Origin of the sequence: Thalassospira sp. (assembly GCF_040218635.1) — a bacterium.
In the GTDB taxonomy this organism is placed as follows: Bacteria; Pseudomonadota; Alphaproteobacteria; order Rhodospirillales; family Thalassospiraceae; genus Thalassospira.
Genome location: NZ_JAVJRB010000012.1, coordinates 980,417 through 1,038,087 on the forward strand (window position 1 = coordinate 980,417; position 57,671 = coordinate 1,038,087).

The 57,671-nt window shown below is 53.1% G+C and carries 51 protein-coding genes (2 of these 51 running past the window's edge); 28 read left to right on the forward strand and 23 right to left on the reverse strand.

The genetic code is table 11. The features are described 5' to 3' along the window. The 3 genes from RIC05_RS18515 to RIC05_RS18525 all read right to left on the reverse strand — a co-directional run. Positions 1-280: the beginning of an aldehyde dehydrogenase gene (locus RIC05_RS18515; protein WP_350046010.1), read on the reverse strand. It extends 1,226 nt beyond the left edge of the window; the window shows 280 of its 1,506 coding nt (coding positions 1-280); the start codon lies at positions 278-280; the stop codon falls past the left edge of the window. Positions 281-375: 95 nt separating this feature from the next. Further along, positions 376-924: a cupin domain-containing protein gene (locus tag RIC05_RS18520; RefSeq protein WP_350043202.1), complete on the reverse strand. Its 549-nt coding sequence runs from the start codon at positions 922-924 to the stop codon at positions 376-378. Between the two features lie 41 nt (positions 925-965). Next, positions 966-2,348 carry a glutamine synthetase family protein gene (locus tag RIC05_RS18525; RefSeq protein WP_350046011.1) on the reverse strand — a complete coding sequence of 461 codons (1,383 nt, stop codon included), beginning with the start codon at positions 2,346-2,348 and terminating at the stop codon, positions 966-968. 316 nt (positions 2,349-2,664) lie between these two features. Between RIC05_RS18525 and RIC05_RS18530 the strand changes: the two genes are divergently transcribed. The 5 genes from RIC05_RS18530 to RIC05_RS18550 all read left to right on the forward strand — a co-directional run bounded on the left by RIC05_RS18530 (position 2,665) and on the right by RIC05_RS18550 (position 7,441). Next, the gene (locus tag RIC05_RS18530; protein ID WP_350046012.1) at positions 2,665-4,035 is read left to right on the forward strand and encodes an aspartate aminotransferase family protein; all 1,371 of its coding nucleotides are present in this window, start codon (positions 2,665-2,667) and stop codon (positions 4,033-4,035) included. A gap of 117 nt (positions 4,036-4,152) precedes the next feature. After that, positions 4,153-5,502 carry an NAD(P)/FAD-dependent oxidoreductase gene (locus RIC05_RS18535; protein ID WP_350046013.1) on the forward strand — a complete coding sequence of 450 codons (1,350 nt, stop codon included), beginning with the start codon at positions 4,153-4,155 and terminating at the stop codon, positions 5,500-5,502. An 85-nt stretch (positions 5,503-5,587) separates the two neighbouring features. Beyond that, the gene (locus RIC05_RS18540; protein WP_350046014.1) at positions 5,588-6,073 is read left to right on the forward strand and encodes a group III truncated hemoglobin; all 486 of its coding nucleotides are present in this window, start codon (positions 5,588-5,590) and stop codon (positions 6,071-6,073) included. An 86-nt stretch (positions 6,074-6,159) separates the two neighbouring features. Further along, positions 6,160-6,528 (forward strand): nuclear transport factor 2 family protein, encoded by a 369-nt coding sequence (locus RIC05_RS18545; RefSeq protein ID WP_350046015.1) that lies wholly within the window; start codon positions 6,160-6,162, stop codon positions 6,526-6,528. A gap of 208 nt (positions 6,529-6,736) precedes the next feature. Then, the gene (locus RIC05_RS18550; RefSeq protein ID WP_350046016.1) at positions 6,737-7,441 is read left to right on the forward strand and encodes a cysteine hydrolase family protein; all 705 of its coding nucleotides are present in this window, start codon (positions 6,737-6,739) and stop codon (positions 7,439-7,441) included. Between the two features lie 10 nt (positions 7,442-7,451). Here the strand turns inward: RIC05_RS18550 and RIC05_RS18555 are convergent, their stop codons facing one another. The 5 genes from RIC05_RS18555 to betI all read right to left on the reverse strand — a co-directional run bounded on the left by RIC05_RS18555 (position 7,452) and on the right by betI (position 14,610). Next, the gene (locus RIC05_RS18555) at positions 7,452-8,768 is read right to left on the reverse strand and encodes an NAD(P)/FAD-dependent oxidoreductase (protein WP_350046017.1); all 1,317 of its coding nucleotides are present in this window, start codon (positions 8,766-8,768) and stop codon (positions 7,452-7,454) included. A gap of 227 nt (positions 8,769-8,995) precedes the next feature. Next, positions 8,996-10,588: an L-serine ammonia-lyase, iron-sulfur-dependent, subunit alpha gene (locus tag RIC05_RS18560; RefSeq protein WP_350046018.1), complete on the reverse strand. Its 1,593-nt coding sequence runs from the start codon at positions 10,586-10,588 to the stop codon at positions 8,996-8,998. A 161-nt stretch (positions 10,589-10,749) separates the two neighbouring features. Further along, positions 10,750-12,435 carry a choline dehydrogenase gene (betA, locus tag RIC05_RS18565; protein ID WP_350046019.1) on the reverse strand — a complete coding sequence of 562 codons (1,686 nt, stop codon included), beginning with the start codon at positions 12,433-12,435 and terminating at the stop codon, positions 10,750-10,752. A 62-nt stretch (positions 12,436-12,497) separates the two neighbouring features. After that, positions 12,498-13,955, reverse strand: a complete 1,458-nt coding sequence (gene betB, locus RIC05_RS18570) for a betaine-aldehyde dehydrogenase (RefSeq protein ID WP_350046020.1) — start codon at positions 13,953-13,955, stop codon at positions 12,498-12,500. 64 nt (positions 13,956-14,019) lie between these two features. Next, positions 14,020-14,610 (reverse strand): choline-binding transcriptional repressor BetI, encoded by a 591-nt coding sequence (betI, locus tag RIC05_RS18575; protein WP_350044410.1) that lies wholly within the window; start codon positions 14,608-14,610, stop codon positions 14,020-14,022. A 376-nt stretch (positions 14,611-14,986) separates the two neighbouring features. Between betI and RIC05_RS18580 the strand changes: the two genes are divergently transcribed. The 3 genes from RIC05_RS18580 (at position 14,987) to choV (ending at position 18,118) form a co-directional block, all read left to right on the forward strand. After that, positions 14,987-15,946 (forward strand): choline ABC transporter substrate-binding protein, encoded by a 960-nt coding sequence (locus RIC05_RS18580; protein WP_350046021.1) that lies wholly within the window; start codon positions 14,987-14,989, stop codon positions 15,944-15,946. A gap of 124 nt (positions 15,947-16,070) precedes the next feature. Then, positions 16,071-16,919, forward strand: coding sequence for a choline ABC transporter permease subunit (choW, locus tag RIC05_RS18585; protein WP_350044414.1), 849 nt, complete (start codon positions 16,071-16,073; stop codon positions 16,917-16,919). A gap of 2 nt (positions 16,920-16,921) precedes the next feature. Further along, the gene (gene choV / locus RIC05_RS18590) at positions 16,922-18,118 is read left to right on the forward strand and encodes a choline ABC transporter ATP-binding protein (RefSeq protein WP_350046022.1); all 1,197 of its coding nucleotides are present in this window, start codon (positions 16,922-16,924) and stop codon (positions 18,116-18,118) included. A 78-nt stretch (positions 18,119-18,196) separates the two neighbouring features. Here the strand turns inward: choV and moaD are convergent, their stop codons facing one another. Next, complete coding sequence (moaD, locus tag RIC05_RS18595) at positions 18,197-18,448, reverse strand: molybdopterin converting factor subunit 1 (RefSeq protein ID WP_350046023.1); 252 nt, start codon at positions 18,446-18,448, stop codon at positions 18,197-18,199. 214 nt (positions 18,449-18,662) lie between these two features. Here moaD and RIC05_RS18600 point away from each other — a divergent pair, with 214 nt between their 5' ends. The 4 genes from RIC05_RS18600 to RIC05_RS18615 all read left to right on the forward strand — a co-directional run bounded on the left by RIC05_RS18600 (position 18,663) and on the right by RIC05_RS18615 (position 22,040). Next, on the forward strand, positions 18,663-19,664 hold the full coding sequence (locus RIC05_RS18600; RefSeq protein ID WP_350046024.1) for a sialic acid TRAP transporter substrate-binding protein SiaP: 1,002 nt from the start codon (positions 18,663-18,665) through the stop codon (positions 19,662-19,664). A gap of 76 nt (positions 19,665-19,740) precedes the next feature. After that, positions 19,741-20,280 (forward strand): TRAP transporter small permease, encoded by a 540-nt coding sequence (locus RIC05_RS18605; protein WP_350046025.1) that lies wholly within the window; start codon positions 19,741-19,743, stop codon positions 20,278-20,280. Next, positions 20,277-21,578: a TRAP transporter large permease gene (locus RIC05_RS18610; protein WP_350046026.1), complete on the forward strand. Its 1,302-nt coding sequence runs from the start codon at positions 20,277-20,279 to the stop codon at positions 21,576-21,578. The genes RIC05_RS18605 and RIC05_RS18610 overlap by 4 nt, the downstream gene beginning before the upstream one ends. A gap of 9 nt (positions 21,579-21,587) precedes the next feature. Continuing rightward, on the forward strand, positions 21,588-22,040 hold the full coding sequence (locus RIC05_RS18615) for a type II 3-dehydroquinate dehydratase (RefSeq protein ID WP_350044420.1): 453 nt from the start codon (positions 21,588-21,590) through the stop codon (positions 22,038-22,040). Here the strand turns inward: RIC05_RS18615 and RIC05_RS18620 are convergent. Further along, a complete protein-coding gene (locus RIC05_RS18620; RefSeq protein ID WP_350046027.1) occupies positions 22,037-22,723 on the reverse strand; it encodes a GntR family transcriptional regulator in 687 nt (228 codons plus the stop codon). The two genes, RIC05_RS18615 and RIC05_RS18620, sit on opposite strands and share 4 nt — an antisense overlap. Before the next feature lie 110 nt (positions 22,724-22,833). Next, the gene (locus tag RIC05_RS18625; protein ID WP_350046028.1) at positions 22,834-23,778 is read right to left on the reverse strand and encodes a LysR family transcriptional regulator; all 945 of its coding nucleotides are present in this window, start codon (positions 23,776-23,778) and stop codon (positions 22,834-22,836) included. A gap of 174 nt (positions 23,779-23,952) precedes the next feature. On the opposite strand from RIC05_RS18625, the gene RIC05_RS18630 reads away from it, so the two are divergent. The 10 genes from RIC05_RS18630 to RIC05_RS18675 all read left to right on the forward strand — a co-directional run bounded on the left by RIC05_RS18630 (position 23,953) and on the right by RIC05_RS18675 (position 34,474). Further along, a complete protein-coding gene (locus RIC05_RS18630; protein ID WP_350046029.1) occupies positions 23,953-24,825 on the forward strand; it encodes an ABC transporter permease in 873 nt (290 codons plus the stop codon). A gap of 11 nt (positions 24,826-24,836) precedes the next feature. Further along, a complete protein-coding gene (locus RIC05_RS18635; protein ID WP_350046030.1) occupies positions 24,837-25,658 on the forward strand; it encodes an ABC transporter permease in 822 nt (273 codons plus the stop codon). 131 nt (positions 25,659-25,789) lie between these two features. Next, positions 25,790-26,944: an extracellular solute-binding protein gene (locus RIC05_RS18640; protein WP_350046031.1), complete on the forward strand. Its 1,155-nt coding sequence runs from the start codon at positions 25,790-25,792 to the stop codon at positions 26,942-26,944. A 107-nt stretch (positions 26,945-27,051) separates the two neighbouring features. Next, positions 27,052-28,149 (forward strand): ABC transporter ATP-binding protein, encoded by a 1,098-nt coding sequence (locus RIC05_RS18645; protein ID WP_350046032.1) that lies wholly within the window; start codon positions 27,052-27,054, stop codon positions 28,147-28,149. 31 nt (positions 28,150-28,180) lie between these two features. Beyond that, positions 28,181-29,557 carry an aminotransferase family protein gene (locus RIC05_RS18650; RefSeq protein ID WP_350046033.1) on the forward strand — a complete coding sequence of 459 codons (1,377 nt, stop codon included), beginning with the start codon at positions 28,181-28,183 and terminating at the stop codon, positions 29,555-29,557. Beyond that, positions 29,554-30,483 carry a 3,5-dioxohexanoate:acetyl-CoA acetone transferase gene (gene kce, locus RIC05_RS18655; protein ID WP_350046034.1) on the forward strand — a complete coding sequence of 310 codons (930 nt, stop codon included), beginning with the start codon at positions 29,554-29,556 and terminating at the stop codon, positions 30,481-30,483. Before RIC05_RS18650 ends, kce begins: the two co-directional genes overlap by 4 nt. A gap of 67 nt (positions 30,484-30,550) precedes the next feature. Continuing rightward, a complete protein-coding gene (locus RIC05_RS18660; protein ID WP_350046035.1) occupies positions 30,551-31,615 on the forward strand; it encodes a histone deacetylase family protein in 1,065 nt (354 codons plus the stop codon). Next, a complete protein-coding gene (locus RIC05_RS18665) occupies positions 31,612-32,757 on the forward strand; it encodes an NAD(P)/FAD-dependent oxidoreductase (RefSeq protein WP_350046036.1) in 1,146 nt (381 codons plus the stop codon). The genes RIC05_RS18660 and RIC05_RS18665 overlap by 4 nt, the downstream gene beginning before the upstream one ends. A gap of 38 nt (positions 32,758-32,795) precedes the next feature. Beyond that, a complete protein-coding gene (locus RIC05_RS18670; RefSeq protein ID WP_350046037.1) occupies positions 32,796-34,082 on the forward strand; it encodes a M20 family metallopeptidase in 1,287 nt (428 codons plus the stop codon). A gap of 44 nt (positions 34,083-34,126) precedes the next feature. Beyond that, on the forward strand, positions 34,127-34,474 hold the full coding sequence (locus tag RIC05_RS18675) for a RidA family protein (RefSeq protein WP_350043498.1): 348 nt from the start codon (positions 34,127-34,129) through the stop codon (positions 34,472-34,474). A gap of 79 nt (positions 34,475-34,553) precedes the next feature. Here RIC05_RS18675 and RIC05_RS18680 read toward each other — a convergent pair whose 3' ends face one another. After that, positions 34,554-35,771: a bifunctional alpha/beta hydrolase/OsmC family protein gene (locus tag RIC05_RS18680; protein ID WP_350046038.1), complete on the reverse strand. Its 1,218-nt coding sequence runs from the start codon at positions 35,769-35,771 to the stop codon at positions 34,554-34,556. 113 nt (positions 35,772-35,884) lie between these two features. On the opposite strand from RIC05_RS18680, the gene RIC05_RS18685 reads away from it, so the two are divergent. Further along, positions 35,885-36,400: a GNAT family N-acetyltransferase gene (locus RIC05_RS18685; protein WP_350046039.1), complete on the forward strand. Its 516-nt coding sequence runs from the start codon at positions 35,885-35,887 to the stop codon at positions 36,398-36,400. Between the two features lie 63 nt (positions 36,401-36,463). On the opposite strand, the gene RIC05_RS18690 is transcribed toward RIC05_RS18685, so the two are convergent. The 3 genes from RIC05_RS18690 to RIC05_RS18700 form a co-directional block, all read right to left on the reverse strand. Continuing rightward, a complete protein-coding gene (locus tag RIC05_RS18690; protein ID WP_350046040.1) occupies positions 36,464-36,961 on the reverse strand; it encodes a thioesterase family protein in 498 nt (165 codons plus the stop codon). Next, entirely contained in the window at positions 36,958-37,899 is a 942-nt protein-coding gene (lhpI, locus tag RIC05_RS18695; protein WP_350046041.1) for a bifunctional Delta(1)-pyrroline-2-carboxylate/Delta(1)-piperideine-2-carboxylate reductase, read from the reverse strand. The genes RIC05_RS18690 and lhpI overlap by 4 nt, the downstream gene beginning before the upstream one ends. Positions 37,900-38,042: 143 nt before the next feature. Next, positions 38,043-38,894, reverse strand: a complete 852-nt coding sequence (locus RIC05_RS18700; RefSeq protein ID WP_350046042.1) for an alpha/beta hydrolase — start codon at positions 38,892-38,894, stop codon at positions 38,043-38,045. Positions 38,895-39,091: 197 nt separating this feature from the next. Here RIC05_RS18700 and RIC05_RS18705 point away from each other — a divergent pair, with 197 nt between their 5' ends. Continuing rightward, the gene (locus tag RIC05_RS18705) at positions 39,092-39,583 is read left to right on the forward strand and encodes a hypothetical protein (RefSeq protein WP_350046043.1); all 492 of its coding nucleotides are present in this window, start codon (positions 39,092-39,094) and stop codon (positions 39,581-39,583) included. A gap of 31 nt (positions 39,584-39,614) precedes the next feature. Here the strand turns inward: RIC05_RS18705 and RIC05_RS18710 are convergent, their stop codons facing one another. From RIC05_RS18710 to RIC05_RS18730, 5 genes are all read right to left on the reverse strand, one after another. Then, a complete protein-coding gene (locus tag RIC05_RS18710) occupies positions 39,615-40,685 on the reverse strand; it encodes a D-TA family PLP-dependent enzyme (protein WP_350046044.1) in 1,071 nt (356 codons plus the stop codon). A 51-nt stretch (positions 40,686-40,736) separates the two neighbouring features. Beyond that, positions 40,737-42,206 (reverse strand): M81 family metallopeptidase, encoded by a 1,470-nt coding sequence (locus tag RIC05_RS18715; protein WP_350046045.1) that lies wholly within the window; start codon positions 42,204-42,206, stop codon positions 40,737-40,739. Between the two features lie 94 nt (positions 42,207-42,300). After that, positions 42,301-43,356: a TRAP transporter substrate-binding protein gene (locus RIC05_RS18720; RefSeq protein WP_350046046.1), complete on the reverse strand. Its 1,056-nt coding sequence runs from the start codon at positions 43,354-43,356 to the stop codon at positions 42,301-42,303. A gap of 97 nt (positions 43,357-43,453) precedes the next feature. Further along, on the reverse strand, positions 43,454-44,734 hold the full coding sequence (locus RIC05_RS18725; protein WP_350046047.1) for a TRAP transporter large permease: 1,281 nt from the start codon (positions 44,732-44,734) through the stop codon (positions 43,454-43,456). Then, positions 44,731-45,252 (reverse strand): TRAP transporter small permease, encoded by a 522-nt coding sequence (locus RIC05_RS18730; RefSeq protein WP_350046048.1) that lies wholly within the window; start codon positions 45,250-45,252, stop codon positions 44,731-44,733. The genes RIC05_RS18725 and RIC05_RS18730 overlap by 4 nt, the downstream gene beginning before the upstream one ends. Positions 45,253-45,460: 208 nt before the next feature. Here RIC05_RS18730 and RIC05_RS18735 point away from each other — a divergent pair, with 208 nt between their 5' ends. From RIC05_RS18735 to RIC05_RS18745, 3 genes are all read left to right on the forward strand, one after another. After that, positions 45,461-45,847, forward strand: a complete 387-nt coding sequence (locus tag RIC05_RS18735; RefSeq protein ID WP_350043486.1) for a RidA family protein — start codon at positions 45,461-45,463, stop codon at positions 45,845-45,847. 81 nt (positions 45,848-45,928) lie between these two features. Continuing rightward, positions 45,929-46,813 (forward strand): MurR/RpiR family transcriptional regulator, encoded by an 885-nt coding sequence (locus tag RIC05_RS18740; protein WP_350043485.1) that lies wholly within the window; start codon positions 45,929-45,931, stop codon positions 46,811-46,813. Positions 46,814-46,870: 57 nt separating this feature from the next. Then, positions 46,871-47,821: a sugar kinase gene (locus RIC05_RS18745; RefSeq protein WP_350046049.1), complete on the forward strand. Its 951-nt coding sequence runs from the start codon at positions 46,871-46,873 to the stop codon at positions 47,819-47,821. On the opposite strand, the gene RIC05_RS18750 is transcribed toward RIC05_RS18745, so the two are convergent. Together RIC05_RS18750 and RIC05_RS18755 are read right to left on the reverse strand one after the other, a co-directional pair. After that, positions 47,818-52,257 carry a translocation/assembly module TamB domain-containing protein gene (locus RIC05_RS18750; RefSeq protein WP_350046050.1) on the reverse strand — a complete coding sequence of 1,480 codons (4,440 nt, stop codon included), beginning with the start codon at positions 52,255-52,257 and terminating at the stop codon, positions 47,818-47,820. The genes RIC05_RS18745 and RIC05_RS18750 overlap by 4 nt on opposite strands. Next, complete coding sequence (locus RIC05_RS18755) at positions 52,254-54,287, reverse strand: autotransporter assembly complex protein TamA (RefSeq protein ID WP_350046051.1); 2,034 nt, start codon at positions 54,285-54,287, stop codon at positions 52,254-52,256. Before RIC05_RS18755 ends, RIC05_RS18750 begins: the two co-directional genes overlap by 4 nt. 305 nt (positions 54,288-54,592) lie before the next feature. On the opposite strand from RIC05_RS18755, the gene RIC05_RS18760 reads away from it, so the two are divergent. Next, positions 54,593-56,563: a GNAT family N-acetyltransferase gene (locus tag RIC05_RS18760; protein ID WP_350046052.1), complete on the forward strand. Its 1,971-nt coding sequence runs from the start codon at positions 54,593-54,595 to the stop codon at positions 56,561-56,563. 42 nt (positions 56,564-56,605) lie between these two features. Here RIC05_RS18760 and RIC05_RS18765 read toward each other — a convergent pair whose 3' ends face one another. After that, positions 56,606-57,671, reverse strand: the 3' portion of a protein-coding gene (locus tag RIC05_RS18765; RefSeq protein ID WP_350041326.1) for a peptidase C39 family protein. It continues 62 nt past the right edge of the window; 1,066 of the gene's 1,128 nt are visible here — the last part of the coding sequence; its start codon lies beyond the right edge, outside the window; its stop codon occupies positions 56,606-56,608.

Below are 57,671 nucleotides of genomic sequence, written 5' to 3' on the forward strand. Positions count from 1 at the left end.
GATCGGCAAAATGAAGCAAGACCGCCTTGCGCTTTGCCGGGGAAGCTTCCGACCAGCTGCCTTTCTCAAACACCGCACGTGCCGATGCCACTGCGCGATTGACGTCTTCAACGTCACATTCGGCAACCTTGGTCAAAACAGAACCGTCGCGCGGGCTGATGCAATCAAATGTCTTGCCCGATGCGGCATCAACATAGGCACCGTTGATGAACGCTTTGTTGCGAATATCAAGTGCTTTTGCCTGTGCGGTCAGCTGTTCAAAATTCAACGGATTGGTCATCGGAAATCTCCTGACGGATGGCGCTTTGGGTCTTTTGTTCGATTTTGATATTTGCTCGGGTGTGATGCCCGGTTGATCACGTGATCAATTAGATATCAGTAAGATGGCGGTGTTGCGGCACTGACGGTTTCACATTCACCATCCCCGACATTGCGGAAACGGTGCGGAATTTCCGCATTGAAATAGTATGCATCACCGGGGCCAAGAACCTTGACCCGCTCACCCACCGTTACTTCAAGTTTACCGCGAATGACAACACCAGCTTCTTCGCCCTTCTGGACAATAAGATTATCGCCGGTATCGCCACCCGCTGGATAGGTTTCATGCAGCACGCGCAAATTACGATTCTTGCGCGATGCCCCGACAAGACGCATTGACATCGTCCCGTCAGAAAGTTCGACAAGGTCTTCTTTTTTAAAGAAGATTTCTTCACCGTTATCAAGATCAATGGTGAAGAAATTAATCATGGTCATAGGGATGCCTGCCAACACTTTGGCAAGGCTATCAATAGACGGGCTGACCCGGTTTTGTTCGATCGTTGAAATGGTGCTGTTGGTGACGCCAGCACGACGTGCCAACTCACGTTGCGACAGCCCATACATGCTGCGCACAGCCTTCAGACGATCCCCTACCTTTTGAGACATTCCCGTCTTTTCCCTATTGGTCGTTTTTTATCTGGGTGCGGTTATACCGCATCGAGGTACCAACGATATTCAAGCTGTGTGACCTCGGAGAAGAATTCGTCATATTCCGCACGTCGGCAGATATCGAAAACTTCAACAAACTGTTCACCAAGATATTCCTTGACGATATCGCCTTCGACAAACCGGTCGAGGGCCGAAATCATGCTGCGCGGGACAATCTTGCCACCATGCTGCTCATAACCGTTGCCAACCGTGGGCTCGCCCGGATCAAGTTTGTTTTTCATGCCATAATGCACGCCAGCCAAAACGCAGGCCAACACCAGATACGGGTTTGCATCGGCACCAGACACACGATGCTCAACCCTTGCAGCCTTCGGGCTGCCAGCCGGGATACGCAGTGCGACAGTACGGTTATTCAAACCCCAGTTTGGCGACATCGGCGCATAGGCCTTGTTCTGGAACCGGCGGAATGAATTCGGATTCGGTGCAAAAATCGCCATGCTTTCAAACATCGCTTCCTGCAGGCCACCGATGGCAAAGCGCAGATTATCAGAAACTTCTTCATCGCCTTTGGGCGACATGACGTTGTTGCCGTCTTCATCGCTCAAACTGACATGGACGTGCAAACCATTGCCCGCCTGATCAGAATATGGCTTTGCCATAAACGTCGCGGTAACACCATGATCCCATGAAATGCCCTTGACGACGCGCTTAAGCTGCATGGCATGGTCTGCGGCCATCATCGGGTCGCCGACATGGCCCAGATTGATCTCGAACTGCCCGGGACCGGCTTCGGCAACGATGGTATCGGCCGGGATGCCCTGACGGTTCAGTTCTGCAACTGCGTCATGAAGAACCCGTTCGAAATCTTCGATCTGCTGAAGTCCGTAAACCTGCACACCATCCGATGCGATCCCGCCGCCAAGCGGCTGCGGAGGCAGTGGCACGGCCGTTTCCCGGTCCTGATCGGCAAGATAGAATTCAAGTTCCAGCGCAACAGTCGGATAAAGACCATCCGCATTCATGCGATCAACAACCGACTGCAAAACATTGCGCGGATCGGCAAAAAAGCGTGACCCGTCAAGGTTATACAGGCTCATCATTACCTGTGCTAATGGCAGCTCGCCATATGGAACACGGCACAAGGTACCGGGGATCGGTTTTGCGATATTGTCCTGGTCACCACTGGACCACAGAAGACCTGTGCCTTCCGGGTTATCGCCGGTGATGTCTACAAGACATACGGACCCCGGAAGATTGACGCCCTCATGAAAGCTTTTAATGAATTTCTGTTTGCTGATTCGTTTACCACGAAACACGCCATTGACGTCTGGGATCAACAGCTCGACAAGTTCGATATCAGGATTTTCTTCAAAGAATCGTTGGGCAACCGCCCTACCGTCTTCGACGAACGACTTGTTCATCGTCTTATACTCCCAGAAAAGGCCTTGTATTTTAGGATTTATCCCTGAACCCAACAGTGCCGTGCCGGAATGCCCCGGTCAAGCCCTATCGTGCGATATATCGTGCAAATCATGCACCGCAATAAAATCACCCCCGCAAAACAACCATCCGGGGAAACCAACCCTGCATGAACCACTGGACAACAAAAAATAAGAAATAACTGCCAAAAAATTTGGCTAAAAATCCTCTTGCAAAGGTGTTCAAAAAAACGAACACTAAAAACAGATGTTCAACATATCGCACAAAAGCAGACCAGCACCGCTGTCAGGAGACGTTATGAATAATTTCGACAAAACCGCCTATTGGCAGGATATTGATCAGGCACACCATATTCACCCGTTCACAGATACAGCGGATTTGAATAACCGCGGCACGCGGGTTATCACCCGTGCACAGGGCGTGTTTATCGAAGATTCCACTGGCAAGCGCTATCTTGATGGCATGGCAGGCCTGTGGTGCGTCAATATCGGCTATGGCCGCAAGGAACTTGCCGATGTGGCCTATGCCCAGATGCAAGAACTGCCCTATTACAACAACTTCTTCCAGTGCGCGAACACCCCGGCGATCGAGCTTTCGAAAGTTCTTGCCGAAATCACGCCAGAAGGCCTGAACCACGTCTTTTACGCCAATTCCGGGTCCGAGGCGAATGACACCGTTGTCCGTATGGTCCGCCAGTACTGGAAACTTAAAGGCACACCGGAACGTTCCGTCATCATCAGCCGTAAAAACGCCTATCATGGATCCACCGTTGCCGGATCATCCCTTGGCGGTATGGCCGGAATGCACGCACAGGGCGGGCCACTTCTGCCAGACGTCGTCCATATTGATCAGCCTTACTGGTACGGCGAAGGTGGCGACAACTCCCCCGAAGAATTCGGCCTGATTGCGGCGCGCAAGCTTGAAGAAAAGATCGAAGAACTGGGTGCAGACCGCGTTGGTGCCTTTATCGGTGAACCGATCCAGGGGGCTGGTGGCGTAATCATTCCGCCATCGACCTACTGGCCTGAAATTCAGCGTATCTGCAAAAAATACGACATTCTTCTGATTGCCGATGAAGTCATCTGTGGCTTTGGCCGTACCGGTGAATGGTTCGGTTGTGACACCTTTGACATCAAGCCGGACCTGATGCCGATGGCAAAGGGCATGTCGTCCGGGTATCTTCCGATCTCTGCTGTCATGGTTGGTGATCGCGTTGCAGACGTTCTGATCAATCAGTGCGGTGAATTCACCCACGGCTTCACCTATTCCGGTCACCCGGCATGTGCGGCAGTGGCACTGGAAAATATCCGCATCCTGCGCGAAGAAAAAATGGTCGAACGTGTGCATGACGATATCGGCCCTTATTTCGGCAAGGCGCTTAAAACCCTTGAAGACCATCCGCTGGTCGGCGCTGTTGAAACCGTCGGCTTGATTGCCGGACTTCCGCTGACCGATGACAAGAAAACCCGCAAACCGTTTGAAAAACCGGGAACCGTCGGCACCATCTGCCGCGATGCCTGTGTGGCAAATGGCGTAATCTCGCGGGCTTGTGGGGACCGTATGGTTCTCTCGCCACCGCTTTGCATCAGCAAAGATGAAGTCGACGAGTTGGTTAAACGGCTCCGTGCGGCACTTGATGATACCGCCAAGAAAATCGGAAAAATGTAATCACCATCTGATTACAATGACTTACCGAAATACCCGGCATGAGCTATCATTGCCGGGTATTTTTATCTAACCCCGACTGAACCCTGCGCCCCCACCTTCTCGCCCAAAGAGATCTTCATGCTCAAACGCATCTATCAACCCCTGGCCTATCAAACCGAAACCCTGCCCAACAGTTACTGGGCCGATAGTGTCCCCACCCTGCCCGATTGCGAAAAACTACCAATGGAAGGCACCCTTAAGGCCGATATCGCGATCATTGGTGGCGGATATTCCGGGCTGTCTGCAGCACTGGAATTGGCGCAAAACGGGGCCGATGTTGCGGTCTTTGATGCCGGGCGCAGCGGTTGGGGTGCATCGGGGCGCAATGGTGGTTTTTGCTGCATGGGCGGCAGCGGCAAAGATTACGGGTATCTGGCGAAAAAGTTTGGCGATGATGCGGTCAAACAATTCGCACGCATTCAACATGACGCGATTGATCTTGTTGAAAACCGCCTGGCGGATTGGAACATTGATGCCGACCGCCATTCAGACGGCGAAGTGATACTGGCACACAAACCCAACCGCATTCGTGAATTGCACCACGAAGCAGATGAGCTTGCCCATTACACCAACATCAAAAGCACGTTTTTAGACCGCGACGCCCTGATCGAGCGCGGATTACATGCCAACGAGACCTATGGCGGATTGCATGTAAAGGCGGGCTTTGGCTTAAACCCGATGAAATACCTTGTCGGGCTTCATGCCCAATGTACTGCAGCAGGTGTTCGAATATTCGAACAGGCAAAAATCGACCGCTTTTCCGAAAACGGCGATCACTATCTACTCCATGCCGGGGATACCCGGATATCAGCAGGTAAGATCGTGATTGCCACCAATGGGTATAGTTCGGAAAACTTGCCCGACTGGATTGGCGGGCGTTTGATGCCGGTGTTTTCCGGCATCCTTGTTACCCGCCCGATGCGCGATGATGAACTGTCCGCACAGGGCTGGACCAGTGACCTGATGGCTTTTGACAGCCGCATTTTACTGCATTATTTCCGCAAACTTCCGGATAACCGGTTCCTGTTTGGCGGACGCGGCGGCATAACCGCGACCCCTGCTGCCTTTGAGGCCGGGAAACGCGATCTTCTGGATAATTTCAACCGCATGTTCCCGGCATGGCGCGATATCGATTTCACCCATCACTGGAATGGCCTTGCCTGCCTGTCGCAAAGTTGGCGTCCCTATATCGGTCGTGTTCCGGGGCACCGCGACGTGTGGACGGCCCTTGCATGGCATGGCAACGGGGTTGCCTTGGCAAGCATGGGTGGGAAACTTTTGGCCCAACGCATGTTGGGCACGGTTGGCGAGGACGATCTTGGATCGGTTTTAACCACACCGATGGACAAATTCCCCATGCCCGCGCTTCGCCGTGTGGCACGGTCAGTTGCCTATCGCTATTACGGATTGCGTGATCGGTTTGCGTAACGGGCAAAAGTGACATATGTCATGTCCAACCACAGCATCATGCATTAATGCTGTGACACCCTGAGCGCATTACAGGTTTACCATCATGTCCGACAAACAGCCGACCCTTGCCGAAATCAAGGAACGCCGCGAAATTGCAACCCGTCGTATCAAGGACGATACCGGGATTGATCAGGACATGATCAAAAACATCGTCCATGGCTTTTATGCCAAGGTCCGTGATGATGATTTGCTTGGCCCGGTATTTGATGAAAAAGTCGAAAACTGGGACACCCATCTGGATCGCATGGTGATGTTCTGGTCATCGGTTGCGCTGGCAACCGGCAATTATGACGGCCGCCCGATGCAAAAGCACATGCCGCTTAAAATCACCCGTCACCATTTTGACCGCTGGTTGCAGCTTTTTGCGCAAACACTGTCGGAATATTGCGAAGAACCCGCCGCCAGACATTTCATGGAACGCGCCCTTCGCATTGCTTCAAGCTTTGAAATCGGCATTGCCGCCCATAACGGCGTGATCCTGTCAAAGGGCGAACGCTATGACCCGGTTGCCAACTGGACACCTGAATAACAGGCAAAATCACACCGGTTGCATTTTGCAATCAGTTTTGATACCGTGCCCTTGATTGCACGATGTATCAAACGGAAGGTGTTCCAATGTCTGACACACTTGCCATTGCCCAGCGCTATTTTCAGGCTTATGAAAATTCGGACCGTGATGCGATTGAACATCTGGTTTCCGATGATTTCCGCTTTAGCAGCCCGCTCGACAACCAACTGGATCGAAACGCCTATTTCGAATGCTGCTGGCCAAATCATCAACAGATTGACCGGTTCGACCTTGTCCATCTCGTTGCGAACGGGGATGACGTTTTTGTCACCTATGAAGGGGGCGCCAATACGGGCCGTCGTTTCAGAAATACCGAAATTCTGACCATCCGCGATGGCCGTGTTACTTCGGTCGAAGTCTATTTCGGCTGGAACCTGCCTCATTACGTGCCAGAAGGCCGTTCAGCCCCTTCGTGATGCCTTCTTTAAGTCCTGGAACGTAAAGAGTTGATGCAACTTGGCGACGCATGACAACAATGGTCTTATAATGTTTTCAGCCCAAGACATCCTTTTTGGGGGTATTACGGCATTGAAACCCATAAGAAAATCCATCAATCTGTGCATTATCGGTTTTGCTTAGGGTCTGTACCCATTTCGGATTAAGACACAAACGGAGAAAGTAACGATGTGGTCTGCGATCCTTGTCGCCGCCATTTTGCTGGCTGCACTGATTGCCTATACTCTGTACGGACATCGCCACCACCTGGCCATCAGCTCCGGCCCGAAAATTGATCCAGCATCGCGTCCAAACACCGCCCTTCTGCTGATTGACCTGCAAGACGATTTCACATCGGACAGTGCAAAGCATACCTATCCCGCCGATGCGATGACAAATGGCATTTTGGCCATCAACAAACTTGTTGAAACCGCCAATACCAATGGCTATCCGGTCATTTCGATCCGACAGACATTTGCGGGCTGGTACATCAACTTTCTTGTGAAATTGCTGAATGAAGGACGCGGCTGCCCGAAATCAAAGGGGCTCGACATTGATGCCCGGATTGATGGCGATATTGACCACGACATCGTTAAATCGCGTGCAGACGCCTTTCATGAACCCGAATTACCCCGGGTTCTCGACCGGCATCATGTTGGCAAATTGATCATTGTCGGACTGGACGGTGATTTTTGTGTCAACGCCACCATAAAGGCCGCCCTTGATCGCGGTTATGATGTATCGTTCAGTGACGCAACCACCCTGGCCCACAATCCGCATAGCTGGCGCAAAACAAAATCCCGCCTGATCGCCCTTGGGGCAAAAGACGGAATTGAAGAAAAACCCGGCGATGCGGTTTCAGACAGGACCGCCAAACAAACCGAACCGGCATAGGATTAAGGCCCTAAAGCCGGTCGCGGATCGAATACCAAACCATTGCTGCGACCAAAAGCGGGAAGCGCAATGCTTTACCGCCCGGGAAGACCGGGATTTTCAGGTTCGACATCACATCAAACCGTTCCATCGTTCCGGCAACCGCATCGGCCATGATTTGCCCGGCCAAGGTTGCCATGGCAACGCCGTGCCCGGAATAGCCGGTTGCGGTAAAGATATTATCTTCGATCTTACGGAAGAACGGCATACGGTTCATCGTAATCGCAAGTGTCCCGCCCCAACCATAATCAATCTTGACGTCTTTCAGCTGCGGATAGACTTCAATCATGTGTGGTGACACAAACGATTTGATGTCTTTGGGGAAATTATATCCATAGGTCTCCCCGCCACCAAACAGCATGCGTTTATCGGCACTTAACCGGTAATAGTTGATCACGAACTTTGAATCCGCGACCGCCACATCATCGCGGATCAGGTCACGCGCCAGATCATCGCCAAGCGGTTCGGTCGCAACGATGAAATTATTGATCGGCATGACCCGTTTGGCCACCCGATCTTCCAACCCGTCAAGATACCCGTTGCAGCCAAGGATCAATTTGTTAGCGCTAACAACCGCGCCATCCTTGGTCTTGACCGTAACCTTGCCCGTCTGATTTTCATAAGAGCTAACAACAGCATCTTCAAAAATCCGGGCCCCGGCGGCGCGTGCGGCGTTTGCAATTCCAAGGGCGAAATTAAGCGGATGAATATGCCCCGCCCCCATATCAAGCGACCCGCCGTGATAGAACGTCGTGCCCAGCATTTCGTGCATTTCGTCGCGATCAACATTGCGGATATCCTGATATCCGTATTCGTCGCGCAACTTTTCGCTATAGGCATGGGTATCAGGCACAAACCGCGCGCGATGATCCGCATGTAAAATGCCCGGTTTCCAATCGCAATCAATGTCATGCTTGGCGATCAGGGATTTGACGATGTCTTTGGATTGCTCGGCAATGTCCCAAAGTTTTTTGGCATCATCGCACCCAACCATCTTTTCCAGATCATCCTGTTCACGGCGCTGACCTGATCCGACCTGCCCGCCATTACGGCCAGACGCCCCCCAACCAACCCGATGGGCTTCAAGCAAAATGACGTTAAATCCGCGTTCCGCCAGATGCAAAGCAGATGACAACCCGGTAAAGCCGCCCCCGATGACAACAATGTCGCAGGTTTGGTCCCCTTGAAGCTTGGCAAACGGTTCGGTCGCATTGGCAGTTGCTGCGTAATAGGACGCAGGATATGCCCCGGCCGTGTCATTGGCAGTCAGCAAATTCGGGGTAAACACAAGGAGGCCTCATTTTTGGTTGGTGGTTATGGCCCATCCTGCCCAAACAGGACCATCTATCAAGGTAAAACTGCGCTTTTCAGGCAACTTCACGCGCATTTCACCGATTATGCCAAAACAGATCGGATCAAGGAAAAAGGATTGCGCAAAGCCATGCCTAAACCACGATACGTGCAAGCCTGACCTACCCCCCGATTTACCCTAATCGGCGAATAAAAATCAGAATCTTACGCAGATTTGGTCACAGCCTCGACCATGCGAAGGGCGGTTTTGGTCGCAGCACACCCCCCACGGGCCGTACAGCGCAAATCGGGATGCATCAATGCACCGATTTTCACTGTCTGATCGACCAGTTCGTCATAGCCCAGAACCGCATCAAACCCGGCCAAAATTGCCATTGCCGATGAAAAGGCATGTGACACCCCCGCAACATTGCGCGCATGACACGGGATTTCAACATCCCCGCCCACCGGATCACAAACCAGACCAAGGGTGTTCATCAAACACATGCTGGCCGCATCAAAGCATTGCTTGGCATCCCCGCCATATGCCTGCGCAACCCCTGCCGCCGCCATCGCCGCCGATGCCCCGGTTTCAACCGAACAGCCACCACATTCCGCCGCAAAAGTCCCACGGGCCGCAAAAACTGCCCCGATCAACGCCATGACCTGCAACGCATCTGTCGCCCCTTCGATATCAATGCCATGCCGGATCAGGCCATAAAGCGTTCCGGGAACGACCCCTGCACTGCCTGCCGTCGGGGCGGCACACACCAAGCCGCGATTTGAATCGCGCTCCATCGCCGATAAGGCACCTGCCATGGCATCCTGCAATACCGGACCACCCAGCCCGCTTGGCAAATTCGCATCGCGGACTTTGCGCGCCCGCAAGGTCAAAAACCGCATCACATTGTCTTCGGGTTTGGCATCGAACCCTTCGGCGACCACGCGCAACATCAATTCACACCGTTCGCGGAACAATACACGGGTGGCTTCGCGTGACAGGCCAAGGCGTTTGGCTTCCAACACCAGTGCCGCATCGGCAATTGATCCGCCTTCTTGTCCATCGGCAACCGCAATCACGGCTTCACTGGTAGAAAACAAATCATCTGTCGCACAGACCGGATATTGCGATGCACCGCCGTAGCGCAGATTGGCAATGCCATAGCGGGTCCGAAGTTCGCTAAATGCCTTCACATCGGGCAAGGATTGCAGGGATATCTCGATCCTGTCGTGATCAGGATCATGCGACACATCCAGAACGCTGTTTTCACCCGTTGCCAGGTCCGCTGCGATCTGATCGGCATTGGCAATTGCATCTGTTCCCCAGACAAACACTGTTGCCGTTTTCCCGGTGAGAAACAGCGCCTCGCCATTCATGCTGTCGATGTAATACATCCCGCCACCAACCGAGGCACCGGTATAAAGGTCGGTTCGTGTTTCGCCATCCAAAGTCAAAACGCTGAGTTCAATATCAACCCGGTTGGGGTGATTATTGTTATCAAGTTCGGTGACTTCGATTGCGAAACGAAATCCCTCGCCGCGTTCAACTCGACCAAGAATTTCACGGTAATCCGCATCGGTCAGCTTTGCACCGGCAAGCCCGGCAGCAAAATTTTCGTCCGAACTTTGCGCCTTGTAGCACGGCGCAAAAGACCCGCGCGGATCAAACCGCACCACCGCGTTTTGCAAGGTTTCCCCGTTTGAACAGGAAAGTTCACGCACAAGCTTTGCCATCATATAGGGTGCTGCACAGTGCGAACTTGATGGTCCGCGCATGACGGGACCAATCACGGAATTAAGCAGGCTGATTTCTTGCATGGCGGCACTTCACAGGTTGCGATGTATGTTGCGGGAATTGCATACAATATGCCGTGATCATCACCTGCCTTCTGGATGATTGCAATCATCCAAAAGAAAAACCCCCGATCAGCTTGATGGCCAATCGGGGTTTTCAGTCTCAGTTTTGGTGATGCGATCGCTTAACGCTGCTTGGTTTCCCATTCAGGATGCACAAAGAACGGTGCATTTGACGGCGCCAACGGCTGCCGCCCGCGAATGATGTCCGCAGCCTTTTCACCAATCATGATCGTTGGCGCATTCAGGTTGCCGGTCGCAATCGTTGGCATGATCGAACTGTCCACAACGCGCAGGCCTTCGATGCCATGCACCCGGGTTTGTGCATCGACCACGGACATCTCGTCACTACCCATCTTGCACGAGCATGACGGGTGATAAGCACTTTCGGCGTGATCTGCGACCCATGCGTCAATCTGCGCGTCGGTCTGGATATCTTTACCCGGTGCGATTTCACTGCCGCGCAGATCAGCAAATGCTTCCTGACCAAATATTTCGCGGGTCAGGCGCACCGATGCGCGCATTTCTTCCCAGTCTTCCGGGTGGCTCATATAGTTCGGATCAATGATCGGACGATCCTTGGGATCGGCGGATGCCAAACGCACTGTCCCACGCGACTTTGACCGCATCGGACCGATATGGGCCTGGAAGCCATCGCCTTCAGCGGCTTTTGATCCATTATAGTTAATGGCGGCTGGCATGAAATGATATTGCAGGTCCGGGTGTTTAACACCGGCTTTCGACCGGATAAAACCACCAGCTTCAAAATGGTTGGTCGCACCAAGACCGGTTTTAAACAGATACCACTGCACACCGATCTTAAGTTTGCTCCACCAATCAAGTTTGCTGTTCAGACTAACCGGTTTGGTGCATTCCATCTGAACATAAAGCTCCAGATGATCCTGAAGGTTTTCACCAACACCGGGAAGATCATGAACAACATCAATGCCGTGTTCGCGCAAATGCGCCGCCGGACCGACACCTGACAACATCAAAAGTTTCGGCGAATTGATTGAACCGGCCGAAAGAATGACTTCGCGATCAACCAAAGCACGCTTGGTCTCACCTTCATGGGTGAAATCAACGCCAATCGCACGTTTACCATCAAAAACAATGCGTTGTGCAAATGCTTTATTGTAAACCGTGACGTTGTCACGTTTTGCCGCCGGATGAAGATAGGCCTGTGCGGTTGACCAACGACGGCCTTTATAGACCGTCATATCCATGGTCCCCAGACCTTCTTGGCGATAGCCGTTCTGATCTTCTGTATGGGTGTAACCGGCTTGAACGCCTGCGGCCATCCATGCTTTATGCAGGTCGTTTTCGCACGCACCGGTCGTCACATGCAGCGGACCGTCACCGCCATGATATTCATCGCCATCGGTGTCTTCGTTGCGGGTATCGGCCTTGCGGAAATATGGCAGGCACCGCGCATAATCCCATTCTTTCAGACTTGCATCTTCTTCCGCCCAACGATTGTAATCAAGCGCGTGCCCACGGACATATGCCATGCCATTGATCGAACTTGACCCACCCGAAACACGCCCGCGCGGAGTTTCCAACCGGCGATTGTTCAGGTTGGTTTGCGGTGTTGTCCAATAGGCCCAGTTATAGGTTTCCGACTGCATCGGATAGGAAAGTGCCGTTGGCATATGAATACGCCAATCCCACCAATGATCGACTGGCCCGGCTTCAAGGACCAATACCTTAACATCGCGGTCTTCTGACAAACGATTGGCCAAAACAGCGCCGGCCGAACCGGAACCGACAATCACGTAATCATATTTTTCGGTCGTCTTTGGGGTCGTCATGTCTGATCCCTTGGTTTTCTTAATGCTGTGTGGGCAGCCCGTTACTGATCTGTGATGCGCGATTAGTAAGGCGCCTCGACATCGCCGGTTTCGACATAGACCGATTTGATGCGGGTATAATGTTCAATCGCCGCCCGGCCATTCTCACGACCGACACCGGATTTTTTCACACCGCCAAACGGCATTTCAATCGGGGTAATGTTGTAGGTATTGATCCAGCACGTCCCGGCTTCAAGCCGTGCAACAACACGGTGCCCGCGCGACAGATCCTTGGTAAAGACCCCTGCCGCCAGACCATATTGTGTGTCATTGGCGCGTTTGATGACTTCGTCTTCATCGGTGAAGGTCAGAACCGACATCACCGGGCCAAAGATTTCTTCACGCACAATCGTCATGTCATCGGAACACCCGGCAAAGATCGTCGGGGCAATAAACAGACCGCCTTCCGGCATGCCATCGGTTACGGCATAACCGCCAAGAACGCATTTTGCGCCTTCTTTCTTACCGGCTTCGATATAGGACATCACCTGATCGAACTGCGCTTTGGTCACAATCGGGCCGACCTGGGTTTCCGGTTTTTCCGGATCACCCAGAACAAGGTCCTTGGAACGTGCAATCAGTTTTTCGATGAAGGCATCGGCAACGCTTTCATGAACAAAGACACGTGTGCCGTTCGAACAAATCTGCCCCGATGAATAGAAGTTCGCCATCTGAGCACCCGAAACCGCGTTATCAAGATTGGCATCTTCAAAAACGATCATCGGTGATTTGCCGCCAAGCTCCATGGTAACGGCCTTCATGCCGCCCGCGGCCGCGGCTGCAACCTTGGCACCGGTGGCGGCCGATCCGGTCAGCGAAACCTTATCGACATCATCATGATCAACAAGGGCCGCACCACATTCGCGCGCGCCCTGAACAACGTTGTAAACACCGTCCGGAAGACCTGCTTCCTGAAGCGCCTCGGCAAGTGCGATGGCCGATAACGGGGTCACTTCGGATGGTTTATAGACAACCGCATTGCCACATGCCAATGCCGGGGCCGCTTTCCAACAGGCGATCTGGATTGGATAGTTCCATGCCCCAATGGCGGCACAAACGCCAACGGCTTCGCGGCGGGTATAGGCAAAATTCCCGGCAAGATCGATATGCTCGCCCGCCAGACTGCCGGCAACACCTGCAAAATATTCCAGACATTCCACACCGGAAATCACATCGACAATTTCGGTTTCCTGAATGGCACGCCCGGTATCGCGTGTTTCAACCAGTGCAAGTTCATCATTACGATCGCGCAGGATCTGGGCCGCCTTGAACAACACACGGGCACGCTGTGCCGCAGGTGTATTTTTCCAGATTTCAAACCCGGCGCGCGCGGCCTTAACAGCTGCATCAACATCAGATGCCGTGCTTTCATTGCCCTTGGCCAGAACCGTGTTGGTCGCGGGGTTCAGCGTCACCATCGCAGCACCCGAACCTTTGGTTTTCTTGCCATTGATGAAATTCTGAATTTGGTAAAGGCTCATATCAAAACTCCTGCGGGCCGCCTCGATGTCGGGCGACCGTGATCTTAAACACGTGACGTATCACTCAGCGGGCGGGCGAATTCGCCAGATAAAGGCGCATCGTACCAAGCACCATTTCCCGCGCGGCTTTGACATCAGATCGTCCGGCAGAAAGGCCGGAACGCACCCAGATGCCATCAATCATTGCCGCCATTGCGGCCGAAATTTCGTCTGCACACTGATCGGTTGTCAGTTGACGCAGCTCATGACGCAGATTGGACGCCAGTCGTTTGAAATAGATCTCGTTAATGCGGCTCAGTGCCTCTGAAAACGGCACTTGCGCCCAAAAGGACAACCACGCCACCGTGACCTGTGGGGTAAATTGTTCTTTGTTAAAATTCGTGTTCACAATTGCTTCCAGGCGGTCCATCGGCGTCTTTGCCGTGCCAAGGCGCAACAAATAATCATTGCGCAATTCCTGCATCAGGAAGCGCATGGTGGCTTCAAGCAATGCGTTTTTACCGCCGAAATAATGCGAAATAATGCCCGACGACATCCCCGCCGCCTTCGAGATACGCGCAATCGTCGTATCAGCAAATCCGTGGCGGTGAATGGTTTCAATCGTAGCGTCGATTAACTGCCTGCGGCGAACAGGCTGCATACCAACTTTAGGCATCAGAGCAATCCAATTCAGAACGTTCCAAGGGGTTTGGCGCCGCTACGATGAACAACAACGCACTTTTTAACCCTTCTTAATTGACGTATCGAGAATATGATGTACTTTAATTGAACAATCAATCAATAAAAAGACCGCCAGACGCGGCGCACGGATTACGGGGGTAAGCCCTGTTGCGCAGCTTTGCGGTTGTTTTTGTGATTATTCCGGTCCATGCGACAGGTTCTGGGGAACCTGATTGCGTGGCTCTGGACGAGTGTTAGCGACAACGATCTTGCGTTGATGTTCGTCTGGCCTCCGGAACTGATAGCTTCTCGTGACCACCTTTGGGTGGTCATCAGTAACGTTTAGATCCACACAAGGGAGAACCAGAAACATGACCACTCTTTCCACGTTCGGCCGTCTTCTTGGCAGCACCATCATTGCCACCACCCTTCTGGGTGCCGCAAGCGCCAAGGCAGCCGACAGCGATGCCTGCAAAACCGTAACGTTCTCTGATGTTGGCTGGACCGACATCACGGCAACCACGGCAACCGCATCGGTTATTCTTGACGCATTGGGCTATAATGCAGAAACCGAACTTCTGTCGGTTCCTGTGACCTATACCAGCCTTGCCAACGGCGATGTTGACGTGTTCCTTGGCAACTGGATGCCGACCATGGCAGCCGACATCAAGCCATATCTCGACAAAGGAACGGTTGTCAGCACCGGTGCGAACCTTGAAGGTGCGAAATACACCCTTGCCGTTTCCAAGAATGCCTTTGATGCAGGCCTGAAAGATTTCGCTGACATCGCCAAATTCAAAGATCAGCTTGATGGCGAAATTTACGGCATTGAGCCGGGCAACGATGGCAACCGTCTGATTCAGGACATGATCGATAGCGATCAGTTCGGCCTGGGCGGCTTTGAACTTGTTGAATCCTCCGAACAGGGCATGCTCTCGGAAGTGAAGCGTAAATCTTCACGCGATCAGTTCATCGTCTTCCTTGGCTGGGAACCGCACCCGATGAATGCAAAATACGATATGGCCTATCTTGATGGTGGCGATGACGTGTTTGGCCCGAACTTTGGCGGTGCAACGGTTCACACCAACCTGCGTGCCGGTTACACCGATGACTGCCCGAATGCCGGTAAATTCGTCACCAATCTCGGCTTCAGCCTTGCCATGGAAAACGAAATCATGGATGCGATCCTGAACGAAGGTACCGATCCTGCAGAAGCAGCATCAGCCTGGATCAAAGCCAACCCGGATGCGGCATATGCATGGCTTGACGGTGTTACCACCTTTGACGGTGGCGATGCAAAGGCAGCGCTGAAAAGCGGCCTTGGCCTGTAAGCTTACGCAAATAAGCGGGCCCCGCCCGCATTTGTGATCATACCGATACGCCCGCGCCCCGATATCGGGCTCCGCGCGGGCGTATCGCGTTTTTATCTTATTTATAAATGAACGGATTTTCCCCATGGAATGGCTCACGGAAACAAAGATTCCGCTGGGACAGTGGATAGCGTCCCTCATGGATGCCCTTAACGAACATGCCGATTTCGTTTTCTATACCATCTCGGATGTTCTTGAGTTCGTTATTGAAAACACCATTGATTTTCTGGTGTGGCTCCCGCCACTTTTGATTGTTGCCGGTTTTGGCGTCCTGGCTGCTGTCCTCCATAAATCATGGAAATTGTCGGCCTTTACCATTCTTTCCCTGCTTTTGATTGTTAATCTAGGCTACTGGGAAGAAACCATGGAAACGCTGGCCCTTGTGATCTATGCATCGCTGTTTTGCATGGTCATTGGTGTGCCCCTTGGTGTTGCGTCGGCCCACCGCCCCTGGCTGTATCAGGCCATGCGACCGGTCCTTGATTTGATGCAGACCATCCCGACATTTGTCTATCTGATCCCGACCCTGATCCTGTTTGGTCTGGGCGTCGTTCCCGGTTTGATTTCAACCGTGATCTTTGCAATTGCTGCGCCGATCCGCCTGACCCATCTGGGCATTTCAGGAACACCCAAAGCATTGCTTGAAGCCGGTGAAAGTTTCGGCTGCACGCCACGCCAGTTGTTGTTCAAGGTCGAACTTCCGTCCGCCATGCCATCGATTATGGCTGGCCTCACCCAATGCATCATGTTGTCGCTTTCGATGGTGGTGATTGCTGCCCTTGTCGGTGCGGACGGTCTTGGAAAACCTGTTGTACGTGCGCTTAATACCGTGAACATCGCCCAAGGGTTCGAAGCCGGCCTTGCGATTGTGATTTTGGCCATTGTGCTTGATCGCATTTGCCGCCGTGACGCCAAAGAAAAGTCGGGGCAGTGAACATGACCAATGCAATTGAATTTGAAAATATCGACGTCATCTTCGGCAATCGTCAGGAAGAATCACTGGCCCTTCTGGATGCCGGAAAGACCCGTGCAGAAATCGCCAAAGCCAACAACAATGTTCTTGGCGTTGCCGGTGTCAGCTTAAATGTCCCGCAAGGTGAAATTTGCGTTCTGATGGGACTTTCAGGGTCTGGAAAATCATCGCTTTTGCGCTGTGTGAATCGTCTGAATACCGTTTCACGCGGAGCACTTCGTGTGCGTGATGGCGACTGGATGGAAGACGTCACCAAATGTGATGGCCCGACCCTTCGCAAATTGCGCCGTGAATGCGTTGCCATGGTCTTTCAGCAATTTGGCCTTTTGCCCTGGCGAACTGTTGCCGAGAATGTCGGCTTTGGTCTTGAGCTTCGCGGCATGGATCCCAAAGAACGCCGCGACGTGGTCCAGGAAAAGCTTGCTCTTGTCGGGCTTGATCAATGGGCAGACAAATACGCCCATGAACTGTCTGGTGGCATGCAGCAGCGTGTTGGCCTTGCCCGCGCCTTTGCGACCGATGCGCCGATACTTCTGATGGACGAGCCGTTTTCGGCCCTTGATCCATTGATCCGTAACCGCCTGCAGGACGAGTTGCTCGATCTTCAGGAAAAGCTGAACAAAACCATCCTGTTTGTCAGCCATGATCTCGATGAAGCCATGAAACTTGGCAATTCGATTGCGATCATGGAAGGCGGCTATGTTGTGCAGCACGGCACCCCGGAAGACATCGCATTACGTCCGGCCAATGAATATGTTGCCGATTTTGTCGCCCATATGAACCCGGTCCACATCCTGCGTGGTCGTGCAATCATGCACAGCGTCACCAAGGAAGAACGCACCAGTTCCGGTGATATTGCGCTTGATGATCACGACATGCACATCACGGTTAAAGATGGTGTTGTCCAATCCGCAACCGGCGGCAAAGACGGCGCCCTTACGCTGATCCAATATGATGGCACGCTTCCTGCCGAGTTCGACGGGACCGACAATTCAGTTGTCTTTGTCGCTCAGGATGATGTGTTGCTCAAAGATTTGATTGATATGCGCTCAATCACGCAAAACCCGGTCATTCTGACACGTGATGGCAAAATTTCGGGCACCTTGGGTCGCAAGGAATTCTTTGACAGCCTGACACAGACGGCAAGCATCGCCGACTGATTTCAAATCATCACTGTATTAAATAAAGGGCGGCTCCTTCATGGGCCGCCCTTCTTCTATGGGAAATACCGATAAACGTTACCCGCCGGTCACCGGTGGAAACAGTGCCACTTCACTGGCACCCACAACGATGGTTTCTGCCGTCGCATATTCCTGATCGACGGCAACCCGAATGATGGCGGGGTCCGCCAATGCAGCGGCGAAATTCGCCCCGCGTCCGGGCATCCATGCCAAAAAGTCGGCAACGGTTTTGACATCATCGGGCAATTCGACAGTTTCCTCGGCCATGCCGATGCGGTCTTTGACCCACGAAAAATAGACCAGTTTCATTTGTTCTTCCGCACTTCGAATTCATCTGTTTGCGCATCGTTGCGCAATCATAGTGATCGCACAAGTCCTGATCGCGCTTAGGCACACATAACCGGCGGCAATTGCCTGCTTGCCGGTTTCAACCTTGCAGCACCCCCAAATTTCGCATATATAATGAAAATCACCTTACAAAAGTGATAGTGTCTTACAAACAAAGCATCTAGGGAGGCATCAGATGACACGCACCTTCACCCGCCGGTCAGTTCTGGCAACAGGACTTGCCGCAATTGGCACCGTCGCACTGCTTGGTTTTGGCAATCCGGCAACTGCCGCTGATAAAACCAATCTTCGTTTTTCGGCTGTTTTCTCGGAACAGGACATCCGGGCAGACATGATGAAGAAGTTCGCTGCGGATCTTGGCGACACTTATAATGTCGAGCTGTATTACGGCGGCAACCTGTTCAAGCAAACCACCGAGATCCTCGCGATCCAGCGTGGAAACCTTGAAATGGGCAACGTCTCACCGCAGGACATCGCAACACAGGTTCCGGCTTTCTCGATCCTGAGCTCGGCCTATTTGTTCCGAGATGGCGATCACATGCGGACATTCTTCAAAAGCGATGCCGGCAAGGAAATGAAGGCACTGGCCGAAGACCAGCTGGGCATTCATATTCTCGGCCCAACCTATTTTGGCACACGTCAGGTCGGCCTGCGTACGGATCAGAAGATCAACACGCCTGAAGATATGGCAGACATCAAATTGCGTATGCCCGGCGGCGATGCCTGGCAGTTCCTTGGCAAGGCACTTGGCGCCAACCCGACACCGATGGCATATGCAGAAGTCTATACCGGCCTTCAGACCGGTGCGATTGATGGTCAGGACAATCCGCTTCCAAACGTCGAGAACATGAAGTTCTATGAAGTCATGAAGCAGATCGCATTGACCTCGCACCTTGTTGCCTATGACATGCTGGTTGTTTCATCCAAGGTCTGGGATGGCCTGAGCGCTGACGAACAGGCTGCCTTCCAGAAAGCAGCCGATGACGCCATTAACTGGAGTCAGGAACAGCATCTTGCACGCGAACAGAAACTGGCGGACTTCTTCAAGGAACAAGGCCTTGAAATCTATACGCCGGATGTTGCTGCCTTCCGTGCACACGCCCAGAAGATGTATCTTGAATCGGACCTTTCGAAAGATTGGCCAGAAGGAATGCTTGAACGCATCAATGCGCTTTAAGCACCGTCTCTTATGACGTCAAGATAACACCGCGCGCAGGGCCCAAACCCTGCGCGCGCAGACTGGGTCACAATACATGACGAACAAGATCAGACAGATCGGCTCCTGGCTTCATCGCCGGGCCGAGAACATCGCAGCCCTGATGCTTGCGGTAATGTTCGGCGCATTCATCGTTCAGGTGGCATTTCGCTATTTACTGAACTTCCCGATTGGCGGCGCCTCGGAACTCACAATCATCATGTGGCTTTGGATCGTCCTGTGGGGGGCGGCATTTGTCCTGCGTGAAAATGACGAAATCCGTTTTGATATTGTCTATAGCGCGGTACCGGCAAAAGTCCGCCGTGTCATGACCATAATGGCCGCAACCGCCCTGCTGTTTCTTTACGGGGTGTCGCTTCCGGCGACGTGGGATTTCGTGACCTTCATGAAAATTCAGGACACGTCATATCTCGACATCCGGTTTGACTGGCTTTTCTCAATCTATGTGATTTTCGCCGTGGCAATCTTGGTCCGTTACACATGGATTATTATCACAGCAATCCGGGGCAAAGATCCGCTTTCCGATAGTTTGCACGAACGCGTTCTGGATCACTCTGACACGGATACCCGCCCATGAGCTTTGTTGATCCTTTCACGCTGTGCGTTGTCTCGATTGTTTGTCTAAGCCTTCTTGGCTTGCCCATCGGGCACGCAATGATTACGTCATCCATCCTATACTTGCTGGTATCCGGGCTGGATATGGGTACGGCGTCCGAACAGCTTCTGAACGGCATGTTTTCAAGCTATATCCTGCTTGCGGTTCCGTTGTTCATTTTGGCTGCCGAACTGATGAATTCCGGCACCATGACAATGCGCTTGCTTGGCTTCTGCAACGCTGTTGTCGGGCGTTTCCCCGGCGGTCTGGCTTTGGTCAATGTAGTTCAAAGCATCATTTTTGCAGGTATGTCCGGCTCGGCAATTGCCGATGCTGCTGGCACGGGCAAGATGATGCAACGCATGATGACCGAAGACGGCAAATATCCGCCCGCTTTCGCTGCTGCCCTGACGGCTGCATCGGCTGTGATTGGCCCGATCATCCCGCCGTCCATCCCGATGGTAGTCTATGCGCTCGTATCAGATGCCTCTATCGGCTATCTGTTTTTGGCGGGTGTTGTTCCGGGCATCATCATGGGCCTGTTTCAGGCCGGATATATCGTCTTTTCGGCACGTCGCCGCAACTTCCCGGTAGAAGCCCCGGTTCCGCTGCGTGAACTGCCCAAAGTTACCCTGAATGCATTTCCGGCACTTCTGATGCCTGTTGTGTTGTTGGGGGGTATTTACGGGGGTGTGACCACACCGACCGAAGCTGCTGCCATCGCAGCCCTTTATGCCTTGCTTGTTTCCACACTCCTGTATCGCAGCGTCAGTTTCAGCGCGCTTTATAACTCGCTGTTATCTAGTGCGCGCACGACAACATCGATTGGCATGCTGATCGCCGGGGCAATGGTCTTTAACTATGTCGTGACCGTTGAAAACATCCCGTCGATCCTCAGCGTATGGCTGGGCGGATTTGACCTGTCACCCGTGGCGTTCCTTTTGATGGTCAATGTCATTCTACTTGTGCTTGGCTGCCTGTTGGAAGGCACCACCATTCTGTTGGTAATCGTGCCTGTCTTTATTCCAACAGCAAACATGCTTGGCATTGATCTGGTGCATTTTGGCGTGGTCTGCGTGATCAACATCATGATCGGCCTGATCACCCCGCCTTACGGGCTGTTGTTATTCGTCATGACGGCAATTTCCAAGCGTCCATTGCGCGAAATCGCCAGCGAAGTTTTCCCGTTTTTGATCGCGATGCTTGTTGCATTGCTGTTGTTTACACTGGTGCCCGACATCGCACTCTGGCTGCCCAGAGTATTCGGTTACAAAGGTTAAGAGGACCCCATGTCAAAGCCTATATATGTCCTGAACGGACCGAACCTGAACCGTCTTGGCCGTCGCGAGCCGGAAATCTATGGCCGCACGACCCTTGCAGATGTTGAAAAAATGTGCCGCGCTGCTGCTGGCGATACCCCGCTTGAATTTCGCCAAAGCAATTCGGAAACCCAATTGATCGACTGGCTGCATGAAGCAAGCGACGAAGCAGCCGGGCTTGTGTTTAACCCGGCCGCTTATACCTTCACATCCATGGCCATCATGGATGCCTTGAAAATGTTTCCTGCCCCGGCGATCGAGTTACACATCACCAATATTCATCGGCGCGAACCGATGTATCACAACTCGTTGATGTCAGGCGTTGTGACCGCAGTGATCGCAGGACTGGGCGCGCGCGGCTATCCGACAGCCGTTCAGGTTCTTAAGGAAATGATCAAAGAAGCGGAAAGTGTCCCTGCCTAAGCAGGGATTTTTCCGGTGCCGAGGACGTGGTTCAAACCGCTTTGGACATGACTGGTCAAAAGCGCCACCGCGGCCTCGGCATCTCGTGCGATGACAAGATCGCGCAGTTGCGCGTGCTCATCGGCCGCCGGTTTCCCCCGAAAATCAAGAACAAGCATGTGATAGCGTAAAAACCGGTCAAACACCGTTGAATGCGCCGCCATCATTGCCGGGGATGCACAGGCCGAAATGGTTGCATGATGGAATTCCCAATCTTGCTGCACCCAGTCTTCCACCTGGCTCATGTCGCCTTCAATCAGCTTGTTTTCAACAACCTTGAGCATGTAGTGCGAAGACACAACCCGGGCTTCCCACTGAAGATCCCCCGTGGCGATGGATTGACGCAAGGCATGGGTTTCAAGCAAAAGACGCAAGGCAGCAATATCGCGAAGCCCCGCTTCTGATACGCTGGTCACTTCAAAACCACGCTGCCCTTCGGCAATTACAAATTCTTCTGCCGCAAGCCGGCTAAGGATTTCGCGCAAGGTTGGTACCGCCACACCGTAATCGGCCTTCAGCTTTTCCAGTTTCAGTTTTTGACCAGGCTTTAATTTTCCGCGGATGATATCGGCACGAATATTCCGACAGGCAACTTCACCAACGGTTTCGTTCTCTGAGGCGACGAAAAATGACTTGTGTTTCATGCGGATTAAGGTCTCTGAACCAATTCAATTACAACATTTGCGCACTTTACAATATATTATCGAAAATATAAGGCAAAATCGCAAACAGAAGAATTTTTTCGGTTTTGGCATTAAGGATAGATAAAATACCCCTCAGGCGCGTTTGCCAACCGGGCGGTCAGGTTATCGATAAAGAAACGCTCCGCCCGGCTCAGCGACATACGCGGATTGGTCACAAGATAAATATCGATTGCCGGTGGATCGACATAAGGCGGCAGACGCCATAACTGCCCACGCTCTGTCGCATTTTGCACCACATGGATCGGCAATGGCCCGATCCCAAGCCCGGCATTGATCAGACGCCGCACTTCTTCAAGATGCGGGCTAACGGCAACCACTTTGCCTTTCATGCCTTCTTGCGCGCGCAAAATCGCAACCGGGGCCAATGCATCGGAAAGCTGATCGGTGGAAAAGGATACGAATGCTTCGCTTCGAAGGTCCGCCAATGTCAGGTCTTTTTGCCCAAACAAATGATGAGTTGGCCCACAGAAGAACCCGAAATGTTCGCGGTACAGACGGCGATATTCCAGTTTGGGATGCTGTTCGCGCACCAGACAAATGCCAAAACTGGCCTGCTGGGATAAAACCTGATCGGTGACATGACCCGATGTCGCGACATTGATTTCATAGGTCACTTCGGGATGCAGACGGTTAAATTCAAACAAACCATCATCAAGTGGTGGGAAAACAACGTGACTGGCCAACCACAAATGGAGATGCCCGGTCAATTGGCTGCCGCTATCTGACATCACATCGGATAATCGCCCGATGGCCCCGCAAATCTCCCGACATTCGTGATAAAGCGCCTGCCCCTGTTCGGTGACTTCAAACCGGCCACGTTCACGGTCGATCAAGCGCGCACCGATCTGATCTTCAAGCCGTTTCAAGGCGTTACTGACACTGGGTTGACGCAGCAACAACCGGTTGGCTGCCCCGGTGATCGACCGTTCTTCGACGATCACGGTAAAGGTGTGCAACAGGTTCCAGTCAAACTGCCGCCGCATTAATTCATTCATCGAAATCCCCACCGAAACCCGTTAAAAAACGACCGCATAGCTTTTGGCTATGAGATCTATTCTACTTATCTATTTGCGCTATGTGCAAGTCTGGGGTGGAATAGCGTCAAGATAAATTCAAACGGCCAAATAACCGCGCACGGCATTGCCGGAGCATAATAACGGGAGGCATAAATGGCCGCAGATATCGCTGGGGAGCGTCGCGCTCCTTGGATACTGCTATCGCCGTCACTGGCAACAGTCGGTCTGCTACTGATCATCCCGATGATGTTCATCATCGTGTATTCGTTCTGGTTGCGCACCGCGACCGGGGCAGATCAGGTCGGCTTTTATCTTGATAACTGGATTGAAGTTCTGGGCGACCGGTTCTATCGCGATATCCTGTTTCAAACCTTTGCCATTGCCTTTTACACCACCGTTATCTGTGCTTTTGTCGGTTACATCCCGGCCTATTTTGTTGCCAACACCCCGATGAAATCCAAGGCATTTTTGCTTTTGATGCTGATGCTGCCATTCTGGATCAGCTACATCATCCGCACCATGTCATGGATCAATATTCTGGGAACATCGGGTGCGCTCAACACCGTCATGCTGTCGATTGGCATCATCGATGAGCCGGTCCAGATGCTCTATAACCAGACGACCGTGATCCTTGGTCTGGTGCATTATCTGCTGCCCTTCATGATCCTGAATGTCTATGTCAGCCTTGATGGTATTGACAAAAACCTGACCGAAGCCGCCCAAAGCCTTGGCTGCACCGGCTGGCAGGCCTTCCGCGAAGTCACCCTGCCCCTGTCATTTCCGGGACTGGCCGCCGGATCGCTTCTTTGCTTTGTCCTGGCCGCAGGCACCTATATCACCCCGATTGTTCTGGGCGGGCCGCGTGATGCGATGTTTGCCAATCTTGTGTTTGAAGCCATCGTCACCCAGTTGAACTGGCCGCTTGGCTCTGCGCTTTCGCTTGTCCTCCTCGCCCTGCTGGGCGCGCTGGTCGTCGTCTATACCCGTTACCTTGGCGTCGATCAGATCGCCAAGAGTTTCAAATAGGAAAGGGTTTTATGATGATGTCCGGTTGGTCAATGATCCGCATTGCAACGATCCTTGTTTACCTGTTCCTGTTTGCGCCGGTCGCGGTTGTGATCCTACTTGCCTTTAATGCCAATCAGTTTGGCGGCTTCCCGATTGAAGGGTTCTCGCTGCGCTGGTTTGAAGCACTTTTGAACAATGATGCGATTGTGCGGGCGTTTAAAACGTCCCTTTTGCTTGGGCTGTTGACCAGTGCGATCTCAACAACCCTTGGCACGCTTGCCGCCCTTGCCATGGTCAGATACGACTTTCCGGGCAAACGCACCATATCCACATTGCTGGTTGCGCCAATCCTGATCCCCGAAGTTGTCTTGGCTGTCGCCCTTCTTTTATTCCTGCAGTTCCTTGCCATGCCCAAAAGCTTTGGCCTGCTGTTGATGGGCCATGTTGTCTTTACCCTGCCCTTTGTGGTGCTGGTGGTTCAGGCGCGGCTGGTGTCCATCCGCCGTGACGTCGAAGAAGCCGCGATGAGCTTGGGGGCAACACCGATCCAGACATTCTTCCAGATCACCCTGCCCCTGATGCTGCCTGCGGTGATGGCCGGAATGCTGTTTTCCTTCACAATTTCATTTGATGACATTACCGGCACGCTGTTCTGGAAACCCGGCGGGGTCGAAACCGTCCCGACCCAGATTTTTGCCATGCTGCGCAATTCCATCAGTCCGGAAATCAATGCGCTGGGGGCTGTCATGGTGATCTTTACCATCGCACTTCCCCTGCTTGCGGCATCGATCGCGCGTGTTGCATCCATGCGAAAACGGCGTGCATCCAACCGGGCGGAGAACCCCGCCTGACCCAAGCGGATCCAAGCTGACCAAGTTTTTAATATTGCGGGAAACCGCCAAAACCAAAAACAACATTGTGAAACCAACGACCAAGAACAAAACCGATCAACGGATAAATTTGTTTTATCAGGAGGCCTTAAATGGACGATACGAAACGCTATGAACGCCTGCTTAATCGCTACCGCGATGGCGATATCAACCGTCGTACTTTCTTGACCGCACTTGGCGCAGCCGGTGTTGTTGCCGGGATCACCGGCGGCCCGATGGGTATGCTCGCCCGCAAGGCACATGCCGCAACCCCGGAACAGGTCCGCTTTGACGGTTGGGGTGGCGTTGTTTCCGAAGCATTCGAAAAATACGCTTTTGCCCCCTATACCGAAAAAACCGGCATCAATGTTATCTCGGGCACCTTTGGGGGTGCGGATGAATATATCGCCCGTGTCAAAGCCGGTCAGCCCGGTGAGTTCAACCTCGCCCACCTTTCAGGTGTGTTTGACTATGCCCGCTATCACGGTCTGGAACTGACCTCGGAAATCAACGAAGCCAACATTCCGAACCTGAAAAACGTTATTTCGAGCCTGATCGAGCCACTGCGCAAAATCACCGGCGGGACGATTTCGGCGGTGCCTTATGATTACGGCACCACCGGCATTGCCTATAACCGCAAACATATCTCTGATGAAGAAGCCAAGGCCAAAGGTGCCAAACTGATGGTCGATGAAGCCTATAAAGGCAAGATCGGCGGTTGGGGCGAATGGAAAACCCGTATCTGGTACGGCGCACTTCAATCTGATCAGGATCCGAACAACATCAAAGACATTGATGCCGTTTGGGACATGATCCGTTCGCACCGTGATCTGGCTCTGAAATATTGGAGTTCAGGGGCCGAGTTGATGAGCCTTCTGGCAGAAGAAGAAATCTATGTCACCGAAGGTTGGTCAGGCCGCATCAAGGCGTTGCAGGATCAGGGCCATGACATTGGATATCTTGATCCGGCTGGTGGTCTTGGTTGGCAGGAATGTATCTTTGTCCTGCGTGGCAGCCCGATGGCAGCCTGCGAAGAACTTCTGAACTTCATGCTGGAGCCAGAAGTCGCCATTGCCGTTGCCGAAGGTCAAAGCTATCCGCCGGCCCTTGATCCGGAAAAGGTCGAACTTGGCAAGATCATCCCGACCCTGCCGGCATTTGACCCGTCAGGCACACTGTCGTCGCTCAGCTTCTTCGATCCGGCATACTGGAACGAAAACGAAGCAGACTGGTCGAAAACCTTCTCTCGTGTGCAGCGCGGCTACTAAGCCCTGCTTGCTCACCTGAACCGGTGCCCTGGTCTTCGCACAACCGGCCAGGGCACCCCTGCCTTATTCTTGAGACAGGCACATTCATTCTGACAGGGTATTTAACAATGGCAGACGCCGAAAACGCCGTTGAACTGCAAAATGTCGTAAAGCGTTACGGGGAATTTACCGCGGTCAAACGCATGGATTTAACCGTGCCCGACAACAGCTTTGTGACCTTCCTTGGACCGTCGGGCTGTGGCAAGACGACGACATTGCGCATGATTGCCGGTTTGACCGACATTACCGAAGGCGATTTGCTGATCCGGGGCAAACGGGTCAACAGCCTGCCGATCCACAAGCGCAATCTGGGGCTTGTGTTTCAGAACTATGCCCTGTTCCCGCATAAAACGATTTTTGATAATATCGCCTTTGGCCTGAAATACCGCAAAGTGTCGAAATCCGACATCGCGCAAAAGGTCAATCAAGCCCTTGATCTTGTTCAATTGCCCCATGTCGCAGAACGCTACCCCAATCAGTTATCCGGCGGGCAACAGCAGCGTATCGCGCTGGCCCGTGCGATTGTCATCGAACCTGATGTTTTGTTGCTTGATGAACCACTATCGGCCCTTGATGCCAACCTGCGTGAAGAAATGCGGGTCGAGCTTAAACGCATTCAGCGTGAACTGGGCATTGCCACGGTCTTTGTCACCCATGACCAATCCGAAGCATTGGCCATGTCCGATAAACTGGTCGTGATGAACAATGGCTTTGTCGAACAGGAAGGTGCGCCGCAAGACGTTTACAACAATCCGGCATCTGCCTTTGTTGCCGACTTCCTTGGGCATTCCAATATCATCACAGCAGAACTTGGCAGCCCCGATGCCGCATTCACCAATGTAAACCTTAGCAGCGGTGAAACGCTTTTGACCACGGATGAACAAACCGTCAAGGCCAATGGATCAAAGGATGTTCGTGCAGTTATCCGGGCTGAAAAAATTGATCTGTCGGATCAGAACGGGGCGACCAATGGCGTGATCAGCATTCCGGGCAAGATCAAAACGGTTGATTATCTGGGGCAACAGGCCCGTTACTTTGTCGAAGCCAACGGCCGAGACTGGCAGGTCATCAATCCGATTGATGCCCGCCCCCATCAGGAAGGTGCCGATATCTTTATGCATATCGCCGCACGCAATTGTGTGTTGTTGCCCGGTCATCAGGACTAAGTCCAGGACCGGTTCAGGAGAGCCACCAGAAATGACGCATAATGACAAAAACCCGGTCGGTCATAACCGGGAGTCCCGCCTGTTTTACCAAAGCCGGTCACGTCGCCCGCTGATTGACCGCGCCAAGGGTGTGTATATGTGGGACGTCGATGGCAAACGCCATATCGATGCATCCAGCGGTGCCATGGTCAGCAATATCGGCCATAGCGACCCGCGCGTGATTGCCGCGATGAATGCGCAGCTTGAAAAGGCAAGCTTCGCCTATCGTCTGCATTTTGAAAACGATGCTGCCGAAACGCTGGCATGGCGATTGTCTGAACGTGCACCGGGTGATCTTGAACGGGTCTTCTTTGTTTCTGGCGGGTCCGAGGCGGTTGAAAGCTGCATCAAGCTTGCCCGGCAATACGCATTGGCCAAGGGCCAATCCCAACGCACCAAAGTCATTTCACGGTTTCCAAGCTATCATGGGGCCACCCTTGGCGCACTTGCCCTGACCGGTTACACACCGATGCACGCGCCATTCGCGCCGATGATGGTCGATCAGCCGAAAATTCCTGCCCCGACCTGTTATCTTGATCGCGATGATCTGTCTGATCATGATCGCGGCATCAAATATGCCAACATGTTAGAGGCCGAAATCATCAAACAGGGCCCCGAAACCGTCCTTGGCTTCATCATGGAGCCGGTTGGCGGGGCTGCGACAGGTGCCCTTGTTGCCCCCGACAGTTACTATGGCCGTATCCGCGAAATTTGTGATCAATACGGCATTCTTCTGATCTATGACGAGGTCATGACAGGTGCCGGACGTACAGGCACCTATTTCGCGGCCGAACATTGGGGCATCACACCCGATATTCTGGCCGTCTCCAAAGGCCTTGCTGCGGGCTATGCCCCACTGGGTGCCATGATCGCCCCTGATCGGATCGTTGGACCGGTTCTTGATCATGGTGGATTTATTCACGGCTACACCTATGCCGGAAACCCGCTTGCCTGTGCGGCGGGCAATGCCGTTCTTGATGTGATTGAACAAGACGGATTGCTTGAAAATGCCGCGACCAGCGGTGCCGCGTTGAAATCCGAACTTGGCAAACTGGCCGATGATTTCACCATGATCGGCGATGTCCGCGGGCTTGGGCTTTTATTGGCGATCGAGTTGGTCAAGGATCGCAAAACCATGGCCCCGCTTGATCCCAAACATATGGCCGCCGCCCGTCTGGTGGATATTGCCTATGATCTCGGCCTGATCATTTATTGGCGACGCACCCGCGGCGGATATCGTGGCGATCATGTCATGGTCTGTCCGCCAATGACGATCACACCCGAACAGTTTGACGATATCCTGATCCCGCTGCGGTCCGCTTTAAGCGACCTTCAGGACGAACTCATCGTCGCCGGAGCCTTCTCATGAGCCGGAAAGTTATCATTACCTGCGCCATCACCGGATCGGTACATACCCCGTCCATGAGCCCGCATTTACCGATCACCCCCGATGACATTGCACAGCAGGCGATTGATGCCGCCAATGCAGGTGCCTCGATCTTGCATCTGCATGCGCGTGATCCGGAAACCGGTTTTCCAAGTCCCGATCCTGATCTGTTCATGGAATTCCTGCCAAAGATCAAGGCCGCGACCGATGCCGTGATCAATATTTCCACTGGTGGCGGCATGACCATGACCGTCAAGGACCGCATTCGTGCAGCAAGCATCGCAGCACCGGAAATGGCGTCACTCAATATGGGCACGATGAATTTCGGTCTGTTCCCGGCCTTGGCGACAAAGCGCGACTGGAAACATGACTGGGAACCAAAGTTCCTTGAAGACAGCCGCGACTTTGTTTTCAAGAACACGTTTTCCGATATCGAAACCATTCTGTCTGACCTGGGTGATGCCAACGGGACCCGGTTTGAATTTGAATGTTATGACGTCGGCCATCTTTATACGCTGGCCCATTTCGTTGATCGCGGCCTGATCAAAGGACCGCTTTTCATTCAATTTGTTTTGGGTGTTTTGGGCGGTATCGGGGCTGATCCTGATAACCTTGCCCATCTTAAACGCACCGCAGACAAGCTGTTTGGCGATCAATATCAGTTCTCAGTCCTTGGGGCCGGACGCCATCAGATGCCGCTTGCCGCGATGGCGGCGTCAATGGGCGGCAATGTCCGTGTCGGGTTGGAAGACAACCTGTATCTACGCAAAGGGGAACTCGCCCCGGACAACGCGTCTCAAGTGCGCAAAATCCGCGAAGTCCTTGATGGGCTATCCCTTGAAATCGCAACACCGGACGAAGCACGGGCTCAGCTTGGGTTGAAAGGTGGCGATCAGGTCGCCTTCTAACCCGCCCGATAACGATACCATAATCGCCACCACCGTTACGACACGCACAAAGTGAAAGGCGGCAGCCATGATGCATGCCTATTTCTCAGACGATCAGCTTCGCCACCACGGCAAAACATTCATTGTCGCGGGCGAGAAGAAGCCAATCCCGGAAGTCCCTGAACGCGCCGAAATCCTAAGCGGTGCGGTATCGCGTCTGGGGCTTGATCTGCATGCCCCGAATGATGCGGGCATGGCTCCGATTTCTGCCATTCACGATGGGCGCTATCTAAACTTTTTGCAGTCGATTTACCCCGAATGGCAAGCCGCAGGGGGATCAGAACTGGTCATTCCCAACATCCATCCGTTTGATCGCAACGGCCCCTATCCGCGCCATCATGTCGGAAGAGCGGGTTTTCATCTGGGCGATACATCCTGTCCGGTGTCGGCAACGACATGGCATTCGGCCTACGCCAGTGCGCAAACCGCGATTTCGGCCACGCATCATGTACGCGATGGCGGCGCGAACAGTGCCTATGCCCTATGCCGTCCACCGGGCCATCACGCCAGCCGCACCATTGCTGGTGGGTTTTGTTATCTCAATAACAGTGCGATTGCCGCACAGGAACTGCGTGCAAAATATGACCGGGTCGCGATCCTTGATGTTGATCTTCATCACGGCAATGGAACCCAACATATTTTCTATGACCGATCAGATGTCATGACCCTGTCCATTCATGCGGATCCGCATGATTTCTATCCGTTCTTTTGGGGACACGGCGAAGAAACCGGCGAAGGTGACGGCATTGGTTTTAATCATAACATCCCCCTGCCCCTTGGCAGCGGCGATGGGGTTTTCCTTGATGCGCTTGATCGTACCTTGGCCAAGATTGATGATTTTGGCGCCGATGCGGTTGTTGTCGCGCTGGGCCTTGACGCATCACGCGATGATCCGTTTGGGGGTTTGACTGTAAGCCCGGATGGTTTTGCCAAAATCGGTGAAAAAATTGGCACCCTTCGCTGTCCAACCGTGCTAGTGCAGGAAGGTGGCTATGTCAGCGATACACTGGCAGAGAACCTCTATCAGTTCATCAGCGGGTTTAGCGCCACCAAAGACAGAAACGACGTCACGATATCAGAAGGCCCCAAATGACACATTCAGACATCCTGATCATTGGCGGCGGCATTGCCGGAATGTCCGCTGCATTCTTTTTGGCCAAGGCCGGAAAATCCGTCACCGTTCTGGAACGCGAAGACCAACCGGGCTATCACAGCACCGGACGGTCCGCCGCGCTCTATAGCGAGACCTATGGCCCAAAGATCATTCGTAAAATGTCAACGGCAAGCCGGTCGTTTCTCATCACACCACCGGACGGTTTCACGGAAAACCCGATCCTGAGCCCGCGCGGCATCATCATGACCGCAGCACCGGGTGAAGAAGCCAAACTTGACGCCATTTTGACCGAAGGCCGTGCCAATGGTGCCAATGTTATTGCCCTGACCCCCGATGAGCTTAAAGCACGCATTCCGGTGATCAATACCGATCTGATCATTGGCGCTGCCCACGAACCCGATGCCATGGATATGGATGTTCATGCCCTGCATTGGGGCTTTATCCGCCAGTTCAAATCACAGGGCGGAACCCTGATCACGAAGGCAGACGTCAGTTCGATTACGAAAACTGACGGAAAATGGCACGTCACCCTTGGAAACGGGCAAACCCATAGCGGCGATATCATTGTCAATGCGGCGGGTGCATGGGTAGATGACATCGCGACCAAGGCCGGCGTCAAACCACTTGGCATCATACCCAAACGCCGGACAGCGGTAATGGTGGACGTTCCGGCAGATGTAAACGCCCATGGCTGGCCACTGGTCGCCAATATGGATGAGACGCTTTATTTCAAGGAAGACGCCGGACGGTTATTGGTCTCCCCTGCTGATACCACACCGACCGAACCACATGACGTCCAACCCGAAGAACTTGATATCGCGATTACGATTGATCGCCTGATGACCGCAACCAGCATCGAAGTCCGCCGTCCGGGCGAAAGCTGGGCCGGGTTGCGCAGCTTCTTTAAAGACGGCGATCCGGTATCGGACTTTGATCCGGCCGATAACAGTTTCTATTGGCTGGCCGGTCAGGGCGGTTATGGCATTCAGACCGCACCGGCCATGGGCGAATATGCCGCAAGCATCATTTGTGGCAATGGCATTCCCGATCATATGCAAAAGCTTGGCGTTACCAAAGATGCCCTTTCGGCATCGCGATCCAGCCTGACAACAGGTAAGTAATCACGTGGTATTGGCATCTGCCCGAACGGAGAACCCCAATGACCAGTTTTGATCGCACAGCCCTTCGCAAAGCCGTATCAAATCGTCGATCAAAGGCAGTTGATGATCTGTGCGCACTGGTGCGTCACGACAGTCTTCTGGGCAATGAGGCATCTGCGCAAAACTGGATTGCCGATCAGTTTGCGCAAATGGGGCTGGATGTTGAACGGGTGGCGATTGATATCGATGCCCTTCGTGATCAGCCGGGCTTTTCCCCGCCGGTCATTGACGGTTATGACGGGCGCGAAAACATTGTCGGTTTGCATCGCCCGAAAAATCCGACCGGACGCAGCCTGATCTTAAACGGTCATATGGATGTGGTGCCAACGGGCCCGGCAGATAAATGGCGACACGGCCCGTTTACCCCGCATGTCGACGGCGACTGGCTTTATGGCCGTGGTGCCGGGGATATGAAAGCCGGAATCATTTCATATTGCCATGCGTTGCAGGCCCTGCACGATCTTGGGCTGGAACCAGCCGCCCCCGTAATCTTGCAATCAGTTGTCGAAGAAGAATGCACTGGAAATGGGGCCCTTGCCTGCCTTCATGCCGGTCACACGGCCGACTGCGCGATCATTCCCGAACCGTTTAATCAGACCCTTATGATCGCGCAACTTGGCGTGATGTGGTTTCAAATCCATGTGTCGGGCAGCCCGGCACATGTTCTTGATACATCCGCTGGCAGCAACGCAATCGAGGCTGCCTTTGGCTTCTTTGAAACCTTAAAGGAAGTCGAAGAAATCTGGAACCACCCCACCCATCGTCACGCGACCTATGGCGCGCATGTCCATCCGGTGAACTTCAACCTTGGCAAGATTGAAGGCGGTGAATGGGCATCAACCGTGCCACCGATTTGCGTGGCTGATATCCGGATTGGTTTTTATCCGGGTATGGAACTTGAAAAAGTGCGCGAAACGATCGAGGCGGTTAAGCAAAGTGCGATTGACAACCATCCGGCCTGTAAGGGCGCATCGATAGACATCACCTATCGTGGTTTTCAGGCCGAAGGGTGCGAGATGGATGTCAATCACCCGATGATGTCAATGATCGGGGGCATTCATCAGGAAGTTACCGGCAAAGCGATCAAAAACTATGCCTCGACCGCGACAACCGATGCCCGGTTCTTCCAGATTTACGGCAATATCCCGGCCACATGTTATGGCCCGAAGGCCGAGGCCATTCACGGCATTAATGAACGGGTTTCCATCGCCTCCATGATGGAGGTAACCGAAGTCCTTGCCCTGTTTATTGCCGACTGGTGCGGCGTGCAAAAGCGTGCTAGCTAATTCCTATTGTTGAAAAATATATCAAACCCCACAAGGAGAGTTTCATGAGCATTAAACGTTTCCACACCGGCCCGCGTATGAGCCAGGCCGTTGTCCATGGCGACACCATTTATCTTGCAGGTCAGGTTGGCGAGCCAACCAGCGACGTCACCAACCAGACCAAAGAATGCCTGGCAAAAGTTGACTCGCTTCTGGCTGAATGTGGTTCAAGCAAAGAAAATATCCTCTCAACCACCATCTGGCTGGCTGACATGAAAGATTTCGCTGCAATGAACGCAGTTTGGGATGCATGGGTCCCACAGGGTCACACCCCGGGCCGCGCATGTGGCGAAGCAAAGCTTGCCACCCCGGATTACCTTGTTGAATTCATCGTGATTGCAGCAAAGCCGTAATCAACGATCGATAAATATCAAACGCCCGGCAGGATCATTTCTGCCGGGCGTTTTTTTTATGCGTATCATCCTGATCAGATCAGGCTGGTTTTTCTGATGTCACAATCAGGGATGTCGCCTCCAGCGTCCGATGGACCGGGCATTTATCGGCAATTTCAAGCAACCTCGCACGGGTCTGCGCATCCAGATCGCCAATGAAGGTTATCTTGCGTTCAAACCGGTCTATTTTCCCGCTTTTGGGCAAATGATCCTTCGTACATTCGGCGCAATCATCGGCATGCACCTTGTCATGGCGTATTTCCGCCCGCACGGCTTCAAGTGGAATGTTTTTATGATCGGCATACATACGCACGGTCATCACCGTGCAACTGCCCAATGCCGCAGACAAGAACCCGTAAGGTGACGGACCGCTATCAAAACCACCGACAGATTCCGGCTCGTCGGCCAACATGCGATGATGGCCTGTCATCACCATGGACTGAAATTTCCCCAGTCCGGTTTCGCGCACCATCACACCTTCGACGATCTCGACCGGTTCTTCCTTTGATGCCGGGATATAGCGTTTGGCCCATGCCGCAATAACAGACGCAGCATACCCTGCATCCTCAGGATCACGGAGCAAATGATCAGCTTGATCAAGCGAGACAAAGCTTTTGGGATGCTTTGCCGCGTCAAAGATACGACCGGCATTTTCAATCCCAACCGTCTGATCAAGCGGCGCATGCATCACCAAAAGCGCCTTTTTCATCTGCCCTACCGCATTGGCAAGATTATGCTTTGCCAGATCATCGACAAACTGGCGCTTGATGACGAAAGGCCGCCCGCCAAGAGAAACTTCTGTCTCCCCGGTTTCCTTGATCGTTGCAAGATGTTCGCTAAAATTATGGGTTACATGATCAACATCGGCGGGCGCACCGATGGTCGCGACGGCCGTTGCTTCCTTGATCCGTCCGGCAACCGCGAGAACCGCAGCGCCCCCCAATGAATGACCAATCAGGATTTTGGGTGCTTCGTATTCGTCGCGCAGGAAATCAGCCGCCCGTTCCAGATCGTCAAGATTGGATGTAAAGTTGGTTGATGCAAAATCCCCACCCGACCCGCCAAGCCCGGTAAAATCAAACCGCAACACCCCGATCCCTTCCATGGTCAGGGATTCCGCAATTTTGCGCGATGCGGTCAGATCCTTGCTGCAGGTAAAACAATGGGCGAACAAGGCATATGCCTTAACCGGCCCTTCGGGCAAATCCAGACGTGCGGCCAGTTTGGCACCATGCGCACCGTCAAAAGTAAGTTTCATCGGTTTTCCGGGCATTGGTGTTCTCCGACTGGTTTGGCTTCAAGATCGTTGTTTTCGTCTTCGCGCTATAGATAGTATTGAATTTACGCCACCACCATAACACGGACAGTTTGATGATAATTGTGCAAACCCCACGCGCCATTGTACGACACGCAACCCATGACGATGCTGCCTTTATCCTGAAACTTGTCAATGAACCGGGATGGCATCGCTTTATCGGGGATCGCAATGTTCATGATCTCGATGCTGCACGCGCCTATATTGATGAACGGTTTCTTGCAAGTTATGCAAAATACGGGTTTGGCAGTTTTGTGGTGTGCGAAAAATCTTCTAACACGCCAATCGGTTTGATCGGTTTCGTCCAACGCGATAGCCTTGATGCGCCAGATATCGGTTTCGCCATCACGGACGCCTATCAGTCAAAGGGATATGCCTTTGAAATCTGTACGGCACTGATTGATTACGGCTGGAACACTCTTGGCTTTGACAAGATTTATGGCTATTGCCTGCCCGACAATGTGCCGTCCCTCAGATTGCTTGAAAAACTTGGCCTGACCTATCTCCGCGATCAGGATGTCAATCATGATGCAGATGAACAATGCCGGGTTTATGGCGCAACACGGCCTTAAACCATGTCGGACAAGTACGGCCCAATCAAAACCCCGCATTTTCATCATGCGGGGTTTTGCATTTCACTTCCGGCGAATGCCTATTTTGCGACCGACACCCGATGGAACGGGAAGGTCTGCGTGGGCTTCTTTGATCCGGTTAAGGGTCGTCATGATATCGCTTGGAAACGGGGCTGATCGCCGCTTTTCCATATCGATATGCATGGTGATGATCTCGTTGGTTGACGCCAGCCAACCTTCTGTTCCGTGGCGCATTTCATGATACATGTGAATGCGTTTCTGATCGCAATCCAGAACGCGGGTAAAGATCACAAACGGATCATCTTTGTGGATTTCACGATCATAGGTCACATGCATTTCCAGACCAAAGGTCGAACCACCCCGGCGTTCCGGATAGGCAAACCCCATCCCGACCCCATCGAGAAACGCCATCGAACCAAGATCAAACGCCACAACGTAATAGCCAACATTCATATGGCCATTAAAATCAATCCATTCCTGCTTGATCTTGCCGCGATAGGCTTCAAGGGGTTCTGGCGCAAACAGATCCGCACTGATCATTTTTCAATTGCTTTCACAACCGCCACGGCCGCCACGAAATCTTCAAGCGAATGACCAACCGATTTAAACACGGTGCATTCCCCGTCACTTGCACGGCCCTTGACCTCACCCCGGGTCAGGCCAAACAGATCACCGATAATGTCGGATTTGGCGATTGCGCCACTGTTGATCGCCTGAACGACATCGCCGCCTTCGGCACTCGCCCCTTCAAAACTATCAACAAAGATGCGGCATTTTGCCATCACCGCGTCATCGGTCTCGCGCATGGTCGGTTTAAACGCGCCAACCAGATCAACATGCGTCCCATCGCGCAGCCAATCACCCCGGACCAACGGTTCGGTCGACAAGGTCGCACATGAAATCAGATCGGCTGTTTTGCACGCGGCTTCCAGATCATCCGTTCCCTTGGCGTTAAAGCCAAGTTCGGCAATTTCAGCAGCCAGTTTACCGGCCTTCTCACCATTGCGGTTCCAGATGGTGACATTTTTGATCGGGCGAACCGATGCATGGGCCTTGATCAGTTGTGGTGCCATGGCACCCGACCCGACCATGACCATGTCGCTGGCATCTTTGCGCGCAAGATAATCTGCCGCCAATGCTGAGGCCGCAGCCGTGCGGCGCGTCGTCAATTTGGTGCCGTCAATCACAGCGGATGGTTGCCCGGTGAGTGCATCAAGCAAAACATAGGTGCCCGAAACCGCCGGAAGGTTCCGCGCCGAATTCCCCGGAACAACAGCGGCGATTTTAACCCCTGCTGCACCGTCTTTTTGCCAGGCTGGCATAATCAGGAACGTTGCATCATCTTCGGTGCTGCGTTCCATGTTGAAATGGCTGCGCAAGGGGGCTTCGCAACCTTGATTGAACCCGTCGCGAAGGGCCTCGACCAGATCACGGGGCGAGACAAATTTATCGATTTCTTCTGCCGTTACGAAACGCATGAGCCATCCTGTAGAACGATTTTTGATTTTAGAAACTGTTGTGGTAGCACGTTGTTTTATAACACGTCGCACCGACAGCGTCACAGGAAGAGCAACAGTTTTTTATGCTGTTTTTGCTCGATATTTGGCCGATATGCCTGATCTTAAGACTGCAAGAACCGCTTAAAGTGGCCAAACAGTGACCCGGTTCCCAAAAACAGTTCTTCAAGCACGGTAAAGTGGTTCGCCCCCCATGCCTTATAGACCGGAACCTTAAGCCCGGCACTGCCGCAATAGGCCCCGTAAGCATCACTTTGACGCACGAATTCCGGGCTTTCATTGCCGCCAACCACCACCATCATGCGGGTGTTGATCGCAACCGCGTCAAGCATTGGTGAATTATCCGCCGCCGCCGCTGCATCCAACCGGATATCATCATTCATCGTCGTGTGACGAATGGGCTCAAGGTCAAACACGCCCGATATCGGTACCACGGCCGAAAACGGCATGGCATCCCCAAGAAGTTCTTCCCAATCATGGCCTGCCAAACGCGCGACGATTTGGCCCCCGGCCGAATGCCCGGAAATCGAAATACGGTCGCGGTCGCCGTTAAATTCTTCGACATTGCGATAAATATATTCGATACACCGCACCGCCTCATCGGTGATATCGGCAACCGTCACATCCGGGCAAAGATCATAGTTCGGGCAAATCACGGTAAAACCCGCCGCAACCAGATCCCGCGCGACAAAGGCGTAATCTTTTTTGTCCTGACTGCGCCAATACCCGCCATGGAAAAACACATGAACCGGCGCCCCGGGATCAGACGCCATAAAGACATCCATGGTTTCCTTCGGCCCATCGCCAAACCGAATATCAAGCTTGCCGCCAAGCTGTGCACGCGTTTCATCAGACAGCTTCACGAACCGTTCGAAATGGGTCATGAATTCCGGCACGGTTTCGCGCGGATTATATTGCCATTCCAGTTCTGCAGATGTGAAACCACCCCAACTCATTGGTACCTCGGCTTTATGGGTCTAATCGATACATATTCCGGTGTTGTTTCATGATCTTTCTTCAATTTCATCCTGTTTGCAATCACTTCGCATAAATTATCCCTATTTATGCGCCGATATGCCTTCAATGATTGAACAGCGTCTACGGGAATGCGAAAATGGGTTAAAGCATTTTCAGATCAAATGGATAGACACCCATGCGCCCGACAAATCAAAGCCCGTTTCCCCCGTCTGACACAGACCGCACTCAAATCTGGGAAATGCTGGTGCCGCGCGATATCGCCGCCTTTGTCGCTGCGGACTGGTCAATGGTTGCCGATGATTTCAAATCAGACGGGTTTTATGCGATTGATGCCTGTAAGTCCGATGATCCGGATGTCTGGCAAATGCTGTTCCCTGATCTTGATGCGTATCGCGATGAATGGGTGCGCCAAGCCGTGGCCGCACAGGAAATTGACTATGCCGAAGACCTTTATGACGGGGTCTTTCGCGCAACCAGCCTTGAAAAAATCGACATCACCGGCAACCGGGCCTTGGTCCGCAAACATTTTAACGGCCGCATTAAAAAAGCAGACGGATCCGAAGACCGTCTGCTTTGGAAAACGCATTACTATTGCGAACAACAGGATAGTGGAAAGTGGCTGATTACCGGCTTTACCGGCTATCTTCCCAATCACGACCCGGCGTAATGACCGGGGCTATTTTGCGGTCTGTTTTAGGTTAAAGAACCTTGCCACGGGCGGATACATCAACGGTTTTGATCGTATCGCCGCGCACCAGATGCACCTGATCAAGCATGTTGCTGACCACACAAACATGGTTGGGAATGATTTCGATCCGTTCGCCAATTTCAAACGGCGTCAAATCGGCTTCGAAATGTAAAACGCCATGTTCTTCGGAAAGTCCGACCACATCGACTTCCGGATGCCCGACGACATAGCCAAATCCTTCTAACCCCAAAAGATCAGATGTCAGAACTTTTGATCCGGCATCGATAACCGCACGTCCCGGTGCCGGAAGCGATACGATCTCGGCCAGAACCCGAAGCGCACAGTCATCTTCACCGCAAACCTCGCGCGCCATCAGGGATCGGTCGTTATAAATGTAAGTCCCGATGCGATGCTCCGTCGCATTGGGCACTTCGTGCGCCTTCCACATATCAGGTGTGCCGCCAGAACTTCTGATCGGGCAGGCAATGCCAAGCGCATCGAACATTGCCATCGCATCGCCAAAGAACCCGTCAACTTTCGGCCCGCCACCTGCTGACGGATAAGTCATCAGGCCGGCAAATGAAATCCCCGGAAGGCTGTCGATTTTTTGCGCAAGGGCGACAGCATATTTCGGACTCTGCACACCACAACGCCCCCCACCCGTATCGCATTCAACAAGAATTTCCAATGGCTTGGCACTATCGGCAAACGCCTGTGACAATCCGGTGATGACGGTTTCATTATCCGCCACCACACGCAAAACCGACACACGGTCAAACACAGCCCGAAGCCGGGCCAGTTTGCGCGCGCCCAGCACGTTATAGGTCAAAAGAATGTCATCAATCCCGGCATCGGCCATGACTTCGGCCTCGCCAATTTTCTGACAGGTAATGCCCTTGGCCCCGGCATCGAGTTGCTGTTTGGCAAAGGCCGGGATTTTGTGGGTTTTGATATGGGGACGCAACGCAATGCCGTGCTTGTCGCAATATGCCTGATAGGCATTGATATTGCGATCAACCACATCAAGATTGATCACCGCGCAGGGCGTATCAAGATCGGGATATTGCGGTGATTTGGTCATGAAAAACGTCCTTTGGCTTTCGGTGGTGACGCGAAGAGTACAACTGGCAGATCAGCTTGCCTTGGCGGCAAACGGATCATCGACAATCGGCCAAAGTGGGCGTTTCACATGACGATATCCGTTGGTTTTCGGATCCGACGGATATGGACCATGCACATCGACATAGATGATTTCGCCCGCGATCTTGGCAAAGGCATCGTAGAAGTGATTGGTCGATTTGATAAACAGATATTTTTTCGATGTCGGATCAATGCCCATATTCGAAAACAGGCTGGGATCAAAGCTTTGCGACCGGTTGGTGTTTAAAATCACCTCGCCGCCACCAGGCAGTTCAATCACCGCACAGTCGCCAAGCGGGACGATGCTTTCACCGAAATACTGCCAGGCTGCCCGTTCAAGCTTTTTGACTTTGACGGTTGCATCAATCGGGCTTCCCGCGTTGGCTCCGGTTTTACCACCAAAACGCAGCGGCAATGTCGCCCCCTCGCCCGCAGAAAAACAGGTCCGCACCGCCATCGGGTCCCACAAGGTCCCCACAGCAAAATCGCTAAGCCCGCGTTCCATGATCGCCCGCAGGAAAATCGTGCTGTCGCCCGGAACGCCGCCGCCCGGATTATCCCACACATCGGTCAGGACAATCGGTTTGGCATCCGATGACAACGCCTGATCAAGTGCCGCATCCGGGGTCAGGAAACTCGGCCGGGTGGCCCCACGGAAACCAAACAGCTCGACCCCCAGGTCGTTTGCAATCTGCTTGGCTTCCGTGAGGTTATTGTTGGTCGTCACAATCACCTTGGCCCCAAGATCGGGAACATCACCGGCCATGAAACCGTGGATAAAGGAAACCGACAATATATCGCCCGTTCCTTCCATATCCTTGGCCCGGTCGATGAAGGACCGCATCGGTTCGCGCGATGTCGGCAGAACTTCGATCATGCGGCAATCAAAAACCGCCTTGGTCGGCGTAATTTCACCGCGCAGGGTCCGCAAGACAAGATCAACCACAGCCCGTCCGGTTTCAACGAAATCGGTATGGGGGAATTCTTTGAACGCAACGATGATATCTGAATTATTAATCCGCAGATCGGTCAGGTGGCTGTGTGGATCAAAGCTGGTGCCAATCACAACATCCGGTCCGACCATGTCGCGAATACGCGAAATCAGATCCCCCTCGCAATCGAGATAATCTTGCGCAACCATTGCACCATGAAGGCCAAGAATGACCCCGTCAACCGGCATTGCGGCACGCAACTGGCCCAGAACTTCGTCGCGGAGCTGCTCATATGTTGCCCGGTTAACCAACCCACCCGGCTCGGCCCAGGTCGCAGTACCTTCGATCAAATCCCAACCTTCTTTGGCCGCACGAAGGCGGCCTTCGGTAAAGACGGCACTGCAAAGTGTCGGGGTGACCGGATGCTGGCCCGGTGGTGCGTAAAAGCTTTCCTGAAAATCGGAAAAATCAGTACGTAAAGGTGAAAATGTATTTGTCTCGGTTGCAATCGAGGCGCAAAAAATCCGCATGGCCCGTGCCTTTGTTTTTGGTTTTGGTCTTTTGAATTGGACGTAAAGGATCCAAAGGGGCGAGAAACCCCGCCCCTTTGGCAAATGGCATGGATTATTCCATGTAGCGGTTTGCGTTTGCTTTCTCGACTTCGGTTTTGAAGAGATCAAGCAACTTAACACCTTCATCGCCAAGGCTTTCCTGAACGTGTTTGATCACGACCGGCTGGGTTGCCTCTTTGAATTTTTGACGGTCTTCTGCTGACAAAGCGGTGATTTCCATTTTGTCTTTCAGACCGGCAAGACCACGATCCGATGCCTCGATCACGCGTGACACACCACGGCTTGCAACAACGCAAGACTGTGAAGCGTAACGAACGATTTTCTGCTGATCCGGGGTCAGGTCATCCCAGAATGCTTTGGACAGCATCATGGTGTAAGGCGAGAACAAGTGATTGGTCAGGGTCAAGTAACCCTGCACTTCGTTGAACTTGGCAAAGGTCACGGTCGGAACCGGGTTCATCTGGCCATCGATCACACCGGTCTGAAGACCGGCATAAACTTCGCCCCATGCCATCGGATAGGCTTCTGCACCCAGTGCCTGCATGATTTTCTGGTGCGACGGCAAGGACATGGTGCGCACACGAATGCCTTTGAAATCTTCAAGCGTTGCAATCGAATGCTTGGAGTTGGTCACAGCAAAGAACCCGCCGGTATCGGGGAAACCAAGAACCTTCACATCGGCAAGGGTGGCTTCGATGTCGGTTGCCAAGGCTTCGCCAAACGGACCATCAAACACGTCATAGGTCGACGCGTTGCTGTCAAAGGCAAAGGCAAGGTTCAAAACATCGATACGCGGATAATAGGATGCCAGCGCACCGGTTGATGTCAGCGTTCCCTGAATAACCCCGTCGCGGACCATCTGAACATGCTCGGCAGCCGAACCAAGCTGGTTGGACGGATAAACTTCAACCTTGATTTCGCCATTGGTGTCGGCTTCGACGATGTTGGCGAAAACAGCGGTACAGGCATGTGCCGGATTTTCAAACGGGTCGGTCTTGTTGTCATGTGCGAATTTCAGAACTTTTGGCTCGGCAAACGCCATCGACGTGCTGCCCATCAGCATCGCAGTTGCCAGTGCTGCTGCGCTCAAACGCTTTACGGTTTTCATTATTACCTCTCCTTGATTTAACGACTTTATGATGTCCGACATTATTTTATCGCGCCCCCGGCCCGGACCTGACCGGGGATATTTCAATTGCCTTGGCCTATCGGAACCCCAACAATCGCGGTATCGCGAGTGCAAGGTCCGCCCAGAAGGCAAACAGGAACAGTACGCCCAGCTCGGCCAACAAAAATGGCCAAAGCTGTGCGGCAATTTTTTCAAGCTTTTCACCGGTGACAGATGACAGCACAAACAGACAGGCCCCGACGGGTGGCGTCATCAGCGAGATGTTAAGGGCAAGAACAAAGATGATCCCGGCATGGATCGGATCCATTCCGATCTGAACGGTAAGCGGCACAAGAACCGGGGCCAGAATGATCAGGATGGCGTTGATATCCATCACCATGCCGATCATTAAAAGCATCCCGACAATCATGAAAATCACCATGTAGGGATTATCTGAAACGCCCAGAACGATCTCTGCGATTTCTTGCGGGATGCGGTTAAAGCTCAGCCACCAGCCAAGAATGGAGGCAAAGGCGATGATGACAAAAATCACCCCCGTCACGCGCGCGGTCCGCACCAGCATCTTGAAGAAATCGGCAAAACTCAGCGCACGATAGACAAACACACCGATAAACAGCGCATATGCAACCGCAACCGATGCCGCCTCGGTCGGGGTGACAATCCCGCCTAAAATTCCGCCCAGAATGATCAATGGCATGATCAGGGCCGTAATCGATGATTTGAAAATCCGCCAGACTTCCAAAAGCGACGCACGACGTTCATTTTTCGGAAGGTTCTTGGACCGTGCCGTGACTGCAATAACCGTCATGCAGATCAGGCAAATCATCAGACCGGGCAAAATCCCCGCGGCAAACAGCCCACCGATTGAAACCCCCATCAGGGACCCGTAAACCACCATCAAACCGGATGGCGGAATGGTCGGACCAATGATTGATCCGGCTGCGGTTACGGCACAGGCATAATCACGGCGATAACCACGTTCGACCATGGCCGGGACAAGTGTTTTACCAAATGCGGCCGCATCCGCGGTCGCCGCCCCGGTCAGTCCGGCAAAGAAAACAGATGCCAGCATGTTGGTATGGGCAAGCCCGCCGCGCAAATGCCCGACAAGCGCCTGTGCGAAATGCACCAACCGGCTGGTAATGCCGATATGGTTCATGATTTCACCAGCCAGAATAAAGAACGGCATGGCAAGGAACGGGAAAACGTTCAGGCCGTTAAACACCTTGCTTGGGCCCTGGGACAAGAAGATCCCCCCGCCCATATCAAACAGGCCAGCCACACCCGCCACACCAAGGGCAAAACCGATCGGCATGCCCAGAACCATCAAAACAACAAAGATAATGGCGACGATCATTCCGCGCCCTCCGTAAGATCAACCGGGATGAAGCGGCCCTGATCACGCAAGGCAACAAGAAGGAGCTGAATGGCTGCGATCAGACTTGCGACCGGCACGGCGGCATAGGGAATGGCAAGTGACATGCCAAAGATCATGGCCTGACGGCGCATGCCGCTTTCGGCAAAACCAAACCCGTAGATCGCCAGATACAGGAAGGCCGCAAGCGCAATCAGATCGACCATGAACAGGATCGAACGCTGTATCGGCATCGGCAGTGTTAAGACAAACATGCCAATACCGATATGTTCACGCCGCGCAATCCCCGCCGAGATCGCCAGAAGTGCTGCCCAAATCATCAGATAACGGGCAAGCTCCTCTGGCCAGGGCAATTGCCAGTGAAAAATGTATCGATCAATAACCCCAAGCCAAACGTCCAGAACAAGGACAAGCATCAAGACCGCAATGATGCGCTCGACCACCCAGTTAAGGGACCGACTTAAGGTTGCTGCTGTGGTTTCAACACGGCGTAATGCCATCTTCGCCAAACTCTCCGCTGATGAATCTTTTATGTAATTTTTCTACATTCTTAGGATAATTTTGTAGCTTGTCTACATATTTTTCACGCTTACTTGCTGAATTATCCGCTATTGACGGATGTAGAAAGCTGATTTAGGTAGTTAAACTACATTTTAAAACGGGTGCTGTTTTTGATGCACCCTCCTCAGCCAAAGCAGGAGATTTTCCATGGCGATCAAACATTACGGCAATGAACGCAGCGGTGCCGGTGGACAGAAACTTCCGTTCTCACCCGCTGTTCGCGCTGGCGACTACGTCTATATTTCCGGTCAGGTCGCCATGAAAGAAAATGGTGAAATTGCCTATGGCGGCATCGAAGATCAGACCCGTTTGACCATGGAAAACGTCAAATCTGCCCTCGCCCTTGCCGGCTGCACGCTTGATGACGTGTTTAAAATGAATGTCTGGCTGGCCGATACGCGTGACTTCTGGACCTTTAACCGCGTCTATGCCGAATTCTTCCCCGGTGAACGTCCTGCACGCTCGACCGTGCAGTCCCAAATGATGGTAGACGCCAAGATTGAAATTGAAGCTATCGCCTACAAGCCGGAATAGTGATATTTCCCAAGGGGGTGCCATTGCGATGTACAGTCATGGCACCCCTGCCCGTCTATGAAACAGAACCGGATCAGATCGATGCAACCAACCGCCGATATCATCAGCTTACTGCGCAGCCAGTCGGGAAAATTCCCGAACCGCGAACAGCAGGTTGCTGACTATATCAGCGAGCATCTTGAAGAAGTCACCACCATCGCCCTGTCCGATCTTGCCCATAATGTCGGGGTGAGCGAACCGACCGTCATCCGGTTCTGCCGCACATTGGGCTGTGACGGATTTCGTGATTTTAAAATGCGTCTGGCGCAAAACCTTGCGGTCAGCATGCAGTATCTGACATCCGAAGATATTTCGGATGACACCACTGCCGCAGACGTTCTTTCAAATCACGTGCTGAGTGTGATCATTGATAACCTGCGCTTGCTGCGTGATCAGATTTCACCAGATCAGGTCGATCAGGCCGCCGACATTCTGGTTAAAGCCCGCCAGATTGCATTTTTTGGCGTCGGGGGTGGATCGACCACCGTCGCCTTTGATGCCGCCAACCGGTTTTTCCGCCTTGGCATTCCGGCCCAATCACAAAGTGATGGTTATTTGCAGCGCATGCTGGCCTCCACCCTTGGCCCGGATGATGTTGTTTTTGCCATCTCGACCAGTGGCCGCCCGACCGAATTGATCCATTCGGCCGCCATTGCCCGGCAATATGGCGCAAAGGTCATTTCCCTGACCAATCCCGACAGCCCGCTTGCCGCCGAAAGTGATCTGGTGATCGGGATCGAGATGCCCGAAAACCCCGATATCTATAAGCCAACCGCAACCCGTCACGCGTTTCTGGCAACGATTGACGTCATCGCAACCGCCGTTGCCCGGCGCATGCCAGATCAGGCCAAGGAAAAGCTGCGCCGCATCAGATCATCGCTTCTGATGTTCAACCCGCCAACGGGACGCCAACCGATTGGCGATTAACGCGTTTCTGCCATCCATTTACCCTGCCCGTCCGCATCCAAGATCAAAGGTTTCCAAATGCCGCAAATCGCGTTTATCGGTGAATGCATGCTTGAACTTTCCGGCGCGCTGCCGGGATCGGTTTTTGGCGCGGCAAAACTTGGATTTGCCGGTGATACGCTAAATGCGGCGACCTATATGGCCCGCACCAGCCGCTTGCTTGATCAAAATGCCAAAGACAATGCGGCCTATATCACCGCCCTTGGGGTCGATGCCTATAGCACCGCGATGATGGCCGCATGGCAATCAGACGGGATTGCGACCGATCTTGTGCAACAGATCGATGGTGCCCTGCCCGGTCTGTACACCATCCAAACCGACCATGCAGGCGAACGAAGCTTTTCCTATTGGCGCGATCAGGCCGCTGCCAAACAGGTTCTGGCCAACGGGCACGATGCCAAAATCAAATCTGCTTTTGACCGGTTTGACGGAATGTATCTGTCCGGGATCAGCCTTGCGATCCTGAGCGCTCATGACCGTTTGAAAATGATTGATCTGGTTGGTGAGTACGCCAAACAAGGCGGGAAAGTTTATTTCGACACCAATCACCGCCCGCGTCTTTGGCAAGATGATCAAACCGCGATTGCAGCCTATCAGGCGGTTGCCCCGCTTTGCGATACGATCCTTCCGACCCATGACGATGATGCCGCCCTTTTTGGTGACATCTCCGCAGAACATACCGGTCGCCGCTGGCTGGATTCCGGGGCCAAACAGGTCATTGTAAAATCCGGTGGCGATCCGACCTATTGGTGCGATCATGCCAACAATTCCGGCACCATAACCCCACCAATCATCAGTGACATTGTCGATACAACTTCGGCAGGTGATTCTTTTAACGGCGCATTTTTGGCGGCAAAGTCGCAGGGCAAAAGCACTGAAAATGCCATCACCATCGCCCAGAAAGTCGCCGGTCGGGTTATTTGCCGCCACGGGGCATTGGTCGATATCAGCGATCTTGTTCTGGATTAATAATCCAGTCGGTATTGAACGCCGGCCTTGCTGTCGATTTCGGTGGTCTCGCTGGTCACACTGATGCTCGGGGTGACTTCAATTTCGACTTCAACCCCGCTTGATCCCGGCGTTGCCCCGGCCTTGGTGCCAACATAAACCCCATCGGCAAGATACTTTCCAACCTTGACCTCCGGCCCGTCTTCACCCCCACCAACCTGCAGCACATCTGCCCCGATAAAGCGGCGCACACTGCCAACCACATCAAGGCCGGTACCCCCACCCGAAAGCTCGTTAAGCGCACTGGCAAGCTGCACGGCCTCAACCGCACTCAGGCTGCCTTGTGATTTCCCGAACAAAACCTGCGACAAAATTTCGTCTTCCGGCAAGGACGGGTTGGATGTCAGCACCAGTTCAGGATCGCTTGCCGGTCCCTGAAAACCGGCCGAAACTTCCAGATCATCCGTGGTGTAAACGCCTTTAATGTCCAACATCGGATCTGGCGGCGATCCACCGGCAAAGGTGATTTTGGAATCCTTGATCACAAAGGTTTTCCCGATGATATCCAATTGACCACGAAGCGCTGAAAGCTGCCCGACAATGATTGGCTCATCGGTAGTGCCCGTAATTTCCAACTCGCCACCCCATTCGGAATCCAGCCCCTTGCCGCGCACGAACAACCGTCCGGGCACATTGACCGTCACATCAAGGTTACCGGTAAACTGACTGCCTTCTTCTTCGGCCTCTTCGGCTTTTTTCTTTTCATCCGCAGTTGGCAGATTGGCGACTTCAATGGTTGGGACGGATTCCGGCAATGCCAATGTCAGATCGACCTCGCCCCGCTGCACAGTCACCGTACTTTTAATGTCCGCCGCATTCTGGTTGCCGGTCACAGTCGTATCGACATCCGCCCAGAACAAAAGCTCATCCTTGCGCGAAACGGCAACATTGTTCAGCTTGGCCGCCACGTCATAGGCAAGTTCGCCGCCGTCTTTGATCTCAAGATCGACCGATGCCGTTACCCGGCCATTGCCGCCATCCGTTGCTGTAATCCCCGGAATGGAAAGACCGTTTTGATCAAAATCCCCCTTCAAGGTCATCTGATCAAGGATGGTGCCATACACCAGATTTTCGTAATGACCGTCGGCAAGTGCAACATCGCCTTTCCATTCGATATCATCCAACGTTCCACCAACATCCAATGCAAGATTGATGTTGCCCGAAACAACGTGATCGGGCGCCGGAACATAGGGCCAGAATTCGGCAATTTCACCGTCAATTCTTACCTTGCCGGAAACAGGCGCGGTCAAATCCGGGCTAAATTCCTGCTGCAATACCGAAATCGGCAATGGCACAGTTCCGTCTGCCGAAAGAATTTTGGCATCCGAATTGCCAAGCGATGCGCTGCCGACCATGGAACCGTCGCCAAGGTCCAGATCAAGGACCATTTCAAACGGCTTGATCCCTTTGACGGCCTTGGCCGAAATCCCGGTGATCTGGCCTTTGACATTGGCTGTGGGTAATGAACCCTTGGTTTCACGCAAACTTGCACTCAGGTTCGCAATACCGCTCAGCCCGTCAAAACCGGCAATCCGCCCCCACGGGCCAAGATCAACATCACTAAGGGCCACATCCCCGGCAATCGATTTTTGGCCCGCTTCCTGATCAAGGGTCGCCACAAGTTGACCGCTGCCAATTTTAAGATCGGCGAGAACTCGCTGACGCCCATCTTCTGCCAAAACCACCTGCAACGGTTTTCGAAGTGCGATGGATTGATCGCCGATGGCGATATCAAACTTGTTGGCCATAACACTGATATCAGAACCAAGGGCAATCTCGGCCGCAAGATCGGTCTTTAACGGGACATTGCCCTGATAAACGCCATCACCTGTCAATGAAATGCCAAGCGCATCAAGTCCACCTTGAACATCAAGCGTTATGCCCTTGATTGCCAAGGCATCCGCAACAATATCCTGCCCGTCAAGCGTGGCTGAAATTTCCGGTGTGTCAAAGGCATTCCCGACGCTGGCAGCGATCTGCACGTCTTCGATCATGACCGGATTGGCATCGGTTTCACCGGCCATGCGCAACCCTTTGGCAAGGGCGCTTAACGTCACGGTCTGACGCGCACCATCGGGGGTAAAACCGACATCCGCCGTCACCGTGCCATTCGCCAACGGCACCCCGAAATCAGCCAGCATTTCCGCATCAAGATTGGTCAGTGCGATCTTGCCCCGAAGCGGCGGCTCATAATTCGGAAGGGCAATTTCACCCGCCAAATTCAAATGATCGCCGCGAAGAGTAATGCCTTCAACCTTCAACCCGTCCGATGGCAGGACAACATTCGCCGCCAGATCATAAGGCCGTCCGGATAAGCCAAACTGCACCTTATTGACCAAGGATAGAACCGATTGTTTCGACCATTCCATCTTTGTCGCAAGACGCACATCGTCAAAACTTTGCCCTCCGGCCTCAAGACTTGGCACACGCAAATCAATCTGCCCGGGTGGTTCGGCAATGTTCCCGTCAAGCAACACCGAAAGCGTACTTGGCGCAATCGAAACACCAATATCGGGCGGAACAACCCCTGAGGCGATATCAAAATCACCCTTTACCATCAGGCGTTCAAATTCATCGGTGATATCAACCTTGACCGGTCCTTTGACCATTGCGGCATCAACCGCGGCAAGATCAATCGCCAGATCAAGATTGGGCAGCAATGCGACCGTACCCGTAATCGTCGGAGCTGGCCCAACAATGCGATCCAGATCGGCAATGCCAAATCCGGCTTCGGTTGCTGAAATCGTAATATCCGTTTTGGCACCGGTATCTTCGGACCAAGACAGATTACCAAGCACCACCTGCCCCTGCCCGCGCAGATCAAGACCGGAAATGGGCGCAAAGATCGCAAGATCGGCAACATCGCCAACAAGCTTGGCATCGGAAACAGCAAACGCCTCATCAAGCTCCGCATTCCCACGAAGCGTCATTTCAGGTGCGTTCAACACCAGATCAGAAACGGAAATTTGCGAAAAATCTGACGCGATGACTGTCTTAAGCGAAAGTTCCTGCGCTTCACCCAAAAACGCTGCAAGATCACCATCATCCCAAACACTGCCCGTGGTCGACACATCAAGGGATGCTTGAATGTCGCTATCATCGCTGCTAGGTGCGGGCATGTTTGCGCTGACCAGAACGCTTGAAATGGATGAAACAGGCGTTTTGACATCCTTCGCATTGATCGCAACATCAAGACCGGGCATGGCAAGATCGCCCTTGGCGTCAATCGAAACGCCGAGCTGCCCCCACGTCACGGCATCTTCAATCAATGCCGAAAGGGCCGGATCAATATTTGCATCGACATCCGCCGCCAACTGGCTTTTTTCAAAATCAAGTGAAGCCGTCCCGGTTAAGTCCGCAGCCCCGGCCATCGCAACGGATAACCGATCAAAGGTCAGGCTTTGCTCTGCGTTGTTAAACGCCCCGGTAACGCCAAGATCGATTTTCTGACGCAATGCTTCGGGCAGCGTATCTGTGATCCGCTCAAACGTCTCAAGCCCGCCATCAAGCGAAAACCCGACTGTCTCCGATGACAATTGAACCCCGATATCACTGACAAGGGCCGCATATCCGTCCGCAGCAAGATCAAGCTTACCGTGCCAGTCATTTGCCGGGCCATCACCCGCCAAGCTTATTTTGATATCGGTGGCAACATTCGGACCAAGCCCGGCCAGGGTCATGACTATCCCGTCACGTCCCAACTCACCGTCAATTTTCGCTGAAAGACGCTGTGCCGGACCATCAAAATCAAGATCAACCGCCAGCCGGTCCGTCCCGCTATCACGGGGCTGTAAATCAAGAACCGCCGTTGCTGACAGGTTCTTGCCGACTGCCGCCTTACCGCTCAGCGTATAAAGGAAACTGTGGCCCGATGCGGGATCAACCACCGCGATGTCACCAAGTTCCAACGCATCAATCGAAACCGCCAAGGGCAAGGAAAACCCACCGCCTTCGTCAGTTTCTTCTTCTTCGGGTTCTTGCGAAACAGTTCCATCAGGCAGAATGATATTCGCACTGGCAAGGCCGATCTGGTTGATCTGCAAACGCCCGGAGAACAAGGCCAAGGGCGACCAATCAAACACCGCTTCGGTAAGGTCAAAATGGAACCCGTCACTGGCACGGTCCATCACCAAGTGATCCAATGTCAGCCCGGTCCAAAGGCTGCCTTCAACATCGCCAATTTCAAACTTGCTGTCTGTTGCAAGCGATACCGTTTCATTGATGAAAGGTGTTGCCAAACGAAGGATGGGCCCTGTGCCCGCCAGTCCGACCAAGCCCGCAGTCCCAAGCACAATGCCCGCGATCCCATAGGCACCATATCGCCCCCATTTTTTGATCAAACGGCGGCGTTTTGTTGGCTTGGCATTCTTCGCAGAAGGATGTTCAGTCTTCGTCAAAATGACTGCCCCAGACTGATATAGAATTGGTAATCGTCATCAACATTTTCACGTTTATCAAGCGGCACAGCAACATCAAAGCGCAGCGGCCCGACAGCGGTGTAATATCTAAAACCAAGGCCCGCCGCCCACAGAAGATCGATGTCTTCCGGCTCGCTTCGGGCATAGACATTTCCGCCTTCAACAAACGGGACAATCCCGAAGCTTTCCGTCACCCGGGCCCGGAATTCGAACCCGACTTCAAGTACAGACCGCCCACCGATTGGATCACCGTCATCGGCCAGCGGGCCAACTTTCTGGTATTCATAGCCACGGATCGATCCGCCGCCACCGGAATAGAACCGTTTGTTTGATGGTAAATCGCCGCGTTCTTCCCCAATGATTGTGCCCGTCCGGGCACGGGCGGCAACCACATAATCACCATCATCATCAATCGATAAATATTGCGATCCCGCAATCGAAACCGATGTGAAATTGGTGTCCTTATCGGTCAGCCCCATATAGGGCGAGACATTGATTTCAAAGCGCGTGCCTTCGGTCGGATCAAGCGGGTTGTCAGTGTTATCATGGCGTAAAATGCCACGCAAACCCGCCAGATAGAATTGCTCGTTCGGTGAATCTGATCCTGTCAGGTCGGAATATTCCGCCGTCACGCCAAGTGTCGTCGACCAGTTTTCGCCCAAGGGCCGCTCAACCCCGACAAAGCTGTCAACGGTTTCACCCTGATAGGCGTCGGTATCATTGTTTTTCGCATTCGCATCGGCAACAAGCGCCTGACGGCGGCTTAAGAATTGCGGTTTACGAAACTCGGCCGTCAGCCCCTGCTCAAACCCCGATGCCTCGGCCCCAAGCCGCAGTTTTTCACCCGCACCAAACAGATTGCGATGTTCCCAAAATGCATTCGCCCCCGGCCCGTCTGCGGTCGAAAAATCGACCCCGCCACCGATGGACCGCATTTTGCGTTCAACCACATTGAACTCAACGGGGATTTCACCGCTTTCGCCCACGGGCCCGACAACTTTGACAATCACGCTATCAAACAGATTGGTTTGCGCCAGATCGCGGCGCGTGGTCCGGACCTGTTCGGGGCTATAGCGTTCACCGGCTTCCCAACTACGGTATCCGGCGATAAAATCGGCATCGACTTCATCTGCCCCATTGACGGTCACGGCACCGAAATTTGCCTGCGGACCGGTTTCAAAGCCGTATTTGATCGATATGGTTTTTTGGGCGGTATCGGCCATGATCGTCCGCTTGGTCGCCTTGACCAACGGATATCCCTGTTCACGGATGATATCAACGCCGTACTGTTCGGCCAGAATGATCGGTTGTGCTGTTGCGCGCTGTCCGATCTGAAGACGGGTCTTTTCAAGTTCCGCATCCGTTGCCGACCGTTCAATCACCTTATCAGGATAGGTCACCACAAGATCAACCGACGAGATCAGATAAGGTGTGCCGACATCGATCATATAGGTCAAAACAACCGGGGTCGGGCCTTTGACCTCTGCACCGGGATCATTGGGGTCTTTCGGATCTTTGGAATCTGTCGCATCTGACGCATCTGACGCCATGACGGCATCATCCTGCTCCGCATCCGCATTGCTTTGATCGATGGCTTCGCCGGGCTGTTCTACTTGCTTCTCTTGAATGTCAAACGTGATTTGACCGTCATAGAACCCGCTGGATCGCAAGACCGCCTGAAACCGTTCGATATCGTCTTCGGCGCGGCGTTGCAGCCCGGCACGCGATGCGGTTGGCCGCGATTGTAAACGACGTGCGGTGCTTACCGCATCCAACGCTGCAATCAAGTCTTCTTCAAGCGGATCGATGCCGGTGATTTCCACCGTGTACGGGATTGTCGATTGCAGACCATCTTGCGCGACAACATCATCCGTCCCCGAACCGAAGCCAAGAATATTCAATCCTTCGTCCGATGAACACGCAGCCAGCATCGTTCCCGCCATCAAAAGCGGGACAAAAGCAGCGCGTCGTCCATATGACTGGAAGTTGCGAAGGATGTTATCTTTCAAAAACGTCGTATCCCTGTGATTCTTGACCTGATCAATGAATGCCGTTTTCTATCCTGAATGAAGGTCTTTTAAAACCCGTTGTCCTATATGGGACAGATAAGAACGAGATTATAACAATTTTCAAAGCAGTTATCTGAAAACACCTTATTTTTATTCTACCCACAGGTCGAACACCAGCGATGTCATGTCCCATGAAAAAATGGCATAGCTATGAACAATAAACGCGCTTGCGGCTTTTTCATATTGAGCGTACCGGAAGTTGAGCGCACCATGTTTGCCACATCCCATTGCAGGAGGTCCATCTCGTGACTTCGACCCTGACCAACACCGTCGTTATTCGCAATGCTGTTCGTGCCGACCTTAACGGGCTTTGCGCCCTTGAAACGGCCAATTTCCAAAGTGACGTGATATCACGTGCATCCTTCTCGCGGTTCTTGCGTCAGGCATCTGCACGTCTGTTGGTCGCCGATGCCGGGGATACTGATAAACCATCCATCGTTGGCTATGGGTTATTGTTGCTCCGCGCAAATACGGTCACCGCCCGGATTTATTCGCTGGCGATTACCCAGGATTGGCGGGGCAAGGGTCTTGGAACGCAGCTGTTGGCAGGGCTTGAAAATCTGGCGATGGAAGCCGGATGCCATCGCATGCGCCTTGAAGTCCGTACCAAGAACGACACCGCGCGCAATCTTTATGAACGCCACAGCTATCAGAAAATTGCCGATCTTCCGGGCTATTACGAAGATGGCGAAGACGGCATTCGTCTTGAACATGCGCTTTATGACAGCCAGACCGACATATCCCCTGCGGTTGCCACCGGCGCACCACTGATCCTGGTTGATCGCCTGTCTGATCAGCGGTTTTCTGTTTCTGGTGCCCGTGTCATGCGGGTGCGCGATTATCTTGCCCTTGATCATGGTGTACGAAACCGTCGCGTGATCAATCTGTGCCAGTCCTATGAATATCTCTCGCGCGGGTATTATTGCAGCCTTCTGGCTGCGGCACGTGCCGAACGTGTCATCCCCGAAGCAGACGTACTTTTGGATCTGAACTGGAAACGTCTGCAAAAATCATCACGATCCGAACTCAGCCCCCAGATTCTGGAAGCACTGGAGAAATCCGGCCACACCGCAGATCAGGCACCGGATCATATCGATGTCTATTTCGGCCGCACCACGGATAAACGGTTCCGCAAGATTGCCGAACGCGCATTCGATCAGTTCCGCTGCCCGATTTTGCGCCTGCATCTTAACCGGCAGGACCGCAAGATTTTGCGCGAAATCGAAGCCCCGTCGCTTGGTCAGCTTGATGACAGTAATCTGGTCGATTTCGAAGCTGCCTTGCGGGCCTATTTGCGCGGTCGTGTGCGCAAACAGGGCAACGTCACCCCGCCGACCGCACTGGTCGCGATCCTGCATGACCCGAACGATCCATTGCCGCCATCAGATGCCGAAGCATTGGCCAATTTTGTGCAGGCCGCCGCCGATCTTGGTGCCAAGGCCGAACTGATCACGGCCAAGGATTTCCACCATCTTTCGGAATTTGATGCGCTTCTGATCCGCGAAACCACCGCCCTTGATCACCATACCTATCGCTTTGCCAAGCGCGCGGTAAAGGAAGGCATTCCCGTCATTGACGATCCGGATTCAATGTTGCGCTGTACCAACAAGGTCTATCTGGCGGAATTGCTGCGCACCCATCGTATTCCGGCACCCAGAAGTGCGATCTTCGATAAACGCCGCATTTCTGAAATCGCCAAACAGTTCAGTTTCCCGTCGGTTCTGAAGGTTCCGGACGGATGCTTTTCGCGCGGTGTGCGTAAAGTAAAATCGCCTGACCATCTCGCCGAAGTTGCCGGTGAAATGTTCAAAAACTCCGAACTTCTGGTCATTCAGGAATATGTCGAAACGACATTTGACTGGCGGATCGGTGTCCTTGGCGGCGAGGCGATTTTTGCCAGCCGCTATTTCATGGCGCCTGGTCACTGGCAGATCGTCAAACATGAAGACGATGGCAAAAGCTTTGAAGAAGGCGGTTTTGAAACCGTTGCCGTCGAAGATGCCCCGCAGGATATCGTTGCCACCGCCCTTGCATCCGCCCGCTTGATGGGCGACGGGCTTTATGGTGTCGATGTCAAAGAAACACCGCACGGCCCGATGGTGATTGAAGTCAACGACAACCCCAATATCGATGCCGGGGTTGAAGACGTTGTGCTGGGGATGGAGCTTTATCGACGGATCATCGCCCACCTTCTGGGCAAGATCGCACGCCCTTAACAACGCGACGTCGTCAGAGAACACCAAACAAAAGGTCGGGGTTTACCCGGCCTTTTTGTCAATAAACACGGCAGCTTGCAGCTTGTCACGCCCATATCGCGCCATCAGATCGAACTCATGGCGCAGGATCGGAACCGATACACAATCGCTGCCATTAAACGGTTCGTGGTCTTCGCCAATATCGGGATCGCTGACATAGACAAACCGGTCATCAAATCCCGACACCACCACCCAATGGGGGATTTTATCGCCGTAAATCCGGTACTGACTGATCAGGACCAGCGATATTTTACCGGCCCTGGCCCGTTCTTCAATCTCGGCAATACCGAACGCCCCCGTGGTGATCGGAATACCAGCGTCTTGTGCCTGCCGTGCGAAATCGTAATGCACCAGTTCGACCACTTCGCGGTTCTTTGGTTTGCGCACCGTATCAACAAATAACGGCCCGTCGCGGCTGCTGAAGACTTCAACGTCAAAGCCGCGTTTATATGCTGCCAATGCCAAGCCCAACGGGCCACAGCCACCATGACCTGATGTCATAAAAACGGTGGTCGCCTCACGCCACAACGAAACTTCCAGATTACGGTCCATCTCAAGACCGGGATCAAGCGCATTCATCGCCATCATCAAAGCTGCTGGCCCACAGGTAAAAGGAAGCGTTTGATGATAAAAATGAATGGGCGAAGGTCGGCTCATGGCATGAGGAACCAAGACACGCTCCATCCGAAGGGCGTCGGAATGATCCGGGTAATAGTCGGGATAAAGCGCGAAATCCTTGTAATCGGCCTTGCGAAACAGGCTAATCGCGGCTGCGTTTTTCTGACTGACTTCAAGCCGTAAGATCGGCGCGCCAAAATCAAGGCTGCATTCTTCTGCCTGCGCAAGAAGAGCGCGTCCAATACCCTGCCCCCATCGCGCCGGGATCACGGCCAATGAATAAAGCCGTGCCAAGGCAACATTTCGCCGGAAAATCACCAATGCATAGCCAAGAATATTGTCGCCTTCACAGGCAACAATCAGGCGTGCGGTCTCGCTGCTGACAAAACGTTTGAACGCGCGACGGTTCAGTCGATCAATGTCAAAGGACTGGTTTTCGATCTCACAAAGC

Coding starts and splice junctions, on each gene's coding strand:
- RIC05_RS18520 (WP_350043202.1), bottom strand. CDS start 924: ATGTCTCAAAAGGTAGGGGATCGTCTGAAGGCTGTGCGCAGCATGTAT.
- RIC05_RS18525 (WP_350046011.1), bottom strand. CDS start 2,348: ATGAACAAGTCGTTCGTCGAAGACGGTAGGGCGGTTGCCCAACGATTC.
- RIC05_RS18530 (WP_350046012.1), top strand. CDS start 2,665: ATGAATAATTTCGACAAAACCGCCTATTGGCAGGATATTGATCAGGCA.
- RIC05_RS18535 (WP_350046013.1), top strand. CDS start 4,153: ATGCTCAAACGCATCTATCAACCCCTGGCCTATCAAACCGAAACCCTG.
- RIC05_RS18540 (WP_350046014.1), top strand. CDS start 5,588: ATGTCCGACAAACAGCCGACCCTTGCCGAAATCAAGGAACGCCGCGAA.
- RIC05_RS18545 (WP_350046015.1), top strand. CDS start 6,160: ATGTCTGACACACTTGCCATTGCCCAGCGCTATTTTCAGGCTTATGAA.
- RIC05_RS18550 (WP_350046016.1), top strand. CDS start 6,737: ATGTGGTCTGCGATCCTTGTCGCCGCCATTTTGCTGGCTGCACTGATT.
- RIC05_RS18560 (WP_350046018.1), bottom strand. CDS start 10,588: ATGCAAGAAATCAGCCTGCTTAATTCCGTGATTGGTCCCGTCATGCGC.
- betA (WP_350046019.1), bottom strand. CDS start 12,435: ATGACGACCCCAAAGACGACCGAAAAATATGATTACGTGATTGTCGGT.
- betB (WP_350046020.1), bottom strand. CDS start 13,955: ATGAGCCTTTACCAAATTCAGAATTTCATCAATGGCAAGAAAACCAAA.
- betI (WP_350044410.1), bottom strand. CDS start 14,610: ATGCCTAAAGTTGGTATGCAGCCTGTTCGCCGCAGGCAGTTAATCGAC.
- RIC05_RS18580 (WP_350046021.1), top strand. CDS start 14,987: ATGACCACTCTTTCCACGTTCGGCCGTCTTCTTGGCAGCACCATCATT.
- choW (WP_350044414.1), top strand. CDS start 16,071: ATGGAATGGCTCACGGAAACAAAGATTCCGCTGGGACAGTGGATAGCG.
- choV (WP_350046022.1), top strand. CDS start 16,922: ATGACCAATGCAATTGAATTTGAAAATATCGACGTCATCTTCGGCAAT.
- moaD (WP_350046023.1), bottom strand. CDS start 18,448: ATGAAACTGGTCTATTTTTCGTGGGTCAAAGACCGCATCGGCATGGCC.
- RIC05_RS18600 (WP_350046024.1), top strand. CDS start 18,663: ATGACACGCACCTTCACCCGCCGGTCAGTTCTGGCAACAGGACTTGCC.
- RIC05_RS18605 (WP_350046025.1), top strand. CDS start 19,741: ATGACGAACAAGATCAGACAGATCGGCTCCTGGCTTCATCGCCGGGCC.
- RIC05_RS18610 (WP_350046026.1), top strand. CDS start 20,277: ATGAGCTTTGTTGATCCTTTCACGCTGTGCGTTGTCTCGATTGTTTGT.
- RIC05_RS18615 (WP_350044420.1), top strand. CDS start 21,588: ATGTCAAAGCCTATATATGTCCTGAACGGACCGAACCTGAACCGTCTT.
- RIC05_RS18620 (WP_350046027.1), bottom strand. CDS start 22,723: ATGAAACACAAGTCATTTTTCGTCGCCTCAGAGAACGAAACCGTTGGT.
- RIC05_RS18625 (WP_350046028.1), bottom strand. CDS start 23,778: ATGAATGAATTAATGCGGCGGCAGTTTGACTGGAACCTGTTGCACACC.
- RIC05_RS18630 (WP_350046029.1), top strand. CDS start 23,953: ATGGCCGCAGATATCGCTGGGGAGCGTCGCGCTCCTTGGATACTGCTA.
- RIC05_RS18635 (WP_350046030.1), top strand. CDS start 24,837: ATGATGATGTCCGGTTGGTCAATGATCCGCATTGCAACGATCCTTGTT.
- RIC05_RS18640 (WP_350046031.1), top strand. CDS start 25,790: ATGGACGATACGAAACGCTATGAACGCCTGCTTAATCGCTACCGCGAT.
- RIC05_RS18645 (WP_350046032.1), top strand. CDS start 27,052: ATGGCAGACGCCGAAAACGCCGTTGAACTGCAAAATGTCGTAAAGCGT.
- RIC05_RS18650 (WP_350046033.1), top strand. CDS start 28,181: ATGACGCATAATGACAAAAACCCGGTCGGTCATAACCGGGAGTCCCGC.
- kce (WP_350046034.1), top strand. CDS start 29,554: ATGAGCCGGAAAGTTATCATTACCTGCGCCATCACCGGATCGGTACAT.
- RIC05_RS18660 (WP_350046035.1), top strand. CDS start 30,551: ATGATGCATGCCTATTTCTCAGACGATCAGCTTCGCCACCACGGCAAA.
- RIC05_RS18665 (WP_350046036.1), top strand. CDS start 31,612: ATGACACATTCAGACATCCTGATCATTGGCGGCGGCATTGCCGGAATG.
- RIC05_RS18670 (WP_350046037.1), top strand. CDS start 32,796: ATGACCAGTTTTGATCGCACAGCCCTTCGCAAAGCCGTATCAAATCGT.
- RIC05_RS18675 (WP_350043498.1), top strand. CDS start 34,127: ATGAGCATTAAACGTTTCCACACCGGCCCGCGTATGAGCCAGGCCGTT.
- RIC05_RS18680 (WP_350046038.1), bottom strand. CDS start 35,771: ATGAAACTTACTTTTGACGGTGCGCATGGTGCCAAACTGGCCGCACGT.
- RIC05_RS18685 (WP_350046039.1), top strand. CDS start 35,885: ATGATAATTGTGCAAACCCCACGCGCCATTGTACGACACGCAACCCAT.
- RIC05_RS18690 (WP_350046040.1), bottom strand. CDS start 36,961: ATGATCAGTGCGGATCTGTTTGCGCCAGAACCCCTTGAAGCCTATCGC.
- lhpI (WP_350046041.1), bottom strand. CDS start 37,899: ATGCGTTTCGTAACGGCAGAAGAAATCGATAAATTTGTCTCGCCCCGT.
- RIC05_RS18700 (WP_350046042.1), bottom strand. CDS start 38,894: ATGAGTTGGGGTGGTTTCACATCTGCAGAACTGGAATGGCAATATAAT.
- RIC05_RS18705 (WP_350046043.1), top strand. CDS start 39,092: ATGCGCCCGACAAATCAAAGCCCGTTTCCCCCGTCTGACACAGACCGC.
- RIC05_RS18710 (WP_350046044.1), bottom strand. CDS start 40,685: ATGACCAAATCACCGCAATATCCCGATCTTGATACGCCCTGCGCGGTG.
- RIC05_RS18715 (WP_350046045.1), bottom strand. CDS start 42,206: ATGCGGATTTTTTGCGCCTCGATTGCAACCGAGACAAATACATTTTCA.
- RIC05_RS18720 (WP_350046046.1), bottom strand. CDS start 43,356: ATGAAAACCGTAAAGCGTTTGAGCGCAGCAGCACTGGCAACTGCGATG.
- RIC05_RS18725 (WP_350046047.1), bottom strand. CDS start 44,734: ATGATCGTCGCCATTATCTTTGTTGTTTTGATGGTTCTGGGCATGCCG.
- RIC05_RS18730 (WP_350046048.1), bottom strand. CDS start 45,252: ATGGCATTACGCCGTGTTGAAACCACAGCAGCAACCTTAAGTCGGTCC.
- RIC05_RS18735 (WP_350043486.1), top strand. CDS start 45,461: ATGGCGATCAAACATTACGGCAATGAACGCAGCGGTGCCGGTGGACAG.
- RIC05_RS18740 (WP_350043485.1), top strand. CDS start 45,929: ATGCAACCAACCGCCGATATCATCAGCTTACTGCGCAGCCAGTCGGGA.
- RIC05_RS18745 (WP_350046049.1), top strand. CDS start 46,871: ATGCCGCAAATCGCGTTTATCGGTGAATGCATGCTTGAACTTTCCGGC.